Origin of the sequence: Lacinutrix sp. Hel_I_90 (assembly GCF_000934685.1) — a bacterium.
GTDB lineage: Bacteria > Bacteroidota > Bacteroidia > Flavobacteriales > Flavobacteriaceae > Lacinutrix.
In genome coordinates this window covers 3,061,003-3,118,673 of record NZ_JYNQ01000001.1, presented here as the reverse complement: position 1 = coordinate 3,118,673, position 57,671 = coordinate 3,061,003, and the positions used below count along the sequence as shown (strand labels likewise).

The 57,671-nt window shown below is 35.7% G+C and carries 57 protein-coding genes (2 of these 57 only partly in view); 21 read left to right on the top strand and 36 right to left on the bottom strand.

Going from position 1 to position 57,671, the window contains the following annotated elements; translation table 11 throughout:
* The 6 genes from GQ46_RS13735 to GQ46_RS13710 form a co-directional block, all read left to right on the top strand.
* On the top strand, positions 1-806 hold the 3' portion of the coding sequence (locus GQ46_RS13735) for a DUF4412 domain-containing protein (RefSeq protein WP_044403159.1). 25 nt of this gene lie to the left of the window's left edge; 806 of the gene's 831 nt are visible here — the last part of the coding sequence; its start codon lies beyond the left edge, outside the window; the stop codon is at positions 804-806.
* The gene (locus GQ46_RS13730; protein WP_044403156.1) at positions 806-1,384 is read left to right on the top strand and encodes a hypothetical protein; all 579 of its coding nucleotides are present in this window, start codon (positions 806-808) and stop codon (positions 1,382-1,384) included. Before GQ46_RS13735 ends, GQ46_RS13730 begins: the two co-directional genes overlap by 1 nt.
* 14 nt (positions 1,385-1,398) lie before the next feature.
* On the top strand, positions 1,399-2,472 hold the full coding sequence (locus GQ46_RS13725) for a hypothetical protein (RefSeq protein WP_044403154.1): 1,074 nt from the start codon (positions 1,399-1,401) through the stop codon (positions 2,470-2,472).
* A gap of 84 nt (positions 2,473-2,556) precedes the next feature.
* Positions 2,557-3,153, top strand: a complete 597-nt coding sequence (locus tag GQ46_RS13720; RefSeq protein ID WP_044403151.1) for an autotransporter domain-containing protein — start codon at positions 2,557-2,559, stop codon at positions 3,151-3,153.
* A gap of 950 nt (positions 3,154-4,103) precedes the next feature.
* Positions 4,104-4,568, top strand: a complete 465-nt coding sequence (locus GQ46_RS13715; protein ID WP_044403148.1) for a hypothetical protein — start codon at positions 4,104-4,106, stop codon at positions 4,566-4,568.
* A 111-nt stretch (positions 4,569-4,679) separates the two neighbouring features.
* Positions 4,680-5,729, top strand: a complete 1,050-nt coding sequence (locus tag GQ46_RS13710) for a nucleoid-associated protein (RefSeq protein WP_044403145.1) — start codon at positions 4,680-4,682, stop codon at positions 5,727-5,729.
* Positions 5,730-5,994: 265 nt separating this feature from the next.
* On the opposite strand, the gene lipB is transcribed toward GQ46_RS13710, so the two are convergent.
* Together lipB and GQ46_RS17470 are read right to left on the bottom strand one after the other, a co-directional pair.
* Entirely contained in the window at positions 5,995-6,696 is a 702-nt protein-coding gene (gene lipB, locus GQ46_RS13705) for a lipoyl(octanoyl) transferase LipB (RefSeq protein WP_044403142.1), read from the bottom strand.
* Positions 6,697-6,736: 40 nt separating this feature from the next.
* The gene (locus GQ46_RS17470; RefSeq protein ID WP_082041766.1) at positions 6,737-6,895 is read right to left on the bottom strand and encodes a YqaE/Pmp3 family membrane protein; all 159 of its coding nucleotides are present in this window, start codon (positions 6,893-6,895) and stop codon (positions 6,737-6,739) included.
* 149 nt (positions 6,896-7,044) lie between these two features.
* Here GQ46_RS17470 and lysS point away from each other — a divergent pair, with 149 nt between their 5' ends.
* The gene (lysS, locus tag GQ46_RS13700; RefSeq protein WP_044403138.1) at positions 7,045-8,739 is read left to right on the top strand and encodes a lysine--tRNA ligase; all 1,695 of its coding nucleotides are present in this window, start codon (positions 7,045-7,047) and stop codon (positions 8,737-8,739) included.
* 198 nt (positions 8,740-8,937) lie between these two features.
* On the opposite strand, the gene GQ46_RS13695 is transcribed toward lysS, so the two are convergent.
* The 3 genes from GQ46_RS13695 to GQ46_RS13685 all read right to left on the bottom strand — a co-directional run bounded on the left by GQ46_RS13695 (position 8,938) and on the right by GQ46_RS13685 (position 12,835).
* The gene (locus tag GQ46_RS13695) at positions 8,938-9,666 is read right to left on the bottom strand and encodes an alpha/beta hydrolase (protein WP_231567358.1); all 729 of its coding nucleotides are present in this window, start codon (positions 9,664-9,666) and stop codon (positions 8,938-8,940) included.
* Between the two features lie 55 nt (positions 9,667-9,721).
* A complete protein-coding gene (locus GQ46_RS13690) occupies positions 9,722-10,600 on the bottom strand; it encodes an alpha/beta hydrolase (protein ID WP_044403129.1) in 879 nt (292 codons plus the stop codon).
* A gap of 591 nt (positions 10,601-11,191) precedes the next feature.
* Positions 11,192-12,835 carry a Zn-dependent hydrolase gene (locus GQ46_RS13685; protein ID WP_044403126.1) on the bottom strand — a complete coding sequence of 548 codons (1,644 nt, stop codon included), beginning with the start codon at positions 12,833-12,835 and terminating at the stop codon, positions 11,192-11,194.
* A gap of 340 nt (positions 12,836-13,175) precedes the next feature.
* Between GQ46_RS13685 and GQ46_RS13680 the strand changes: the two genes are divergently transcribed.
* From GQ46_RS13680 to GQ46_RS13660, 4 genes are all read left to right on the top strand, one after another.
* Entirely contained in the window at positions 13,176-13,574 is a 399-nt protein-coding gene (locus tag GQ46_RS13680; protein ID WP_044403123.1) for a hypothetical protein, read from the top strand.
* A gap of 91 nt (positions 13,575-13,665) precedes the next feature.
* Positions 13,666-14,061 (top strand): hypothetical protein, encoded by a 396-nt coding sequence (locus GQ46_RS13675; RefSeq protein WP_044403118.1) that lies wholly within the window; start codon positions 13,666-13,668, stop codon positions 14,059-14,061.
* Positions 14,062-14,896: 835 nt separating this feature from the next.
* A complete protein-coding gene (locus GQ46_RS13665) occupies positions 14,897-17,152 on the top strand; it encodes an FUSC family membrane protein (RefSeq protein ID WP_044403116.1) in 2,256 nt (751 codons plus the stop codon).
* Between the two features lie 120 nt (positions 17,153-17,272).
* A complete protein-coding gene (locus tag GQ46_RS13660) occupies positions 17,273-17,938 on the top strand; it encodes a hypothetical protein (RefSeq protein ID WP_156133210.1) in 666 nt (221 codons plus the stop codon).
* An 86-nt stretch (positions 17,939-18,024) separates the two neighbouring features.
* On the opposite strand, the gene GQ46_RS17225 is transcribed toward GQ46_RS13660, so the two are convergent.
* The 5 genes from GQ46_RS17225 to GQ46_RS13635 form a co-directional block, all read right to left on the bottom strand.
* Positions 18,025-18,588: a GDYXXLXY domain-containing protein gene (locus GQ46_RS17225; protein WP_197077361.1), complete on the bottom strand. Its 564-nt coding sequence runs from the start codon at positions 18,586-18,588 to the stop codon at positions 18,025-18,027.
* 14 nt (positions 18,589-18,602) lie between these two features.
* Positions 18,603-19,889 carry a DUF2157 domain-containing protein gene (locus GQ46_RS13650; protein WP_044403110.1) on the bottom strand — a complete coding sequence of 429 codons (1,287 nt, stop codon included), beginning with the start codon at positions 19,887-19,889 and terminating at the stop codon, positions 18,603-18,605.
* Positions 19,890-19,985: 96 nt separating this feature from the next.
* A complete protein-coding gene (locus tag GQ46_RS13645) occupies positions 19,986-20,474 on the bottom strand; it encodes a hypothetical protein (RefSeq protein ID WP_044403108.1) in 489 nt (162 codons plus the stop codon).
* Between the two features lie 30 nt (positions 20,475-20,504).
* Positions 20,505-20,972 (bottom strand): hypothetical protein, encoded by a 468-nt coding sequence (locus tag GQ46_RS13640; RefSeq protein ID WP_044403106.1) that lies wholly within the window; start codon positions 20,970-20,972, stop codon positions 20,505-20,507.
* Position 20,973: 1 nt separating this feature from the next.
* The gene (locus GQ46_RS13635; protein ID WP_044403104.1) at positions 20,974-21,222 is read right to left on the bottom strand and encodes a hypothetical protein; all 249 of its coding nucleotides are present in this window, start codon (positions 21,220-21,222) and stop codon (positions 20,974-20,976) included.
* Between the two features lie 151 nt (positions 21,223-21,373).
* Here GQ46_RS13635 and GQ46_RS13630 point away from each other — a divergent pair, with 151 nt between their 5' ends.
* Both GQ46_RS13630 and GQ46_RS13625 read left to right on the top strand, forming a co-directional pair.
* Positions 21,374-22,885 carry a hypothetical protein gene (locus GQ46_RS13630; protein ID WP_044403101.1) on the top strand — a complete coding sequence of 504 codons (1,512 nt, stop codon included), beginning with the start codon at positions 21,374-21,376 and terminating at the stop codon, positions 22,883-22,885.
* Positions 22,886-22,963: 78 nt separating this feature from the next.
* On the top strand, positions 22,964-23,440 hold the full coding sequence (locus GQ46_RS13625; RefSeq protein ID WP_044403099.1) for a hypothetical protein: 477 nt from the start codon (positions 22,964-22,966) through the stop codon (positions 23,438-23,440).
* Positions 23,441-23,603: 163 nt separating this feature from the next.
* On the opposite strand, the gene hemL is transcribed toward GQ46_RS13625, so the two are convergent.
* From hemL to GQ46_RS13610, 3 genes are read right to left on the bottom strand one after another with little or no spacing between them, the layout of a single operon-like run.
* On the bottom strand, positions 23,604-24,884 hold the full coding sequence (hemL, locus tag GQ46_RS13620; protein WP_044403096.1) for a glutamate-1-semialdehyde 2,1-aminomutase: 1,281 nt from the start codon (positions 24,882-24,884) through the stop codon (positions 23,604-23,606).
* Positions 24,885-24,891: 7 nt separating this feature from the next.
* Positions 24,892-25,716 carry a glucosaminidase domain-containing protein gene (locus tag GQ46_RS13615; RefSeq protein WP_044403093.1) on the bottom strand — a complete coding sequence of 275 codons (825 nt, stop codon included), beginning with the start codon at positions 25,714-25,716 and terminating at the stop codon, positions 24,892-24,894.
* A gap of 3 nt (positions 25,717-25,719) precedes the next feature.
* Positions 25,720-26,586: a 1-aminocyclopropane-1-carboxylate deaminase/D-cysteine desulfhydrase gene (locus GQ46_RS13610; protein WP_044405098.1), complete on the bottom strand. Its 867-nt coding sequence runs from the start codon at positions 26,584-26,586 to the stop codon at positions 25,720-25,722.
* 220 nt (positions 26,587-26,806) lie between these two features.
* On the opposite strand from GQ46_RS13610, the gene GQ46_RS13605 reads away from it, so the two are divergent.
* The 4 genes from GQ46_RS13605 (at position 26,807) to GQ46_RS13590 (ending at position 31,679) form a co-directional block, all read left to right on the top strand.
* On the top strand, positions 26,807-28,555 hold the full coding sequence (locus GQ46_RS13605; protein ID WP_044403090.1) for a tail fiber domain-containing protein: 1,749 nt from the start codon (positions 26,807-26,809) through the stop codon (positions 28,553-28,555).
* A gap of 388 nt (positions 28,556-28,943) precedes the next feature.
* On the top strand, positions 28,944-29,111 hold the full coding sequence (locus tag GQ46_RS17885) for a DUF5522 domain-containing protein (RefSeq protein ID WP_197077360.1): 168 nt from the start codon (positions 28,944-28,946) through the stop codon (positions 29,109-29,111).
* Positions 29,111-31,111, top strand: a complete 2,001-nt coding sequence (locus GQ46_RS13595) for a urocanate hydratase (RefSeq protein ID WP_044403085.1) — start codon at positions 29,111-29,113, stop codon at positions 31,109-31,111. Before GQ46_RS17885 ends, GQ46_RS13595 begins: the two co-directional genes overlap by 1 nt.
* A gap of 19 nt (positions 31,112-31,130) precedes the next feature.
* Complete coding sequence (locus GQ46_RS13590) at positions 31,131-31,679, top strand: DUF4136 domain-containing protein (RefSeq protein ID WP_044403083.1); 549 nt, start codon at positions 31,131-31,133, stop codon at positions 31,677-31,679.
* Between the two features lie 455 nt (positions 31,680-32,134).
* Here GQ46_RS13590 and GQ46_RS13585 read toward each other — a convergent pair whose 3' ends face one another.
* The 4 genes from GQ46_RS13585 to GQ46_RS13570 all read right to left on the bottom strand — a co-directional run bounded on the left by GQ46_RS13585 (position 32,135) and on the right by GQ46_RS13570 (position 37,312).
* Complete coding sequence (locus tag GQ46_RS13585) at positions 32,135-32,389, bottom strand: hypothetical protein (RefSeq protein WP_044403080.1); 255 nt, start codon at positions 32,387-32,389, stop codon at positions 32,135-32,137.
* A gap of 81 nt (positions 32,390-32,470) precedes the next feature.
* Positions 32,471-34,522: a thiamine pyrophosphate-dependent enzyme gene (locus tag GQ46_RS13580; protein ID WP_044403077.1), complete on the bottom strand. Its 2,052-nt coding sequence runs from the start codon at positions 34,520-34,522 to the stop codon at positions 32,471-32,473.
* A gap of 362 nt (positions 34,523-34,884) precedes the next feature.
* On the bottom strand, positions 34,885-35,952 hold the full coding sequence (locus GQ46_RS13575; RefSeq protein WP_044403074.1) for a branched-chain amino acid aminotransferase: 1,068 nt from the start codon (positions 35,950-35,952) through the stop codon (positions 34,885-34,887).
* Positions 35,953-36,037: 85 nt separating this feature from the next.
* Entirely contained in the window at positions 36,038-37,312 is a 1,275-nt protein-coding gene (locus GQ46_RS13570; protein ID WP_231567374.1) for a dihydrolipoamide acetyltransferase family protein, read from the bottom strand.
* Positions 37,313-37,505: 193 nt separating this feature from the next.
* On the opposite strand from GQ46_RS13570, the gene GQ46_RS13565 reads away from it, so the two are divergent.
* Entirely contained in the window at positions 37,506-37,979 is a 474-nt protein-coding gene (locus GQ46_RS13565; RefSeq protein WP_044403069.1) for an Lrp/AsnC family transcriptional regulator, read from the top strand.
* Positions 37,980-38,002: 23 nt separating this feature from the next.
* Here the strand turns inward: GQ46_RS13565 and GQ46_RS13560 are convergent, their stop codons facing one another.
* On the bottom strand, positions 38,003-38,599 hold the full coding sequence (locus tag GQ46_RS13560; protein WP_044403066.1) for a transferase hexapeptide repeat family protein: 597 nt from the start codon (positions 38,597-38,599) through the stop codon (positions 38,003-38,005).
* 104 nt (positions 38,600-38,703) lie between these two features.
* Here GQ46_RS13560 and GQ46_RS13555 point away from each other — a divergent pair, with 104 nt between their 5' ends.
* Positions 38,704-38,994, top strand: a complete 291-nt coding sequence (locus tag GQ46_RS13555) for a hypothetical protein (protein ID WP_044403063.1) — start codon at positions 38,704-38,706, stop codon at positions 38,992-38,994.
* A gap of 9 nt (positions 38,995-39,003) precedes the next feature.
* On the opposite strand, the gene GQ46_RS13550 is transcribed toward GQ46_RS13555, so the two are convergent.
* The 15 genes from GQ46_RS13550 to GQ46_RS13480 form a co-directional block, all read right to left on the bottom strand.
* A complete protein-coding gene (locus GQ46_RS13550; protein ID WP_044403061.1) occupies positions 39,004-39,756 on the bottom strand; it encodes an enoyl-CoA hydratase/isomerase family protein in 753 nt (250 codons plus the stop codon).
* Positions 39,757-39,806: 50 nt separating this feature from the next.
* Positions 39,807-40,091 (bottom strand): GIY-YIG nuclease family protein, encoded by a 285-nt coding sequence (locus GQ46_RS13545; protein WP_044403059.1) that lies wholly within the window; start codon positions 40,089-40,091, stop codon positions 39,807-39,809.
* A 58-nt stretch (positions 40,092-40,149) separates the two neighbouring features.
* The gene (gene paaZ / locus GQ46_RS13540) at positions 40,150-42,648 is read right to left on the bottom strand and encodes a phenylacetic acid degradation bifunctional protein PaaZ (RefSeq protein ID WP_044403057.1); all 2,499 of its coding nucleotides are present in this window, start codon (positions 42,646-42,648) and stop codon (positions 40,150-40,152) included.
* Between the two features lie 145 nt (positions 42,649-42,793).
* Positions 42,794-44,008 (bottom strand): 3-oxoadipyl-CoA thiolase, encoded by a 1,215-nt coding sequence (gene pcaF, locus GQ46_RS13535; RefSeq protein ID WP_044403054.1) that lies wholly within the window; start codon positions 44,006-44,008, stop codon positions 42,794-42,796.
* Between the two features lie 102 nt (positions 44,009-44,110).
* Complete coding sequence (locus GQ46_RS13530; protein WP_044405095.1) at positions 44,111-44,971, bottom strand: neutral zinc metallopeptidase; 861 nt, start codon at positions 44,969-44,971, stop codon at positions 44,111-44,113.
* Positions 44,972-44,982: 11 nt separating this feature from the next.
* Entirely contained in the window at positions 44,983-45,414 is a 432-nt protein-coding gene (locus tag GQ46_RS13525; RefSeq protein WP_197077359.1) for a hotdog fold thioesterase, read from the bottom strand.
* 60 nt (positions 45,415-45,474) lie between these two features.
* Positions 45,475-45,798, bottom strand: coding sequence for a four helix bundle protein (locus GQ46_RS13520; protein WP_044403050.1), 324 nt, complete (start codon positions 45,796-45,798; stop codon positions 45,475-45,477).
* Positions 45,799-45,807: 9 nt separating this feature from the next.
* A complete protein-coding gene (locus GQ46_RS13515) occupies positions 45,808-46,983 on the bottom strand; it encodes a 3-hydroxyacyl-CoA dehydrogenase NAD-binding domain-containing protein (protein ID WP_044405087.1) in 1,176 nt (391 codons plus the stop codon).
* A 93-nt stretch (positions 46,984-47,076) separates the two neighbouring features.
* The gene (locus GQ46_RS13510) at positions 47,077-47,859 is read right to left on the bottom strand and encodes an enoyl-CoA hydratase-related protein (RefSeq protein ID WP_044403047.1); all 783 of its coding nucleotides are present in this window, start codon (positions 47,857-47,859) and stop codon (positions 47,077-47,079) included.
* Positions 47,860-47,954: 95 nt separating this feature from the next.
* On the bottom strand, positions 47,955-48,455 hold the full coding sequence (gene paaD, locus GQ46_RS13505) for a 1,2-phenylacetyl-CoA epoxidase subunit PaaD (RefSeq protein WP_044403045.1): 501 nt from the start codon (positions 48,453-48,455) through the stop codon (positions 47,955-47,957).
* A 147-nt stretch (positions 48,456-48,602) separates the two neighbouring features.
* Positions 48,603-49,355 carry a 1,2-phenylacetyl-CoA epoxidase subunit PaaC gene (gene paaC, locus GQ46_RS13500; protein WP_044403044.1) on the bottom strand — a complete coding sequence of 251 codons (753 nt, stop codon included), beginning with the start codon at positions 49,353-49,355 and terminating at the stop codon, positions 48,603-48,605.
* A gap of 121 nt (positions 49,356-49,476) precedes the next feature.
* Positions 49,477-49,761, bottom strand: a complete 285-nt coding sequence (gene paaB, locus GQ46_RS13495; RefSeq protein ID WP_044405085.1) for a 1,2-phenylacetyl-CoA epoxidase subunit PaaB — start codon at positions 49,759-49,761, stop codon at positions 49,477-49,479.
* A gap of 170 nt (positions 49,762-49,931) precedes the next feature.
* Complete coding sequence (paaA, locus tag GQ46_RS13490) at positions 49,932-50,888, bottom strand: 1,2-phenylacetyl-CoA epoxidase subunit PaaA (RefSeq protein ID WP_044403042.1); 957 nt, start codon at positions 50,886-50,888, stop codon at positions 49,932-49,934.
* 82 nt (positions 50,889-50,970) lie between these two features.
* The gene (locus GQ46_RS13485) at positions 50,971-52,044 is read right to left on the bottom strand and encodes a 2Fe-2S iron-sulfur cluster-binding protein (protein ID WP_044403039.1); all 1,074 of its coding nucleotides are present in this window, start codon (positions 52,042-52,044) and stop codon (positions 50,971-50,973) included.
* 134 nt (positions 52,045-52,178) lie between these two features.
* Positions 52,179-52,748 (bottom strand): TetR/AcrR family transcriptional regulator, encoded by a 570-nt coding sequence (locus GQ46_RS13480; RefSeq protein ID WP_044403036.1) that lies wholly within the window; start codon positions 52,746-52,748, stop codon positions 52,179-52,181.
* A gap of 108 nt (positions 52,749-52,856) precedes the next feature.
* On the opposite strand from GQ46_RS13480, the gene GQ46_RS13475 reads away from it, so the two are divergent.
* Positions 52,857-54,620, top strand: coding sequence for an aromatic amino acid hydroxylase (locus GQ46_RS13475; RefSeq protein WP_044403033.1), 1,764 nt, complete (start codon positions 52,857-52,859; stop codon positions 54,618-54,620).
* A gap of 4 nt (positions 54,621-54,624) precedes the next feature.
* Positions 54,625-54,927, top strand: a complete 303-nt coding sequence (locus GQ46_RS13470) for a rhodanese-like domain-containing protein (protein ID WP_044403030.1) — start codon at positions 54,625-54,627, stop codon at positions 54,925-54,927.
* Here the strand turns inward: GQ46_RS13470 and GQ46_RS13465 are convergent.
* The 3 genes from GQ46_RS13465 to alaS form a co-directional block, all read right to left on the bottom strand.
* The gene (locus GQ46_RS13465) at positions 54,922-55,536 is read right to left on the bottom strand and encodes a DUF4230 domain-containing protein (protein ID WP_044403027.1); all 615 of its coding nucleotides are present in this window, start codon (positions 55,534-55,536) and stop codon (positions 54,922-54,924) included. The two genes, GQ46_RS13470 and GQ46_RS13465, sit on opposite strands and share 6 nt — an antisense overlap.
* A gap of 228 nt (positions 55,537-55,764) precedes the next feature.
* Positions 55,765-56,730 carry a GSCFA domain-containing protein gene (locus GQ46_RS13460; RefSeq protein WP_044403024.1) on the bottom strand — a complete coding sequence of 322 codons (966 nt, stop codon included), beginning with the start codon at positions 56,728-56,730 and terminating at the stop codon, positions 55,765-55,767.
* A gap of 37 nt (positions 56,731-56,767) precedes the next feature.
* Positions 56,768-57,671, bottom strand: the 3' end of a protein-coding gene (gene alaS / locus GQ46_RS13455; protein ID WP_044403021.1) for an alanine--tRNA ligase. The gene runs 1,724 nt beyond the window's last position; 904 of the gene's 2,628 nt are visible here — the last part of the coding sequence; its start codon lies beyond the right edge, outside the window — the gene reads right to left on this strand; the stop codon is at positions 56,768-56,770.

Below are 57,671 nucleotides of genomic sequence, written 5' to 3'. Positions count from 1 at the left end.
TACTTCTAACACTATGCTTCAACAGTCACGCAGACGCACAAATTTTTAAGAAACTAGGTGAAAAAATCAGTAAAGTTGCTGAAAAAACCATTGAGAAAAAAAACGAGGAGAAAACAGAAAAGGACCCTAGCAAAGCTTCCGATTCTACCTTTAATAATTCAAAAGAAAATAAGAAAGAAAAAAATAATCCTTTTAATATTTCTGTTTCAAAGGCAGCTCCTGCCAGGAATTATAATTTCTCACATAAATATACAATGCAAATTCAAAGCGATAAAAGAACAACTGATATTAACTATTACTTAACCAATTCCGGCAATTACATCGCCTCAACTATTCCAGATAAAAAAGGAAGAACAGATGTTATAACAGTTATGGATTTGAGCCGAGAAACCATATTTATGTTTATGGAAAATAAAGGTGATAAAACCTTAATGTCTATGAATTTAAACTTAGAAGAGACAACAGAGGATGCTATAGAAGAGACCGATGTGAGTATAACACCCACGGGAAACAAAAAACCTATTCTTGGCTACAGTTGTGAAGAATTCAAAGTCGTTGGAAAAGATTTAAATGGCTCGGTTTGGGTAACACAAAATGCAGGTATAAGCTTTTCCAAATCCTTTTATAATATAAAAGCTAAAAAAGGCGCCAATCAATCCTGGATGAAAATGCTAAACGGTTTAACTATGGAAATGGATATGGTTGATACCTCGAAAAGAAAACCTCAACGTACCGTCATGACCTGTATAGCATTAGATAAAGTCACTCTAAATATTGACACTGATAACTATAAAAAACTGATGTAATGAAAATGCTATTAATCTGTTTGGCGACCGTTTTGTTATTCTCATGTAATGGGGAAAAAATAAAATCTACTGAAGCATCAGTGGCTACCATAACCACAACTGAAAGAGAAAATAAAAAGGACATTCAGTTATGCAAAATAAACGGTGAAGACTGGCAGTACACTACAGCTTCTGGAATCATTTTTACCGAAAAAAAGAGTACTGTTAAAAAAGCCCTTTTCACTTTTAAAAAAAAAATAGATAAAGGTAGTGAAGTTGTTCAAGTTGAATATAATCTAGAAAATAACACCCTTATTCGTGTATTGGTTAATATTAAAAGAAGCAACACAGAAGGCAATAAAATTAGTGCGCACTATGCAGCTACAGAACATTCCGCAGCAACAAATAAAAATATAGTATTGTCTGGCACTATCGCTATATCAGATTCAAATACAGCTAGTGGTACTGCCAATTTTAAAGTAGACAATCGCTACGAAAAAACAACATTAAAACACTCAGAAGACCTTCTAATCCATGTTTCTAATCTTCATTTTTCGGGTGTAGGCTATTCCGATATAGATAATACATTCGGTTACTAATTAAAAAAAACAACATGAAACCATTAAACAAAACTCTACTACTAATACTCCTTAGCATTTGTCTTTTTCACTGTAGCAAAAACGACGACGATGCCGCCGACAATAGCACTAACGGAGCTTCAAATCCATTACTCGGGCAATGGGAAATCACATCTGGCAGTTTTATTCATGACAGTGATAAATACATTTATTTTAATACCGATAACACGGCAAATATTTTAAGAGAAACTAGCGATAATTTTAAAGGAATTTATAGTCCAAATTATAGTATAACAAATAATCAAGTAACCATTGATGGCACTGGTGGACAAGGAAGCCCAGGTGTTTTTAGTTACACCATTACCGAAAATACAGCAACTCTTTCTAATGGTTCTTCCAGTAAAATACTACAAAAAATAGATAACGGTCCAAGTAGCTCTAGTTGGGTTGAAGAACTTAGTATTCTATTACAAGGTAATGCGCCTTGGGATGGTGAGGTAGACCTTGCATTTACCTATGATAAAACAGCCATTGTCTATGGTAAAACAACAGATGCAGACCATATAGGATTAATTGACCCCGACACATTTCTTGAAATTGGACAAATAGCGACCACTAATAGTGCTATTGCTGTTGAAATTGAAAAATATAATGCCCCAGAGCGGTATGTTTTTCAAAGTGATAATGGCTCAGATAACTTTCATGCCTATTATGAAAACAGTAATAATTTAGGCTTCGACTCAGTAGCTACAGGTGCATGGATTAAAGGGTTAGCTTCAGTAAATACCACTACGCTATGGGTAGCAAGCAGTAATGAGTCTAGTTTATATCTATATAATTATGCGCCATCACCAGATGTTATTGAGCAAACGATAGCCTTGGAGATTCAACCAGAAGGTTTAGACTATCAAAACGGGTTTTTGTATGTCTGTGATGGGCGGTTTGTTCACAAATGTCAGGTAACACCTAGTTTTCAGGTTATTTCTAGTTACAGAGTAAAAGACACCTCCATTAGCGGCATAGCCTTCGACGGTGTAAACTTTTGGATTAGCGGTTACAATTTTACTAACGAAAGTTACACCATTGTAAAAACCAGCCTCACCTTATAATTTTTTTTAAGATACAGGTTAACCTTTACATTAAAATACACATTAAACAACAAACAAGTATAAACACTATTAAACCAAACAATTATGACTCATTTAAAAACCATTTTAACATTAGTAATCACAACCCTTGCTTTTTCATCTTATGCTCAAGATGGCTTTACAGCAAAAACTAAAGGTAACTTTTTAGCTAATGGCACTATTGGTATTATTTCTACCAATGAAAAAGCAAAGTTTGATGGCAACACGATTGATGTTGGCAGTACTTTTCAAATTACAGCATCGCCAAAAGCAGGGTATTTTATTACCGATAATATCATTGCTGGATTGGAGCTTGAAGTAAGTACCAGTACTACAAAAGTTGAAGGCATGGATGGCAAAATAATCTCAGATGGTTTAGCCGTAGGTCCTTTTGCAAGATATATGTTTGATAACGGTTTATTTGCAGAAGCGACAGTAGGTTTTGGTTCTAACAAAACCAGTTCTATAATAGGAGATATCGAGTCTACCGTTTTTGCAGTTCGTGGGACCGCTGGTTATGCCTTTTTCTTTGGAGAGCATGTATCGGTTGAACCTGCTATTAATTATACCAATCAAAGTCAGAAACCTAAAGGCAGTTCTGGTGACGCTAAAACCATTTTAAACACTATTTTCTTTAGTATAGGCTTAACAGCTTATTTCTAAATGAAACATCAATTATAAAACATTCACCTAAACAGTGTTGTGCTAATCTATATAAGTAATTTGAAAAAAGCTAAACGTATTCTTTTTACCATCTATACCGGCTTGAAGCTCTAAATTTCCTGCATAAGGTGCGTCTTTTTTTATTGAATACAATTATAAGACTGCATTTAGACTCAAAAATTTAAAAAGGATGAAAACCATACCTGCTTATGATAATAAGCTACCAAATTGAGGCTTAGCTTGCCGTCAAGCTGTTAACCAAATGTTCTAATTAAAATTTGAATTAGTCTAAAAATAATGAATCCCTGCACTAGTCTAATGGGGAGTATTTCTCTTTTTAGTTAGATTGTTGAAGAGTCGAAGTCTAAAAGCTTCGGCTTTTTTTATTTACATATTAATCTTTAAAAGAACAAAAAAGTTAATAAAATTAAACACTCAGCATTAAAAACAAAGTTTTTAGGATTAGCACTCATAGTTACTTTTGGCTTTTCATGGTCCCTAAAAGCTGTTAAAGATGGTGCTCAAGAAACCAGTGGAGACGATGGGAATGCTATCCTAACTATAAAAACAGCACAATCCATTACTTGGAAGTCTGGTTCTTATTAAGGAGCCAATTCAAAAGTAATTAAAATCGATGACACAACTCTAAATCAAGAGATAATGGATAGCGCTATGGCCCACAAAAGATTAAGGCCTTCCTTTCCTGTAATACAAAATGATATAGCTAAAAAAATAATTTTGTAAGAAATAAAACACGCCGTGCTAACAGCATGTATAAAAAAAAAGTATTTTAGGTATACTAAATGGTGCTTACTTTGTTCGCTAGCTTAATGTTTTCCTTCGGATTAGGAAAATATTTATTTGCTAATCAAGTAATTTTAATACATGAATCGTTAACCTTTTTTAAAATTAAACATTAAAAAGTAAATTAATCACTTAAAATTAAAACAATGAAAAATTTAGTTATTAAAACGAAGTATTTAGTCTTAGCCTTATTAGTTGCTTTTAGCTTCTCATGTTCTCCAGAAGATGGTGAGCAAGGTCCTCAAGGTGAGCAAGGTAATGCTAATGTAACTTCTGTACTCTTAGAAAACCAAACGATTAATAATGGTAACACTGTATTTGTCATTCCAGAGCTTACACAAGACATTTATGACAATGGTATGGTCTATGCTTTTGTTACCGTAACAGGTAATGATTATTGGGAAGTGCTTCCTTTAAGTACTGGAGGCAGTATAATTTTAGAAATTGATCGTATTGAAGTTGGTCAAGTCACCTTAAAAGCCAATTTCACTCAAGCCAGTCTAAAGCTTCGTTTTGTTTTAGTTGCTGGTACTCCTGCAGGTAAAACAAGCATAAATATAAGTAACATGTCGTACGAGGAAGCGATGGACTATTTTGGATTAGAGTATTAACTTTATCTAAAATACTTTTAAAAACCGAAGACAAAACTCTTCGGTTTTTTTATTTTGTTTTTCTACTGAAATGCCTACTATTGCAATTCAAATTTCAACACTATTTTTAAGATGATTACACGTAAAAGCGCAAGCATTTCTAAATTTATAATTCATAAAGTTGGTAATAAACATAACGATACCAAAAATGCTTTTTCTGATAAAGAAGTGCATTTTGATGAAGCTAGTTATGAATTAATGCTTCCTTTTCTATTACGTCCCTTTGGAAGCGTCGTACAAAGTTTTCGTTTTAATCATCATGCTAATGTAGATCTAAATGAGATTAATGCTTATGCCAAGCAAATCTTTAATGAGGATGATGGGTTTGTAGAAGCTTCAAAAAACATTGTAAAACATTTATACGAGCAATCAGACTCCGCTCAAATTAAAACAGGAGATGTTTTGGTTGCTGTTTTTGAGGGTATTGAATACAAGGAGATGGTAACCAATGCTATTGGCATATTTAAAATTGAAAACAAAATCAATTTCTTTCAAACCTATTTAGAAGATAACAGTTACGATGTATTGGTCCAAAAAGGAATTAGTTCCAAAAAAGTAGACAAAGGGTGTTTGATTTTAAATCAAACCGATATGGAAGGCAATATTGTTTTAAGTGTTGATAATAATAGCTACGATGCACAATATTGGTTAGATAAATTTCTAAATATAAAATATGCTGATGATAGTAATAATCATACGCATAATTATATTGATCTCTGTAAAGAGTTTTCTACCGAAATTTTAAAACCAAGTTACGGTGAACAAGAACGCAATATCTTTTTAGCTAAGACTATTGACTATTTTAAAGAAAATGAAATTATAAATGTTGAGCGTTTTAAAGAAGAAGTCTTTGCTGAAGAAAAACACATTCAGCTTTTTGAAGATTTTAAAAAGGAATATGAAACGGGTGCCGATTTTGTTTTACGTAACCAATTTGATCTAGCTGAAGCTGTTGTTTCTAAAGAAAAGAAGAAAATAAAAACCGACATCAAACTCGATACACACATTCAAATTAAACTTGATATTGACGCGCCTGAAGCGGCTAGTGAACATTTAGAACGTGGTTATGACGAGGAAAAGAAAATGTATTATTATAAAGTGTTTTTTAATGCAGAAGGTTAAGCTACTTATAAACTTCCTGTATTTTTTAAGTACGCTTAATTATGCCATTAGGCTGTAAGAACGCTATAAAATATTTGGCTGAACAAAACGATTGTCTAATTTTACTATCTGTAATAGGCATTGGGTTCTTACGATTGGTTTTTTTAGAGGCTTTAACACAGTGGTATACGCCCAAAAAAAGACCTTGATTTTAAAATCATTAATACCCGAATAACCACTATCGTAAATAAATTATTAAAGCACTACTTAGTGTTAAAAAAGCAAATTACTTTACAAACTCTGCCTCAAAAAGTGTCGTAAAATGCTTCAGTAATTTTGCTTTTACTTCAGCTTCATCTACTTCTTTTTTACCTAATTCCACATTAAGCGAAGTCACCGCCTTACCACGAATACCACAGGGAATAATATTATCAAAATACCCCAAATTAGCATTAACGTTCAAAGCAAAACCATGCATGGTTACCCAACGACTGGCACGAACGCCCATAGCACAAATTTTTCTAGCAAATGGTGTTCCTACATCTAACCAAACCCCTGTTTCTCCTGGAGAACGCTCCGCTTTTAAACCATATTCATCAAGCGTAAGAATAATCATTTCCTCAAGAAAACGAAGATATTTATGAATGTCTGTAAAAAAATTGTCTAAATCTAAAATAGGATAACCCACGATTTGTCCCGGTCCATGATACGTAATATCGCCTCCTCTATTTATTTTATAGAAGGTTGCTCCTTTTTCGGTAAGTTGTTGTTCATCTAACAATAAATTAGAGACATCACCACTTTTACCTAAGGTGTACACATGCGGATGCGTTACAAACAAAAAATAGTTTTTGGTTTCTAAACCCGCGGCTTCTCTCTTGTTTTTAATTTTAGTATCTAAAATTCCTTTAAATAATTCCTCCTGATAATCCCAAGTATCTTTAAAATCTTTAGAGCCTAAATCTTGTAATGCAATCTGTTTATTCATAGACTACAAAATTACGATAAATAATAAAGAAAACTAAGTGTTAGTTCTTAGGATTGTTTAAGATTACTAAAGCCGCAATTACACCTGGAACCCAACCGCAAAGCCACAATAAAAAAGTGATAATAATAGAACCGCAGCCTTTATCTAAAACAGCTAAGGGCGGACAAATGATTGAAAGTAGGACTCTCCAGAAACTCATAATTTTAATTTTATTGATTGATGATGTGCACTAAAAGTAAAACACAAAAGAAGTGATTAAATTCGTTTGGTATAAATAGGACGCAAACTATTGCGTTTTGTTACAAAGCATTATCTTTGTGGCTTCAAATTTTTTACAGAAAACGTATTATGTCACAATTATCTGAGCAAGAGCTCGTACGAAGAGAAAAACTCGCGAAACTACGTGAGTTAGGTATTAACCCCTATCCAGCAGATTTATTTCCAGTATCTGAAACCTCTAAGCAGGTCAAACAGGACTTTAAAGAAGGGAAACAGGTGGTTATCGCTGGCCGATTAATGTCTCGACGTATTCAAGGTAACGCTAGTTTTGCTGAATTGCAAGATAGCGACGGTAGAATACAAGTTTATTTTAATAGAGATGAAATCTGTACGGGAGAAGATAAAAGCAAGTACAATAACATCTATAAGAAGCTTTTAGATATTGGCGATTTTATTGGGATTGAAGGGGAGTTATTTACCACTAAGGTTGGGGAAAAAACAGTCATGGTAAAAGACTTTAAACTCTTAAGCAAAGCCCTAAAACCCTTACCATTACCAAAAGTAGATGCCGAAGGTAATGCGCACGATGCTTTTGTAGATCCAGAAATGCGTTACAGACAGCGTTATGCTGATTTAGCGGTGAATCCGCACGTGAAAGAGGTTTTCGTAAAGCGTACTAAATTGTTTAATGCGATGCGTAATTTCTTTAATGACGCTGGATATTTCGAAGTAGAAACACCCATTTTACAACCCATCCCTGGCGGTGCGGCAGCACGTCCTTTTATGACGCATCACAACAGCTTAGATATGCCATTGTATATGCGAATTGCAAACGAGTTGTATCTCAAACGTTTAATCGTTGGTGGTTTTGATGGTGTCTATGAGTTTTCTAAAAACTTTAGAAATGAAGGTATGGACCGTACCCACAATCCAGAATTTACAGCCATGGAAATTTATGTAGCCTATAAAGACTACAATTGGATGATGGACTTTTGTGAGCGTCTTTTAGAACATTGTGCTCTAGCGGTAAATGGAACCTCTGAAGCTACTTTTGGTAAGCATAAAATAAACTTTAAAGCACCTTATAAGCGTATTACCATGGCAGACTCAATTAAAGAGTTTACTGGTTTTGATATTAACGGCAAGACAGAAGATGAAATTCGTAGCGCTGCAAAAGGCATGGGAATCGCTGTCGATGCAACAATGGGAAAAGGGAAGTTAATTGATGAAATCTTTGGCGAAAAATGCGAAGGGAATTACATCCAACCTACTTTTATTACAGACTACCCGAAAGAGATGAGTCCGTTATGTAAAGAACATCGTGAAAACCCTGAATTGACCGAGCGTTTTGAGTTGATGGTTTGCGGAAAAGAAATCGCAAATGCCTATTCAGAACTAAACGATCCTATAGACCAACGTGAGCGTTTTGAGCACCAATTAAAATTAGCTCAAAAAGGCGATGATGAAGCGACTGAATTTATCGATTACGATTTTTTACGTGCTTTAGAATATGGTATGCCACCAACCTCTGGTATGGGGATTGGTATGGATCGCTTAATCATGTTTTTAACTAATAACCAGTCCATTCAAGAAGTGCTATTCTTCCCGCAAATGCGCCCTGAGAAAAAGCAAGTTGAAATGAATGAAGAAGAAAAAGCAGTCTTTAACATTTTAAAGAAAACGACACCTATAGACCTAAACGACTTAAAAACACAATCTGGTTTAAGTAATAAAAAATGGGATAAAACCATAAAAGGTTTAACGAAGATTGGTGTTGCTAAAGTTAGCAAAACTGATGCTGGCTTATTTGTTGAATTGGTCTAATCGCTTTGTTATTTCCTACGAAAGCAGGAATCCTATAAAACTTAAGGAATTACAGAAATGTAGTTCCTTTTTTTTTTCACAGCACCTTTTATACTTCTGCTTGATTACCATAACCCCACTTCCTCTGATAACCAATCTTAATTAATGCCTAAAAACCAATATTAAAGGTGTCTGAGAACAAAATTAAAATAGTTTTAATTAATCTAAAACTTTATCAATTCCCTTTACATAGTCATCAAAAGCAATGAGATTATTGTGGTTTCCGCCATTAATAGTTATAAAATTAATTTGCCCCTCTTTTGCTTCCTTAGCCAATTTTTTACCTAATTTAAAGGGCACAACACTATCGTCTGTACCATGAAAAATAGTGATTGGACAGTCCACATTTTTAATAAAATCTTTAGAAGGAAAGGTATATTTCAACAAGGCTTTTATTGGAAAAATTGGAAAACGGTGTTTTGCAACATCAACAATACTGGAATAGGGGGTTTCTAAAATGAGCTGTTTTATTTTATTTTTTGAAGCAATATAAGTCGCCATTCCTGTACCTAATGAGCGACCATAAACCGTGATTTCTGATGGGTGATACTGTTTCAGTAAATAATTATAAAACAACTGTGCATCATCATAAAAGGTTTGTTCACTTAACTTCCCAGTGCTCTTTCCATAGCTACGATAATCCATAACCAATACATCATAGTTTTTGGCCACAAAAAATTCGCAGATTTTAGACCAACGGGATAAATCGCCGGCATTCCCATGGAAATATAAAATAACCCCATTGGGCTTTTTAGTTTTATAGTGAATGGCATTTAACGCCGCATTATCTTCGGTTTTAAGCATTAATTCCTCAAAATTATACTGCGAAGTAAATTCGTAGTCTGCTGCTAGCGTTGTTGGTAAAAAGAGTAGTTTTTCTTGAAACATGTAAAGGGATATTCCTATTAAAAGGTATAGTGCGAAACTAATTTTGACTGCTTTTTTAAGGCTTTGGTTTACTTTTTTTGCGTGAGTGTATGACATTAATACTTGTAGTTGATAAATCTATTGGTTCGTGTTTTGCATTTAAAATATCACGAATCATAGCGTGATACGATTCAAAATTATTTAGGTTTTTATGTCCACCCCCAATAACACTATGTAATTTGGTTAATTTTGGGTTTACTTTAGATAATTTAATACTGCTTTTAAAAGGAATCAACTTATCATTCGTACCATGAATAATATGAATGGGACATTGCACATATTTTAGCCATTTATAAGTAGGTAATGGATATTTTAGCAAAACAGACAGTGGCATAAAAGGCATATAACGGCCAGTTACTTTTGTTAAGCTGTAGTAGGGGGCATCTAAAATGAGCATTTTAGGATCATTGGTTGATGCTAGTTTTGTTGCAAAACCAGAACCTAATGAACGCCCGTAAATAATAATTCTATCTTCGGTTGTTTTCTCTTTTATCTTATTATAAACTTCCTGTAAATCTCTTTTAATAGCTTTTTGCGAACGCCTTCCCGTGCTTTTTCCAAAGCCACGATAATCGACCATGAGCACACTATAATTAAGTCTGGTAAAATCTACAGCAAATTTACCCCAACCCTTAATACTTTTAGAATTTCCTTTTAAATACAAAACCAAGCCTTTAGACTTTTCTTTTGGTTTGAATAACACGCCATTAATAATTGCGCCATCTCGGGTCTCGAGATTATATTCTTCGGTTTCCTGATTGTCGTACAAAAACTGAAAGTCTTTAGGAAGCTTTTCTGGCTTGAATAAAATATAATCCTGTAAATAATATAACGCAATACTAATGACAAAATATATGACTAATATAAGTATTAGCGTCTGTAACCAATAAGCCATAAGTTGTTGTTTAATACAACAAGATAGAAAAAAATAAATACTAAATGAATATGGAGTTGTTAAAGCCCATTTTAGGAGACTAAATACCCCTATTATTAAGCTATAAACATATTATAATAAGACACTTTGACTACAAAACCCCAAAATTTAGCAAGTGCTTATTAAATGGTTGCAGAAGCATTATAACAAAAAAATTAAGACGGTAAATTTAGAAATGTTGAAGACAAAAATTTATAATAGCTATTCTTTTTAGCGATGTTCCTACCCTGTTCTCGTGACACCCTTATTTTTCTTAATGTTCTAGACACGCTTACAATACCAAAAACAAATATGGATACGATAGCAATGCTTACAATATAGATTAACATGAGTAGGTTATTTAGACCGTAATAATATAACAAACTTCTGAATTACACAGCCTTGAACTAAAAAAACGCGAGGAATTTCGTTAAAATATTAAATTTATTCGATAAAACACATGTGTAGTCATCCACTGGAAACGCTAATATAAGTCGCTTGCAGTAAAACTTCGATAGCTCAAAACCCAATGGCATACTTTTGATTTTCTGTTTTCAAAAAACAATAAACAGCCTACTCCAGACCTAATACTGAAGCACCTTGCTCAAACACAACATCTACCGGAATACTAGCATCACTTAAACGCTCTAAATCCTTTTGAAGTTCTTCTGCAATGGCACCATAATTCACTACAAATTTTGAAACACCATCATAATCGCCATCACCTTGATAGGTTAAAATAACTTGTGATAGCATTTCCATAGCAGTCTGCATTTTTTCAAAATTTACGGTATAGGTCCCATCGTTATTTCTGGTAAATGCTCCCATTTGTTTAAAGAAATTAAAACGAATCATATTCGCCTTACCGTGTGCACTTGATGCTCCAAAACGAACCGATCTAAAAATACCAGCCATAAAAGTGACCATGTTATCTTTCAAATCATTAGTTAATTCTCCTTTTTTATTGAGTTGTTGCACCATGTATAATCCTAAAACATCGGCCTTACCTTCTTCTAAGGCACTAGCGTATTCTTTTAGTGCTGTTCTTACTGTTCCATTTCCGTTAATGGTATTCTTTATTCCTAAACCGTGTGCCACTTCATGAAACATCGTGTTTTCAAAAAAGGCATCAAAGGTAATGTGTTGACGCTGGCTTTCATCTATCAAAACCTGCGCTATCGGTACTAATATTTTATCAAATTTAGCCTGCATGGCATTTTTTAGCTGCAAGCGTCTTGTTCCTTTTTTAAGCTGAACCTCTTCGTCATTTGGTAAGTTAATAGCAATAGTTTTACTGCCTGCATTACAATCGCCAGCATAAAACACCACATCGTAGGCATTTAAATCACTATCTGTACCTGGCGTTTCTTTTTTGTATTCTGAATCAACCGGTAATCCCTTTTGAAGCTCTGGTAAAAAGCTACTGAATTTTTCTAATTTTTTACTCCAAGCCTGATCTTTAATTAACACATAACCTTCATGTGCTGCTTTGTTTCCAAACAATTGGTCTTCGTAAGTCTCTATTGGGCCTATAACAATATCCAAAGTGTTTGTTTTCATAGCCATCCAAGCAAAATCACTTTTCTGGTAGTTATCATCTAATACCGCTGCCGCTCTAAGTTCTAAATAGTTTTTAAGCCCTTCATCTTCAGCTAGTTTAGCTGCTTCTAATAATAACTCAGACACATGTTTAACTTCTACTTCAAATTTTTCGTGATATGGAATAGTAAATAATTTACCTTCGCTATCACGTCTCACAAAGTTGTAGAGACTCGATTTATTATCCATACGCGCTTTTTCAAACGCTTCTTTAGTCATGTCTTTTGGATAAAAGTTAGCGCCTTTTGGCTTTTCTCCTACGCCATCAACAAATGGTTTGTTATTGTCTAATCTGTCCCAAGGGCCATAATTTATTTTTACAAATTTCTTGGTGTCCTCATCTGCAATACTGTTAAGTAAAGCATCACAATCGCCATAGGCTTCATACCAAAACAAATCGTTCATTTTGTTCGCTGCTTCAATGAGAATAGGCAGCATTTGTTTTTCTTTTGCAGACAATACACTTAAATCACTAATTAGTTTTACGCTAACATATTTGTCTAAATTGGTTTGCATTTCAAATTTCGGTGTTTCAGTTACACTAGTTTCGGTTTCTTTAGCTTCTTCTTTACATGAGAAGATACAAACGAATACTAAAAGAGATATGGCTTTTTTCATTTTTGAAGCGTTAATTGATGGTTTTGGTAAAGTTAGGGATTTTGTATTAATTAAAAGTTGTCATAACCACCAAAAAAGCTAGGCTATAAAACATTCGTAAAGCTTGGGCTCACCTACGGTATTACTTTGTAGAGCACCCTAAAATGACTAAGTTTAGAAATCTAAAGGACGTAGGAAAGATAGAAAAAAACACTTGTTACGCAATAACAAAGACTGGGATTGACCTAAACGAACGGAGCAAAAAAGCATAAGTGTCTTTAAAAGCAACAAATTATATTTAGCACATTAAAATCTGTAACAAATTTAAAAATAAACGTCTATTAAGTAAATCAAACGAAGCGTGAATACAAAAATTTTAATGATTACAAGCGCCATTATTCTTGGAATAATGGGATTGGGACTAACCTTTCTACCTGAAGAAATCTCTGAAGTACTTGGAATGAAAACGAATCAAGTATCTTTACTGACCATACAAATATTGGGGGCAACCTATTTGGGATTTGCAATGTTGAATTGGATGACCAAAAACAATCTCATTGGTGGCATTTATAGCCGACCCTTGGTTATTGGAAATTTAGTTCATTTTTTGGTTAGCTCATTTGCGTTAATAAAAATGCTGCTGCATTTGGAAAATCACATTGAAATTATTGTTACTCTCACTATTGTTTATTTTATTTTAACTTTGGGTTTCGGATACGTATTTATGACCAACCCAAGCAAAATAGCTAAGACTGAATAAAAACGGTACACAAAACCTCGTGTATAAAAAAATGCTTTTTTTAATAAACACGTAGCTCCTTACATACCGCATATTTACAAACCGTTGAAAAATGACAATACGCTACAAAAAAAAGAAATTAAAAATAAACTTAATATTAGGATGGCTTTGGTTGGCTTTCGCCATAATTCAAATTTTTATTTTAGATTATGAAAAAGAAAGTTGGATTACATATGGGTGGTTGCTTATCTCAATAGCATACATCGGCCTGTATTTTTACCACTATTTCAATCAATATTTGACCATTGAAAACGGAATTATTAAGCAAAATTGGCCCTTTGGAAAGAAAATAAATTTAGCCGACATACGCAAAATTAGACATTTTGCGGGTGATTATATTGTGAAATCTGAAAAGTCCGAAATGACTATCTATCTTCAATTAATAGACGAAGCCTCGCTTTCAGATTTGAAAACTGAATTAAAAAAACTAAATGCAGAATGGTATTAAAAACCATTTGTGGAGAGTAAGTATCCGTATTGTTTGAACTGCTCTTACTTGTGAAATGCTCGCAAAGCCTTACTCTGGATTGTTTTCTTTGACTAATTTAAGGGAGACCATCCAACTCAGTGAATACAAACAAAACACCTACGCAAAAAAAACACAACGAATGAAAATGAGTTTGACCCAATATATTAAAAAAAGAAATGGTGTATCTGTTGGCAATTCAAGATCTTTAAGAAATAATCTATACCGTTCCTTAGGTTCTAAAGACTTCTCTACATTTTGGAATTATTGGAATCCTATTTTCGGATATTATTTGGGGAAACTAATATTTAAACCGCTTAAGAACATTTTTCCAGTTCAAATAGCACTGCTATTTACATTTATTTTTTGCGGACTCGTACATGATGCCGTAACCACTATTTTTCGTGGAAAACTATCCATTTTCTTTTCAATTTGGTTTTTATTCATGGGGTTAGCAGTTATAACAACTAGAATTCTTAAACACAATTTTTCAAATCAATCGTGGATAGCACGTGCCGTTATTAATTTGAGTATAATAAGCGCCTGTTTGCTATTGACTATTTATGTTAATCAATTTTTGACGATTAGGTTTTGAAAGAAATTTAGTTAAAAAACGTAAGGAATACCCGAATATAAACCCATAACACAACCAATTAATCTGCCCCCAAAAATATTTTAAACCACTAGTTTATATTAAGCAATTTCTTTAATTGCGCTATTCAAACACCAACTAAAATAAGATTACAAGGCGATACTTCAGCCCAATTGTACTAACTTTACAATTAATCTTAACTGCGCCATTAAATCATAAATCCATTTGAAAGAAAAACTCAAACAGCTCGAATTATTTCTAAAAAGTTCCAGTTTTGACCGAGGCATTCGCCTTGGCGTGGGTATTGTTGTGCCCTTTGCTGTGCTCCATTTTTTAGGGTATTTTGAATATGCACCAGCTGTTGTGATTGGTGCTTTTTTAAATGCGCCAGGTGATATTCCAGGGAGTTTTAAACGTAAGGTCAATGCCATTTTAGTTAGTATTGTATTAACGATGGTTATTACCGCTATCATTCTATTTTCTAAACCTTTTTTCCCACTTTTACTGGTGGCACTTGCAGTCATCTCCTTTATTGTATCGCTAATTTCGGTGTATGGCTTTAGAGCGTCTTTGGTATCCTTCTCTGGCCTGTTAGCCATGGTATTGGCATTTGCCATTCAAAAAGAAACACCAAATGACATTTGGGTTCAGGTGGTCTTAATGGGCATTGGTGGTCTTTGGTATTTGGTGGTGTCCTTTATTTTTCAAAAACTTACGCCTAAAAAAGACCAGAACCAACTATTGTCAGATACGCTTCTGCTTATTGGCGAATATCTAAAATTACGCGCCAAATTATTAACAAAGAAAACCAAGCGTGACAAACTCCTTAAACAAACCTTCGTCCTTCAAAATCAAATCAACGATAAGCACGAAACTCTTCGAGAAACATTACTTACCGAACGTAAACGCTCAGGACGTTCTCGCTATGAAGAAAAGCAACTGCTTATTTTCATTTCCTCTATAAATATCTTTGAATTGATAGAAGCAAAACATTTGGATTATAAAATGCTCGATGAGATTTTTGGTCAACGAAAAGAATTCCTCAAAGCATCCAAAAGGTTGAACAAAATCATGGGTAATCATCTCATCCGCTTGTCGGAATTATTGATTCAAAAAGATAACATACCAAATAAAAACAAACTCTTAAACGCACTATCCAAAACCAACGAATCGATCACCAATTACATTGACACCGTCAAATTACCAGAAGCGCGTGAAGGCGCTTTAGTTTTAAAAAACCTATACGATTACCAAGAGCAACTGCTTCAAGAAATTAGAGCGATTAGGCGGGCTATGGCAAACGTTAAAGAGGCCTCCAAAATATCCTTAAAAAGACAAGATTCAAGTCAGTTTTTAACCCTTCAGGAATACAGACTGAATGTTCTTATTCAAAATTTCAGTTTAAATTCCACAATGTTTAGGCATGCCCTACGCTTTACTATTTCAATACTGTTTGCTTACTTGTTAGGCTATTTTTTGGACATCCAAAACACTTATTGGATTCTGCTCACCATCATTGTTATTATGCGGCCTAGCTATGGGCTAACTAAAGTGCGCTCCAAAGATCGAATTATCGGTACACTCATTGGTGCTGCGGTTGCAGTTGGGATTGTACTAATAACTCAAAATGTAGTCGTCTATTCGATTTTAGCCCTTGTTTCATTGATTTTAGCATTTGCATTGATCCAGCAGAATTATAAGTCTGCCGCTGCATTAATTACCATTAGTATCGTCTTTGTTTATTCATTAATCAATCCTGACGCCTTTGAAGTCATTCAATATCGCGTTATCGACACCATGATTGGATGTGCTATCGCTGTCGTTGCCAATTACGTCCTATTTCCAAGCTGGGAAGCTAATAATTTAACCAAGGTGCTTCTGAACGCTTTGAAAATGAATAAAAAATATCTTTTAGCAACACAAGCGCTGTATCAAGAACCTTCTAAACAAAAACTCTCTTATAATGTAGCAAGGAAAGAGGCATTTCTTGCTATAAGTAATTTAAACGCTTCCTTCCAACGATTAACTCAAGACCCAAAATCGAAGCAGAAAGAATTTCAACTCATTTATGAAATTGTAACGCTTAACCAGACCATGATTTCTGCCATTGCGTCCATTGGTAATTTTATCGTTAATCATAAAACCACGCCTGCTTCAAAAGAGTTTAATGTTCTTATCAAAAAAATTTCCAATACGCTACAGCTATCGTTCGATAGTTTAGACCATAAACAAACCCACAAAAAAGTCACTGAAGAAACCGCTCAAGATGCACAAGAGACCTTGTTAGACAAATACCAGCAATTATCAAAATTACGCGATAAAAACATCAAACAGGGCAACACTGCATTAGATACCGAAACGCTTCATGGGCTTCAGGAAGCCTATTTGATTTCCAATCACATGAGTTGGTTAAAATCCTTGTCGGAAAACCTAAAAAAGGCGACTGAACGCTACCGTTCCTCTCTCGTAGATGAGCAATAGGCTTTTTAATAGTTGCCTTCACTAGGCTTATGCTGATTGAAAATACTATTGTCAGAAACTTATAACATTATTCACTAAATTAGGGACTTAAAAGCACAACACCACTAGGCAACTATAAGAATGAAGAAAGCAATACTACTACTCGTGTTTTTATTTATATCATCTAGCATTAGCTCACAAGAAGACATGAAAAAGGTACCACTAAAGCCGGGCGCTATTCAAACCATAACTTATAAGGATTTAACTATTAGCACTTTGCTTCAAGTATATGATAAAAACTCATCAAATCACGTGAGTGGCGACATGCACCTTAGGGTTGAAAATAATGGTGAACCCATAGTCGATTTTTATATTGATACTGATCAAACCACAAAAGAATATCCTACCAAAGCGTATAAAAATTACTTTTTAACTTTTACCATTGAAAACAACATCAAGTATCTAATCATAACACAAGCACAATTTGGCAAAGCATTTGCGCTTTTACACAACAGCAATGTGGTACTAGGTGAAAAAGTGGATGCTGTAGAAATTGAATTTACAGATTATATACAAGAATGGGGATACGACGCGCCACCTGAAGCTGAAAACAGGAACTATTTTACTGCTGTAAATTATAATTTGTCGGTCACAATAAAAGAGGTTACTACGAGTTACAGTTTTTATAGTTATGAACTTGAAGACCATTATTCTATTGACCTAGGAAGCCATAACCTTTTAGTTCTATCTGATGCACCTCGAGACTCCTCTTGCATAATTGAGATGATTCTTAACAAAAAAGAATAAAAACAAATAATAGCATAAGTTTAAGTGCAGCCCATACTATATTCCAGAATTGGACCTACTCAAAAAGAAAGAAATCACGAGCTTACTTACTCCTTCAAATATGCTGACTCTGCTATAGGTATGTCATTTATAAACACATCTTGTAAAACAGCTTTACCCTCTTTTATAAAAACTAAAGCGTAAACATTATTCGGTAATGAGTCACGTTGTGCTTTTCTAAAAGCTAGCTCTGCTGGTTTCGCTTTGCTTTCTTCCATATAAAAACGATTAAAAGGCAACTGGAAATTCACTTTTTTAACATAGTCATCATACCAATTTACTTCTGCTATAACATAATCATTTTCTATAGCTAAAGGTGTTTTACTTACTTTAACCAACTCCGCAAAACCCAAGCTATCTTCTTCTATGTATACATAAATAGCTTCGTTTCGCTTCCATATTGAATCGTTTGTGGTTATAGAATTTATATCGTATTGCAAGGTGATGTATTTACCTCTGTAAGGGTCGCTTGGATCCACAGGTGCTGTTTTAAACTTATAGGCTTTTCCTGTATTTAAAACGTTTTCTTCTCCAAAAATCATGTGCACTGGCACAAATAATTGTGTTATTGCAAGGGCTACAAATAACATAAACAGGTATATCAATTTCATTTTTTTCATAACCATTATTTTAATGTTTTATTTTCTTTCGCGTTCTGCTTTCTAAGCATAACATAATTGGTTACAAAAAAGCCAACGCCAACGATTACAAAAAGCAACCCACGAATAACAAAACTCATATTAGTATCAAAAAATCTACAAGATATGAGTGCGGTAATAATAATCATTCCATAGTTTAAAGCACCAAAATGCATTTTATCAATTCCTGTTTTTACTGTATATACTCCTAAAAGCAATAAGAGTACATTCGTAATAATAGTTGGTATAACATCATTTCCTAAACCAACAAAAAACAAGACCGTCATAATTATAAAAATAAAATGAAAGCCATTGAATTTCTCTATCCGTTTTTTCAAAAATAAATAACTTAAAACACATAACGCTGAGACAAAAAGCACCACAACTAGCGTTATTTCATTTCCTGAGAATGAAGACATGCTTAGCACTTCTTCCCACAGCCAACGAAAGCTGGTGATTAAAAGTAAAACAACCGTACCTAAAGAGCCTAAAACCAAATATCCATTTTGTCTTAATTTTAAAGTATCGAACCGAGGCAGTTTACCTAAATTATAAAACAGACCAAACAGCACACTATAAGACAAGAAAATTAGCACATCTAAGGTTGTAATAAACGCCCCTAAAGTGATTACTAAACTTAATGGTAGTAACCAATTAAAAACCGAAGTAATATTAGCCTTTGGCCTGTTTCGCAATAGCACTATATAATACGGCAGTAGTAATAAAATAAGCCCTAAAAACAGCCAAGGCGCCTTACCTCCATAAGCATACCCATAGTTGCAAGCATATATCGTTGCGTATATAATATGTAATAAGGCAAGCACATGAGATTTTAAAAGATATAGTAATGGCACACTCAGTAAAATCCAAGTGAGCATATAACTCGTAAAACTTCCTGGAATATTATAAATCTGGCTCACCATTGCCAAAGAGGCACCAACTGCAAAAAACAAAAATGTTCCTGAGCCCTCTTTCCATGTTTGATTTTTTTCCTTTAAAATTGAAAAGCCAGCCAGTATTTGTCCAATCACCAATGGTGCAAAAGCAAAAATTGTTTTAACCGTTTTTGAGAAATTGTCCCAGTTGTGTGCCAGCATCAAAATAATACCAAGCCCCACTAAAATAGAACCTAATACAGCAAAAACAGTAAATAATCGATTAGGACTAGTATTGGATTTAGACTCGTAATACCGTTCGATTTTAGTAGCTATCTCTTGAGAGATTACTGCGTTTTCAACCAATTCTGGTAATTCTTTTGTGAAATTTGATTTCATTAGGGTTTAATTTATAGGCTATGAAATTAGTCTTTTTTAAAATGGCGCAATAAGGCTTTGCGCCATTTTGGGTTTATTCATGACAAAAACCCATCATCAAAACAAAAAGATCATATAAATAATAATCCCTTCTGCTATGCCTGTGATGATAGACATTCCTAAAATGTCTTTAATCTTCGTTCTTAAAAAGAATACGGTACTTAGTATCGCTATAATGGCTGCCAGTAAAATTTCTAAAGCACCAATTTGAGACAATAAGGAGGTAATACCGGTAAAGACTGCTGTAATGGCTAGCGTAATGATTCCGAATTTTATAATTTCATTTTTTGAATAATTACCTTCTTTGAAGCCGTTACGCAAATCGCGTAAAATAGAAAGAATAAAAAGCAAGGGCACTACCGATAAAAAGGGCGCAAAAATGACTTTAATGCCTTTTTCAATAGCTAAATGATTGTAAAAAAAGAATGCTATCGCTGTAAAAGCCAACAAGCCAGTAACGATGATAGATTGAAACGTAAATAACAATTCACGCTTATTGGTATTTGTTTTTGCTTGGGGCTTCTGGGTTTCGAAAACTTGATTCATAGTATTAATTATTTTGATGATTATTAAATTTTAAATAGATAAAAAGAAAACATGCACGGCTAGCGACAGTAAAACACCACTAAGCACACCATTAACTTTTAAATTGTTATACAGAACAAAATTGAGCACATAACTACTTATAGTTGTAGAATTTATTAGGTGCGCAAAAATTAAATGATCTTCTAATTTTTGATGTGTTACAAACTCTATGAGTTGCATGACCAGCAAACCAATAATCACGGAAGCCATTAAAAGTAGTGTTGCAGACTTTTGGTTCTTCCTTTTGTATTCGTCTGTATTTGTTGGCAAAAAATGTTCAATTAAAATAAACCGAACAAAGAATAATAATGGAATGGGAAACACTATCGACGCTATAATTTTTATCACATCTTTAAGGTTTCTAATCTCATCGTAGCCCAAAAACACCAAATACACAAAGACTATTACTGATATTCCAGTAGTGACAACAAAGGCCGTATTGACTTGTTTGAGCTTCATACTAAACTCCTAATGGTGACACCGATGCTACATTATGTTTTTGTATAAACGCAACACTTTTGTTGTATTCTACAATTACTCTGTACTGAATCTGTTTTAAAAATAAGGCAGCAGTACATAAAGCGAGAACTAAAGCTAATGTCTTTAAATAGTTTTTAACAGGTTCTTTCTTATTACTTTTTAAGGTCTCATGCTGTTCGTTAATTAATGTTCTGCCATAAGAGTTCCTTTTAATAGAGGTACGTTTCATACTGTTATGCTTTAATGATTAGGGTACAAATATGCAACACAAAACAAACTTGAGAAAAACAGTTTTCTATTAAAACTGACGTTATTTTATATCGCTATATTTAAAATAGCCTTATATTTATTGACACAATAAGTATTATACTGACGATTAGATGACCAATTTAAATGAGATTATTTCTACCTTTTCTAATGATGAGCAACAACGCTTCATCTATTACCTTGAAAAAAAGAACAAACGAAAGGACACAAAAAACATTGCCCTTTTTAAATTATTAGTTAAAGATGACGCTAACGTCAAAACCATTCAGCAAAAGCTATATAAGGGCACTAAAAAGAATGCCTATCATGCTTTGCGTAAGCGTTTATACCAATCCATCATCGATTTTATAGCGAATACCAATCTGGAAGAAGAGAATTCTACAGACATGCAAATTATTAAATACGTTCTGGCCTCCAGAACCTTCTTAGCACATAAACAATTTAAAGTGGCTTATAAAATATTAGATAAAGCCGAAGGTTTAGCTAGCGAGCACCTTCTGTTTCCTATTTTAAACGAAATTTACCATACCAAAATTCAATACGCCTATGCCAATCCTTCAGTAGATATTGATGTAGTTATTGAAAAATTTAAAGCGAACCAGAAAAACTACATTTTAGAAGACCAGCTTAATATTGTGTACGCCAAAATCAGGCAAACGATAAAGCAAGACACTTTTATTAGTGATGGTTTAGATTTTGAAAAACTACTAGAGGACACCTTTAAAACCTATAACATTAGCATTAACGAGTCCATGTCGTTTAAGTCCTTATACCAATTAATGACTATAGTAAGTCTTTCTGCTTTTGTGACTAATGATTATATCAAAATCGAGCCGTTTTTAATTAGCACCTATCAAAAACTTCAAACGCACAAAGGCAAAGAAAAACAACTGTATTACCACATTCAGGTCTTGTATTTATTAGCGAATACACTTTTCAGAAATAAAAAATTTAAAGCATCATTACATTTTCTGGAATTGATGAATACCCACATGCTTCAAAAAAATAAAAAATACTATTCTACTTTTAAACTAAAATACCATTTACTTCTAGCATTAAATTACAATTACTCAAACCAACAAGAAAAAGCCATTGCACTACTAGAAGCCATGCTTTTAAAAAAACATCCAGATTTGGAGTCGCTTCTGGACATCCATCTCAGTTTAGTCATGTATTACATTCAAGCTGAAGCCTATAAAAAAGCGCACGCACTTTTTAAAACGTTTTACCACACAGATCAGTATTACGAAACCAAAGCCAGCAGAGAGTGGGTCATTAAAAAAAATCTTATCGAAATAATTCTGCATATAGAATTGGAAAATATAGACTTGGTAGACTCTAGATTATTAAGTTTTAAACGCCATTATTTTAGCTACTTAAAAAGCATCAAGCAGGAACGCGTGATTACTTACCTCCAATTTGTAGAAACTTATTATAAAAATTCAGAGGTCGCAAACACGAAAGCATTTTCTGAGGAGGTTGAGAACGCTTTTGTTTGGATTCAGGCCAAGCGCGAAGATATTTTTGTGATGAGCTATTTTGCATGGCTAAAAAGCAAAATGAAAAACAAACCGCTATACAGCACAACATTAGACTTAATTTCGAAAGCCCAAACTGTTAATTAGATCTTAAAATAAGACGCTCTTTAAACCTTTTATTTCTTTTGGAGTCCTAAAGGTATAAAAACAATAAATAAAAATAGTATGAAAAAATTATTGACTATAGCATTAGTCTTAGTCGCATTTAACATGCAAGCACAAGACACAAAAGAGAATCGCATGGCGATGAAAAAAGAACGTTTCAATAAAATGAATACTGAAGATATTGCAGAGATTCAAACTAAAAAAATGGTATTAGCCTTAGATTTATCTGATGCCCAACAAAAACAAGTCAAACCATTAAACCTAGAAAATGCAAAGCGCCATTTAGCACATATGAAGCACAAAATGACACTAAAAGAAAAAGGAGAACAACCCTCTGAAGCTGTCCGTTTAAAAATGCTAAACGATAAATTAGACCATAGCATCGCGACTAAAAGAGCAATGAAAAAAATTCTTAATGAAGCCCAATATGAAAAATGGAATGAAAGGAATGAAAGAAAACATAAAAGGGGCAGACATAAAAAAATGGGAAAGAAAAAAGAAAAAGCCCATGGTGCAATAGAAAGCCAAGAACGCTAAACTAGTTTCGGATTACTAATGGTTAAAAGCACTTTAACTGCGGCTTTACATCCGAGCTATTTAATAATTTCTGACTAAGATTAAATTGAAAGCCATATTTTTCCATAAAAAAAGCGATTACAAAATTTGTAACCGCTTTTTTTTGGTTTGCTCATCATGTTTATTAACTAAACACTTTATCACAAGCTGCTATGGTTTTATCTAAATCTTTATACGTTAAAGCATCTGTTATAAACCAGGTTTCAAACGCACTTGGCGCAATATAAATACCTTCGTTTAACATCCCATGAAAAAAGGTTTTAAAGGTTTCATTATTGCCTTCAGCAGCAGTTTCAAAATCAACAACTTCTGTAGCGCTAAAGTGCACAGAAATCATAGAACCTACTCTATTTATAGTATGTGTAATGTTGTGCTTCTTTAGAACTTCAGCAAGACCTTTATGTAAATATTCAGTTTTTCCTGCTAAACGATTAAATACTTCAGCATCTGTATTCAAAGCGGTTAGCATCGCCAATCCGGCCGCCATTGCTAATGGGTTCCCACTTAATGTTCCTGCCTGATATACAGGGCCCAGCGGTGCTAAATAGTTCATGATTTCATTTCTCGCCGCAAAAGCCCCCACAGGCAGGCCGCCACCTATAACTTTTCCGAAGCAAATAATATCTGCATTCACACCGTACAATTCTTGTACACCCCCTTTTGCCAAGCGAAAACCAGTCATGACCTCATCGAAAACCAACAACATATTATAGGCATTACATAAACGTCTTAAACCTTGTAAAAATCCGTCTTTTGGTGGAATACAGCCCATATTACCAGCGACTGGCTCAACAATAATACAGGCTATTTCATCACGATTAGCCTTTATAATTGCTTCAACATTATCTAAATCGTTATATCTGGCTAACAAGGTATCTTGCGCTGTTCCTTTAGTCACGCCTGGACTATTAGGCGAGCCAAAAGTTACTGCTCCACTACCTGCCTGAATTAAAAACGAATCACTATGGCCGTGATAGCAGCCAGCAAATTTTATAATTTTATCTTTTTTGGTAAAACCTCTTGCTAAACGCACAGCGCTCATACACGCTTCGGTTCCTGAATTCACAAAACGAATTTTATCAATATTAGGCACCATAGAAACGGCTAATTCAGCAATCTTGGTTTCAATTTCTGTTGGCATACCAAAAGACGTTCCTTTTTTTGCTTTAGCAATAACAGCGTTAACAACGGGTTCATAAGCATGACCTAAAATCATGGGACCCCAAGAATTAATATAGTCTATAAATTGGTTCCCATCTTCGTCATACAAATAAGCGCCTTTTGCTTCTTTAACAAAAATAGGGGTTCCGCCAACAGCTTTAAATGCGCGAACTGGCGAGTTTACACCTCCAGGAATAACTTGTTCTGCTTGTGTAAATAAGGTACTACTTCTTTTATATATCATTAATTTATTAATCTTTTGGCAATGGTTTAACAAACAAAACCTGTCCAACGAATAAGGCATTGGTTTCTAAACCATTAAGTTCTTGAAGTGTTTGTATTGAAATGTTATATTTTTTAGATAATGAATACAGTGTATCCCCTGCAATTATAGTATGCCTATCATTTAAATTAGCGACTTTACCTAAGACTTCGTCGTCGAAACGATATAATTGATAACGCTCTATTAAACTAATTAATTTTTCTGGATATCTTCTATCCGTTGCATAACCCGCTGCACGCAGCCCACTAGCCCATGCCTGGTAATCGCCTTTTTGCAGACTAAAGAGCCCTGCGTAGCGCTTGCGTTCTTTTAAAAATAAAGAATGATCCCTAAACGAGTATTTCGAATTTTTATACTTGCGGAAACATTCTTGAGAGGCATCATCATCGTGATAAATTTTAGCTCCTGTCCAGCCGCTATGACATTTAATACCAAAATGGTTGTTGGCTTCAACAGATAACCTACCTCTTCCTGAACCAGACTCTAATATACCTTGCGCTAAAGTGATACTTGCCGGCACACCATAATTACGCATTTCATCCTGAGCAATATCACTGTAAATAGCAATGTATTCTTGAGTCGGAGAGGCATAAAGCTCTGGTGTATCACCAACAGGTATTTCTACTTTGTGATGGTCTGTGATGACCACCTTAGTTTCCGCTTTAGGTGTACTTTCAGGTACCTTGACGACTCTCGTGGTCTTATTTTTAGATTTTTGCGTGGTTACTTTTTTCTGTGAGCCGCAGCTACTTAATAAAACAAGCAAGCATAAAACAGTAATTATTTTATTCATTAATTATTGTATTACTGGTAAATTTTTCTTTTTTAATCTGGCATTCATTCCTTTAATGCCTTGTAAGCCCCCGGTATGAATGGCTAATATTTTTGATCCCTTCGGAAAATAACCGTTTTTAATCATATCCATGAGACCAAACATCATTTTCCCTGTATAAACAGGATCTAATGCAATATTGTGGTCTTTCTTAAATTGGTTTATAAACGTTATCAAATCAACATTTATTTTGGCATAACCTCCAAAATGATATTCGGTTATTAATTTCCAATTGTTTCGTTTTGCAAATTTACTAATATCTTGTTTTAAAAAGTCTCCTTTTAAAGCTGAAAATCCTAAAACTTGCTGACCCGGTTTTGAACTATTTATTAAACCCGTCAACGTCCCACCCGTACCTACGGGAGCACAGACATAATCGAAAGACGCATCAGGCTTGGTTAAAATCTCTTCGCAACCTTTAACAGCTAATGCATTAGTACCGCCTTCTGGAATAAGATAAAAGTCACCAAATTCATTTTGTAGCTCTGAAATAAAGTGTGCGTCTTCCTTGTTTCTAAAATCTGTTCTAGAAATAAATTTAAAAAGCATCCCACAGTCTTGAGCATACCTTAAAGTTGGGTTGTCTTCAATCTTAGAAACTAACTCTTCTCCTCGAATAACGCCAATGGTATGTAATCCACACATTTTCCCAGCAGACGCTGTGGCAGCAATATGATTTGAAAATGCACCGCCAAAAGTAAGTAAGGTCTTTTTTTCTTCTTTTATAGCAGCCATTACATTGTATTTAAGTTTTCTAAACTTATTTCCCGAAACGAGCGAATGAATTTCATCTTCACGTTTAAGATGTAGCTCTATCTCATTATCTTCCATTACTTTATTTGAAATGGCGTGAATACGTTGATTAGAAACCGCTATACTTAAGCCTAAACTATTATAATTAATCAATTTGCCTCTATTTTTGTTAAATATCTTGTTAAATGTTAAAGAAAAGCGTGTTTCATCGATAATATATGCTCTTCATAGGTTGTGAGCAAAATTAAAATTATATTCGTTTCGTAAATGTAATTGATAATTATAAAATTCCTCCCCTATGAAATATTTATTTAATAAAAGAGCTGCAATTCTCTTTCTTTTTCTCAGCATATTCGGGACTACCCAAACCTTTTCGCAAGTTGGAATAGGAACAACAACTCCTAATGCAAGTGCTGCGTTAGATATCGTATCCACTGATGGCGGCCTATTAATCCCTAGAATGACACTAGCACAAATAAGCGCACTAACAGTCGACGCTTCCACTGCAGGTTTACTTGTTTACCGAACGGACACTACTCCAGGCTTTTATTATTACAATGGCACTGCTTGGGGAACGTTTACTGGAGCTGGAAGTGATAGTGATTGGACTATTGTTGGTAACGATATGTACAATGCAAATTCAGGAAATGTAGGCATTGGTACTTCTACACCTGCTGCAAAATTACATATTGAAGACGTCTCTACAGCACCAGATATATTAGACGATGGTTTTGAAGACAACTCCATAGCACCATTTACAACCAATAACTGGTCTGTATCTACCTCTACAGTTAATACAGGCACTTACTCAGCTAATTCTGGTACTACTGCAGATAATACGACTTCATACTTAGATTATGCTGTTACTGTTCCAGCTTCAGGAGCAACAGTAACGTTTGCTTATAGTGTTTCCAGTGAAGCTACTTACGATTTTTTAAGATTTTATATTGATGGCGCATTGCAAAACCAATGGTCTGGTTCAGTAAGTTATACAACAGCTTCTTACACACTTTCTGCAGGAAGCTACACTTTACGTTGGGCTTATGTTAAAGATATTAATACCGCTGGCGGCAGTGACAGAGCTTTTATTGATGATGTTAATATTGTTCCAACACAAACGGGCTCTGCAATAAGAATTGTAGATGGCCTCCAGTCGTCTGGTAAAGTTTTAACCTCTGATGCAAACGGTAATGCTTCATGGCAAAACCCTGCTTCTTCAAACGATAACGATTGGACCGTAAGTGGTAGTAATATGTACAACGCGAATTCAGGTAATGTTGGCGTAGGCACCACAACTTCTGCCAATAAGCTACACGTACAACACAATCAAGATGGTGCTGGTGTTATGAGAGTTCAAAACAATAGTGATGGCGGTTTTGCTGGAATTTATTTTAATCAAAATGATAGTTATAGAGGACACATTGGCTATGTAAATACGGGAGGCACCTCAACCTTTGGAGGAAAAGGAGCTTTTCAAGTTTCCGCTGGGAATAGACCTTTTGTAATTACTAATGGCACAACCGAACTTTATACTGAAAGTTTAAGAATTACACAGGACAAAAAATTAAGAATTTTTAGAGACGGAAGCGGAGGCGCAAATTATTGGGACACTTATGTTAATAATGGCAACGGCCAAGACCCCAATGACTACGTATTTGCATACAATGGCACAGTACATGCATACATACGTGATGGCTCTGGAGCTTTTCAAGTAACGTCTGATAGAAGACTTAAAGATAATATTTCTCCTTTGGGCGATTATACTTTAGAAAAGGTTTTGGCTTTAAATCCAGTAAGTTATCATTATAAAAGGGACGAAAACAAAATTTCACAAAATGGATTTATCGCTCAAGAAGTACAGCCATTATTTCCAGAAATTGTAGATGAAATAGATGGTTATTTAAGCGTTAATTATGATGCCTTTGGGGTGCTAGCTATAAAAGCCATCCAAGAACAACAAAAGACCATTACACAACAAGAAGAAAGAATCACTCATTTAGAAAATGAAATTTCTGAGATTAAGCAAATGCTTTTAGATAAGAAATAAGCCGTAACAACTTATTTACAAATACTTTAAACACTTCCAAAACGACCTTGATTTTAAATAATCAAGGTCGTTTTCATTCACATATGCTTCTCGCTCAAAGGATATATTTTTATAGGCAGTATTCCAATTTTTATAGTGCATCAGCCTTACAATAAATTCAATACCATACCACACATAAAAGGGAATCACTAATAACTCTATTTGTTGTCTTAAATGAATTTTCTCATGGTTAATTAATATTGTGTCACTTCGTAACGCGTGATGTTTTAAGAAAACGAAAGGATAAATGGTTATACCAACGTAGCCTTTAGGTACTAAATATTTAGAAAATAAAATCACTAATTGTCACATTAAAATTTCACTCCAATTTACATTATCTTTGTGACAAATGAAGAAATATATTCCCATAGAAGAAGGCGATTTCTACCTCACCCCAGAAGGTTACAAATGTTTTACAGAGCAATACCATCTAAAAAGGGGCTACTGTTGTGAAAGTGGCTGCAGACATTGTCCTTATGGTTTTAATAAAAACACGAATACATCAAAAAAAAACTAATGTCAGTACATAATAAATCATTTAAAGAACAAATTTTAGAAGGCATTCCTTTAGAGTTACCACAAGCCAAGCCGCACGATACTTCTATAAATCACGCGCCAAAACGCAAAGCCATCCTGTCTAAAGAAGAAGAAAAACTAGCCCTACGTAATGCGTTACGCTATTTTGATAAAAAACAGCATGCCATTTTAATAAAAGAGTTTAAAGAGGAGTTAGATAGTTACGGACGCATTTACATGTATCGTTTTCGTCCAGAGTACAAAATATATGCGAGACCAATTAACGATTATCCGGCACAGTCAAAACAAGCCGCAGCGATCATGCTCATGATACAGAATAATTTAGATTATGCTGTAGCGCAACATCCTCATGAACTCATAACTTATGGTGGAAATGGCGGTGTGTTTTCCAATTGGGCACAATATAGGTTGACGATGAAATACTTGGCCGAAATGAGCGATGAGCAAACACTCGTCATGTATTCTGGTCACCCTATGGGCGTATTCCCATCACATAAAGAAGCACCAAGAGTGGTGGTTACAAACGGCATGATGATTCCTAATTATTCACAACCAGATGACTGGGAAAAATTCAATGCTTTAGGCGTAACACAATACGGCCAAATGACTGCTGGAAGCTATATGTATATTGGGCCTCAGGGTATTGTACATGGCACGACCATTACTGTTTTAAATGCCTTTCGTAAAATTAAAAAATCTCCAATAGGCGGCTTATTTGTAACTTCAGGATTAGGAGGCATGTCTGGCGCACAACCAAAAGCGGGTAATATTGCTGGTTGCATTACGGTTTGTGCTGAAGTGAATCCGAAAATCACTCAAGTCCGTTTAGATCAAGGGTGGATAGATGAAAAAATCACAACAATTGCTGCATTAACGCAACGTGTTACCCAAGCAGTTTTAAACAAAGAAACAGTTTCTATAGCTTACTTAGGAAACATTGTCGACGTCTGGGAAGCTTTTGATAAAGAAAACATAACAATAGATATTGGAAGCGACCAAACCTCGCTCCATAATCCCTGGGCTGGTGGTTATTACCCAGTAGGCATACCTTTTGAAGAAGCTAATGCTATGATGGCTAATGCCCCTGAGCTATTTAAAACCAAAGTAAAAGAAACACTTTGCCGTCACGCAGATGCGATAAATAAACATACTGAAAAAGGCTGTTACTTTTTTGATTACGGCAATGCTTTTTTATTAGAAGCGTCAAGAGCTGGTGCAGATATTATGGCCGATAATGGGATAGACTTTAGGTACCCAAGTTATGTTCAAGACATCATGGGACCTATGTGTTTCGATTATGGTTTTGGTCCATTCCGTTGGGTTTGTGCCTCTGGAAAACCTGAAGATTTAGAAAAGACTGATCGCATTGCTTGTGAAGTTTTAGAAAATATTATGAAAGCGGCTCCTGAAGAGATCAAGCAGCAAATGGCAGATAACATTCAATGGATTAAAGGTGCACAAGACAACAAATTGGTCGTAGGCTCACAAGCCAGGATACTTTACGCAGATGCCGAAGGACGTGCTAAAATTGCCGAAGCATTTAATCAAGCCATTGCAAAAGGAACTATAGAAACTGTTATTTTAGGTCGTGACCACCATGATGTTTCTGGAACAGACTCTCCCTACAGAGAAACGTCAAATATTTATGATGGCTCCCGTTTTACCGCAGATATGGCCATTCAAAATGTGATTGGCGACAGCTTTCGAGGTGCTACCTGGGTGAGTATCCACAACGGTGGTGGTGTTGGTTGGGGAGAAGTTATTAACGGTGGATTTGGTATGGTTCTTGATGGTAGTAAAGAAGCTTCAAAACGTTTAAAATCCATGTTATTTTGGGATGTTAATAATGGGATTTCAAGACGCAGTTGGGCAAGAAATGAAGGTGCAATTTTTGCAATAAAACGTGCGATGGAGGCTGAACCAAATTTAAAAGTAACATTACCAAATGTTGTAGATGACACCTTAATAGATTCCATATAACCATTAACATATAATTATTATGAAAAAGATTATACTTAAAACTTTACCTCTAATAGCTTTGCTATTACTCGTTAGTTCATGCACTAGTGTTCGTGTCGTTTCAGATTACGACAGAAATGCTAATTTTGACGCATACAAAACATTTGCTTTTTTCAAAACAGGCATTGACAAAGCAGAAATTAGTGATTTAGATAAACGAAGAATTCTTCGCGCTATTGAGACTGAAATGCTCGCGAAAGGCTTCACAAAATCAGAAAATCCAGATTTATTAGTTAGTATTTTTACAAAATCAAGACAAGAAGTCAATGTTTGGAACAACGGTTTTGGGCCTTACGGTTACGGCTGGGGATGGAGCCCATTTTACTGGAACAATTTTAATAACGTAAGTACTTCGACACAAGGCAGTTTATACATTGACCTTATTGATGCTGATAAAAAAGAACTGATATGGCAAGGTAAAGGTTCTGGTTATTTAACGAGCTCTTCAAATATTGAAAAGAAAGAAGCCCGAATAAAGGAATTTGTAGCAGAGATTATGACGGCTTATCCGCCAGAAGTAAAACAATAAAAAACACAGAACCATTAGCGACTAAATTAGTCGCTTTTTTTATAGAAAACAAACAGTGGCAGGCCTTTCGCTACGAACCTTTACTATCTAAGCTAAACAATATTTTAAATAACACCCCTTATGTTCCCTGTTTATCTTTATAAGAAATATTTCGCCTTCTTTATCTAACATCAGTATTCTGAATATATCGCGCAGGTCTTGAGCGCCTCCTTTTTCTCATCCACAAAGCTCTGTGTATTGATTCCATAGCCAGCTAATTTCATTTTGTAAAAATGTAAAAACGCTAACCCTACAAGAGCTGCCAGAATATTTCTATAGTAAACATCACTACTTCTTACTTAAAAAGGGCATAGATCTGTCCCTTAATTCTTAAAAACAAAGGCTTCGTTATCGTAAAATTAGCACCTAAAAAAAGCGACTTGAAAAGTCGCTTTAGTTTTATATCTCGTTAACGTTTACTCGCCGTCCTCGTCTTCATCAATTTTAATTTTCGTGTCTTCACCATCCGTTTTAATTTTCACCTCTTTATCTTCGGTTTCCATTTTTATTTTGGTTTCATCACCGTCTTCTTTAATTTTAATGTCTGCACCGTCTGCTTCCATTTCATCAATTAACTCTTGCGTTTCAGTTTTCTTTTCTTCTTCTCTACATGATGTAAAAGAAAAAGTCATAAATGCTACTGCCAAAACAGAAAATATTACTTTTTTCATTTTTAAATATTTAATTGGTTATCCGCCTAAAGTAATGCAATTTAGATAAAATGACAAATAAATGTTAAAATACATCCTGTCTTAATAATTAATTAACTCATTTATTCTCAATTTCACTTTTTCTGTTGAAGGAATCATGGTTTGTTCTAAAATGGTGTTTAAAGGAATAGCTGGCATGTTTTCACTACCTATAGTCATCACTGGCGCGTCTAAATATTTAAAACAGTCTTCTTGAATTTTTCCCGCTAGTGCTCTGGCAAAACTATTATTTGAAGGCTCTTCAGTGACCACTAAACATTTGCCTGTTTTCTTAACCGATTTCATAACCGTGTCTTCGTCTAAAGGAAATAAGGTCCGTAAATCAATCACTTCAATTTGATCTTTCATACCTAGTGCTTCTGAAGCATTCATTGCCCAATGTACGCCCATTCCATAAGTAACTATGGTTAAGGTCTCTACATTTTCCTGTTTCCAGATTTCCTGAAGCACCCATGCTTTCCCAAATGGCAATACATAATCCTCACTAGGCTCTATAGAGGTTGCGCCTTGTGTGCCTGGCACTTTAGACCAGTACAAACCCTTGTGTTCTAAGATAACCACTGGATTCGGGTCATAATAAGCTGCTTTCATCAAACCTTTTAAATCGGCGCCATTACTCGGATATGCGATTTTTATACCGCGTATGTTTGTAATCACACTTTCTACGGAAGACGAATGGTAGGGCCCACCACTTCCATAAGCACCAATAGGCACTCTAAGTATCATACTAACGGGCCATTTCCCGTTACTCAAATAGCAACTGCGACTAACCTCTGTAAACAACTGATTTAAACCAGGCCAAATATAATCGGCAAACTGAACCTCAACAATAGGTTTTAAACCCACGGCACTCATTCCAACGGTAGAACCTACTATAAAAGCTTCCTGAATAGGCGTATTGAATACACGGTCGTCTCCAAACTTTTGAGCTAAAGTGGCAGCTTCTCTAAAAACGCCACCTAATCGCCCACCAACATCCTGACCATAAAGCAAACATTCTTTGTGCTTCTTCATCAACTCTTCTACTGCGAATAAAGCACAATCTACCATGACTACTTTTTCAGCGCCTTCTGGTGAACGTGTTCCCTTTTCTTCAATAATTGGTGTTGGCGCAAAATCGTTTGTAAATAGATCTTCAGGTTTTGGATCTTCCGCTTTTAACGCTTTCTCAAAATCGGATTGTACTTTTGTTTTTGCTGTATTTTCAATAGTCTCAATAGCTTCAGATGAAAACCCAAAGTCAATTAATTGTTGTTTTATAACTGGATACGGATCTCTAGAACGTGCTTCATCTAAATCATCACGATACCATTCCATACGCACACCTGAAGTATGGTGATTTAACAAAGGCACTTTTGCATGCACTAAAAAGGGTCTGCGTTCAGTACGAATCGTATTAATTACTTTTTCTAAAGCTTCATAACTTTCGGTAAAGTTTGCGCCATCAATAGAAATGGCCTCTAAACCATGAAAGCCCTGTGCATATTCAAAAGCATTCTGTGCTCTTGTTTCTGCTGCATTGGCCGATATGTCCCAACCGTTATCCTGTACTAAATACAACACCGGCAATTGCTTTAATGCGGCCATTTGAAAGGCTTCCGCTATTTCACCTTCGGTTACCGATGCGTCTCCTAATGAGCATACCACAAAGGGTAATACTTTAAGTGCTTTATCGTCTAAACCTTGTAATTCTTTATACTGCATTCCCATGGCAACACCAGTTGCAGGGATGGCTTGCATTCCTGTTGCTGAGGATTGATGTGGGATTTTTGGCTTGTCCTCATCCTTTAAACTTGGATGCGAATAATAGCTGCGTCCGCCAGAAAACGGGTCGTCTCTTTTTGCTAACAATTGCAACATTAAATCATAAGGTTCTAAGCCAAAAGACAATAACATAGCATCGTCTCTATAATAGGGAAAGGCGTAATCTTGGGGTAATAATTGCAGTCCTAATGCAATTTGAATCGCTTCGTGACCTCTAGAAGTGGCGTGTACATATTTTGAAACCTGTTTAAAATTTGCTTCGTACAATTCTGTCATCGCTTTCGCTGTACAAAGTTTTGAGAATGCTTTTTGTAATGTATCTTTTTTCATAAAAAACCCTTCAGTCCTGCGAACACCTTCCCTTAAAAAGGGCAGGAATTAATTCGCGTTACTATTTATATTTTTAGAAACTATTGTGTTTCGTCATTTCAATTTATACTCTCGTTTAAGCGCTACTTCTTTTTAATACAGAAGTCCCTTGCGGTTTTTGCGTTAGGGATTACTCCTCTATTTTTAGTTTTTGTTTAAAAACCCAACATCTGAATACTCCGTTTTGCAGCGGCATCCTTTTGCTTAAAAAAAAGAACACAACAGCTAACTTTTTAATCCTATAAGGTTTCTAAAACCTGTATCCCTAAGTGAAAAAATACCCAATCAAAAACAAACCTATAAGGTTTTAAAAAAGGCGCAGGTTAAGCGAACGCTTTTTCAGTTTTTATCATCCAATTGAATTTATCTTCAATTTCACCAGTTTTTATGGCATTCAAGGTATTGTTAACCTCTAAACCTACTGGGCTTTCGTTTGAGACGTGAATGGTCTCATCTCCCACTCCAATGTCCTGAATGTATGCAATACCAACCGCCGTTCCAGTTCCAAAAGCCTCTTCCAACGTACCTTCTTTTGAAGCTGTAATGATTTCATCCATAGTGATTGCGCGTTCAATAACCTCATAGCCTTTATCTCTTAAAATAGTAATAACACTCATTCGTGTAATACCGTCTAAAATAGAACCATCACGTTTAGGCGTAATGAATTTTCCATCAATTTTGAAGAAAATATTCATGGTCCCTACTTCCTGAATGTATTTATGCTCTACCGCATCTAACCACAATACTTGGTCGTACCCTTTCGCTTTTGCTAATTCTGTTGGACGAATGGCTGCTGCATAATTCCCTGCTGCTTTAGCTTCTCCTGTTCCGCCTTGAGCTGCTCGAATGTATTGTTTTTCGGCCCATAATTTTATGCGTTTGCTAAAAAAGGGACCTGCTGGCGATGCCATTATAATAAATTTATAATGTGTTGCTGCTCGCATTCCAATAAAGGGTTCATCGGCATACATAAACGGTCTTAAATATAATGCACTCCCTTCTTTTGGTGGAATCCAATTGTGCTCTAAAGTCACTAATTGCTTTAAACCTTCAACAAACAAGTCTTCCGGGAAATTAGGCATCCCCATGCGATCTGCGCTGGTATTTAATCGTGCAGCGTTTTTATCAGCACGAAATAACATGGGATTCCCATTGGCATCAACAGTTGCTTTCATCCCTTCAAAAATAGCTTGTCCGTAATGCAATGCCATAGCTGCTGGATGTGTAGGGATTAATGCTAAAGGTTCTATTCTAGGATTGGTCCATGCTCCGTTTTCATAATCACAAATAAACATATGATCTGTGAAGGTGGTTCCTAATGGAATGTTATTAAAGTCTATAGTGTTTACTTTAGACGCTACTACTTTGGTTACTGAAATGTTGTGGTTCATAATTTTATTTCTTCGTCATTGCGAAAAATGACATTACAATCTTTTGATTAGATTTCTTCACTTCGTTCGAAATGACAGCACTGGTTTATATTTTCCTATTAACATCAAATTGCTCAAAATAATCGGCTACGCGACGTACAAAAGAACCGCCTAAAAAGCCATCAACAACACGATGATCAAATGATAGTGATAAATACATCATACTTCGAATTGCGATTTCATCACCGTTTTCGGTTTCAATAACTTCAGGCCTTTTTTTAATTATTCCCAAAGCTAGAATAGCTACTTCTGGTTGGTTAATGATTGGTGTTCCCATAACACTCCCAAAGGTTCCCACATTAGAAATGGTGAAGGTGCTTCCTTTTATATCATCACCAACTAATTTGTTGTCTCTTGCTTTTCCAGCGAGCTCATTTACATGAGCAGCCAGTGCTTCTAAATCTTTTGTGTCGGCATTTTTTACGACTGGAACAATGAGGTTGCCACTTGGTAAAGCAGTTGCCATGCCAATATTAATAGCTTCTTTTACAATAATGTTATTACCATCAACAGAGGCATTGATATTAGGAAAATCTTTAACTGCTTTTGCTACTGCTTCCACAAATAATGGTGTGAACGTTAAACGCTCTCCATATTTTTCTTGAAAGGCTGCTTTGTTCGCATTTCTCCAGTTTACCATATTGGTTAAATCTGCTTCTACATAAGCTGTTACATGAGGCGATGTATGTTTTGAATACACCATATGATCTGCAATCATTTGGCGCATACGGTCCATTTCGATTACTTTTCCTTTGCCCTTGTCGAAGCTTAGTTGGGGTATTCTATAAACTGTTGGATCTTTTTCTGCAACTGCTTGTGCGAACTTAAAAGGTCGACCATCTTCAATATACTGAAAAACATCACTTTTACGCAGTCTACCCTCGTTTCCTGTGGCAGGAATTCTTGCGAGCTCTTCAAAACTAATGTGATGTTCTTTAGCTATTTTTACAACTAATGGTGAAAAAAAAGTATTTGAATTTGAAACACTGAAAGCGTTTGAAGCTTCCGGTGATACGGCAGTTAACTTGGGCCTTTTGGTTTGCTTATTCTCTTTTTTAGACTCTTCTACAGGGCTTAGTGAGTCACTCGGCTTTTTTGAAGTTGCATTTTCAGAAACTTCCAGAATCGCCATAACTTCTCCAACCGGTACAACAGCTTTAGCCTCAAACACTATTTTTACTAACACACCAGAGGCAGGAGCCGGTACTTCATTATCTACTTTATCGGTAGCAACTTCTAAAATAATATCCCCTTCATCAAAGCTATCGCCTTCAGAAATTAACCAATTAATAATGGTTCCTTCTGTTATACTCTCGCCCATTTTGGGCATTTTAAGTTGAAATTCTGCCAATGTTTATAGTTTTAAAGAAATAAAATTAATTATTTTCAACTTTTAAATATGTTAAAATCTTTACTTTTAACTATATTTGGAATATTTATCTGTTTTATTGATTATATAAAGATTTTAATTCTATAAAACTTATATTTATAGCCTTATAAATAACAATTTTCTGATGCAGCATAATTTGGATAAAACAGACACGAAGATCCTCTCTTTACTTCAGCAAAATAGCAATAGAACAACTAAAAGTATTGCTACTGAATTAGGAATGACCACCACTCCCGTTTTTGAACGTATTAAAAAGCTAGAAAAACAAGGCTATATTAAAAAGTATGTTGCTGTTTTAAACAATAAGAAAATGGGTTTAAAGCAGACTGTTTTTATTGGTATTACCTTGCAGGGGCACACGAGAAGTTATTTAGAGAAATTCGTCACCCAAATCAATAACTTTCCTGAAGTTATAGAATGCCACAGAGTAAGCGGTAACTTTGATTATTTACTGAAATTGGTAGTTGAAGATATTGAAGCTTATGAAACGTTTATTATCTCTAAACTAACTTTACTACCCTATTTAGGAAATGTACAGAGTTTGATTACCTTATCTACAGGCAAAGAGACTAACGAAGTTGATTTGAGTAGGATTTAACTAAAAAGAGTGTTTTCAGGTTTTTATTTTTTAAAAGTATCTCTCAATGTTTTATACGCCTCTTCTTGTTTAGGTAAATCTTTAGGCACCTCTCTTAGCGGCTCCACTTCTTTTAGCGATTCATGACAATCTGCTGGTAACTGTTGATACAAAGCCGTTCCTTTTGTTTTCCAAGCGATCATGTCGTCACTCACCTGCTTAATCACTTTTGCCGGATTTCCAACAACCAAACTGCGCTTAGGAATTTTAGTTTCTGCCTTTACAAATGCCATGGCACCTACTATACTTTCGTCTCCTATTTCAGCATCATCCATAATAACAGCATTCATACCAATGAGGCAATTTTTACCCAAATTTGCACCATGAATAATTGCGCCATGACCAATATGAGCACTTTCTTTAAGCGTAATAGACTTTCCAGGAAACATGTGTACGGTACAGTTTTCTTGGACGTTTACACCGTCTTCCAAAACAATTTGCCCCCAATCACCACGAATGGCCGCTCCAGGCCCAATATAACAGTTTTTACCAATAATTACATTACCTGTTACTGCAGCCAAAGGATGCACGAAACTAGAGTCGTGAACGACAGGAATGAAGCCTTTAAATGAATAAATCATAAATTATTTTCTTAAGTTAATTCGTTATGTAAGCATATTATAATTATATTTAAGCATATTGAGCATATCAAAGCCATACACTAACATCATAAAGCCCCAAAATTATGACCGTTCTAACCCCCTCTTCTATTATTGAAAAAGAAGCTATTCCACAATTAAAATTCTCGAACTTAGAAACATTACAGTCTACGAGAGCCCGTGTATTGAGGTCTCATTACCTTAATCGTGCAACTCACTTAGGTAATTTATCTAAAGGCAAGGTTCGCATTTATTTTAAAGATGACCATAACAACTTATTACACGTTAATACAACCATATGGGCTTTAACTACAGACTTTGTTGTACTAAAACAAGGCATCACTATACCTATAAAAGCGGTCCTTTATATAGAATAACCTTTAGACTTATTTAAAGCCTTTTAATTTTTCTTTTGTAAACGCTGAAAGGACCAATCGCCCACTAGTTTTGGCGCGATCTGCTAGGAGTTGATCCCAATCGTCTGTCCCTGACCAAAAGACTTTTTTCATTTCCTTCATCGCGTCGGTATTGTAAGTACATAAATGTTCCGCCGTTGCTTTTACTGCTTCATCAAGTTCCTCTGTACTTTCATACACTTGCGTAAATAATCCTTTCTCTTTAGCCCATTCTGCAGGATAAAACGTATTCGCATCAATAGCGATTTGTGACATCGCACTCAATCCCATTTTACGTTCTATTGCCGGTCCAACAACAAAAGGTCCAATACCAATATTTAGCTCACTTAATTTAATAGCCGCGAATTTGGAAGCCATACAATAATCGGTTGAAGCCGCTAGTCCAATACCTCCTCCAACAGTTTTTCCTTGAATTCGCCCAATAATAAATTTAGGGCATTTACGCATGGCATTAATCACATTGGCAAAGCCTGAAAAGAATACTTTCCCTGTTGCTTCATCATTAATGTTTATTAATTCTTTAAAGCTGGCACCAGCACAGAACGTTCTCTCTTTCCCACTTTTTAGAACAATAACTTTTATGTCGTCGTTATGTCCAGCATCAGTAATGGTTTGTGCTAATTCTGCTAATATATCGCCTGGTAGCGAATTATGAGCAGGATGAAAAAATTCTATGTATCCTACTTCGTTTTCTATGTTTATTTTTACGTATGGTTCTGTCATCACGCTTGCGTGTTCCCGTGAAAACGGGAATCTGTTTTTATGTGTTAAACTTATATTTCTGTATATAAATCCGTCCAATTAGGATTCAATTTCTCTATCAATTCAATTTTCCATTCTCTATTCCACTTTTTCATTTGCTTTTCTCTTAATTTAGCTTTTGCTTCTGTTTCAAACTCTTCTAAATATATAAGTTTGTCTAAATTATATCTTGCTGAAAACGTCTTTGGGTGGACTTTATTTTTATGTTGATATATTCTTTTCTTTAAATCTTTTGTTTCTCCAATATACAAAACGCCATCTTTTTTATTGGTGATTATGTAGACGTAATGTTTCATCTTTTGAAGTCTTATTTATGAGACATCCGATTTCTCGGAAGCTTCGACCAGTTTGGACTTACAAAAGCCCAAACTGTTCAAAGTGATGATTCAGATGTTTTCGCTCCAATAAATACCACTCATATTTATTCAATTCGCCGAAAACTATATTATTTAATTTAGCCTCTGGGTTTTCTTTAAAAAACACCTTATACTTTTCTCTTTGATCTATAAACTTTTCCACTGCAGTCTGGAAATCAGGATGCTTTAACACATCCAAAGTGTCCTTTTCTAACAATGGGAACCTTGAATTTTTAGGGAATTTTTCATAATTATAAAGGCTATTATGTACCTTTTCTAAAATCTTTTCTGGTGTTGCTATTTCAAAATCCTGAAGTTCACCTGATGCAATTTTATAGGTATGTTCCAAATGCTCAATCATGTGCTGCGGTGTCATGATTCCCCAATGAGGCTTAGCCTCAGCCGTTAATTTTGATAAAGCCTCTTGAATTTTCACTTCAGTCATTTCAACTAAAGTTTCCTGCTTCTTCTCTACCATCGTTAAGATTGTAGCAATCGCTACCAACTCATCTTCAGCATCAAACACCTCAACGAACCATTTTACAATACCACTTGGATGCTCGGCAGACGCCACATCACGATCTACTTTTTGTTTACAAGTTAATCGTACGTATACGGTATCGTTATGATATAACGGACGTAAGAAACGACACTCTTCTAGTCCATAATTAGCAGCGACAGGTCCTTTATTTGGATAGACAAATAATCCAGCTGCCGCCGAAATAATGAAATAACCATGCGCTGTTCTTTTCTCAAAAATACTACCGTCTAAAGAGGTAATATCTGTATGTGCATAGAAATGATCCCAAGTTAAATTAGCAAAATTAATAATATCAGTATCCGTGAAAGTCCGCTTATGCGTCTTCAATGACATGCCCGGTTGAATATCCTCCCAATGGTATTTAAAGGGATGCTGTTCTGCTTCCTTATATTTTGCATTTTGCTGATAAATACCTGTAATTTCTGTGAGCGTTGTTGGCGACCCTTGAATAGCGGTACGCTGTAAGTAATGCTTAATACCACGCATACCACCCATTTCCTCACCACCTCCGGCACGTCCTGGACCGCCATGAACTAAGTATGGTAATGGAGAACCATGACCTGTACTTTCTTTAGCACTTTCTCGATTAAGCACTAATATTCTTCCGTGGTGACTCGCTGCATTGATGACATAGTCTTTCGCAATTTTATCATCATTTGTTGCAATAGATGATACTAAAGAGCCCTTACCCATTTGTGCAAGCGTAATGGCTTCATCTAAGTTTTTATAGGGCATAATGGTACTTACTGGCCCGAAAGCTTCACGCTCATGAATAACAGTATTCTGAAACGGATGGTCTGCTCGCAATAAAATCGGGCTTATGAAAGCACCTTTCTTTGCATCTGCTCCAATGGTTTGAATGACATCCAAATTACCATAAACAATTTGAGCTTCTTTTGCTAAATCGTTTACCGAATCTCTAACCGCTTGCACTTGTTGATGACTCACTAAAGACCCCATGCGTACCTCTTTGAGTCTTGGATCTCCAACAGTCACTTTGTCTAAAGCTTTACCTAGTGCGATTTGAACATCTTCTACTACATTTTCTGGAACGATAACACGTCTAATAGCAGTACACTTTTGTCCTGCCTTAGCGGTCATTTCATTTCGAACTTCCTTAATAAACAAGTCGAATTCTGGTGTTCCAGGCACCGCATCTTCTCCTAAAATGGAGGCATTTAAAGAATCGGCTTCCATAGTAAATGGTACAGATTCCTGAATGAGTCTTGGATGCGCTTTTAATAAACGACCTGTTTGCGCAGAACCTGTAAAGGTTACAACATCTTGAGATTCTACAGTATCTAAAATATTTTTTACGGTTCCGTTTATAATTTGCAGGGCGCCTTCAGGTAGAATTCCTGAAGCGATGATCTCTTTAGCAACGGCTTCAGCTAAATAGGATGATGACGGCGCTGGTAAAACTACTGCTGGCACTCCAGCCATCCAATTAACGGCGCACTTTTCTAGCATCCCCCAAACCGGAAAATTAAAAGCATTGATATGCACTGCAACACCTTTTTTAGGTACCATAATATGATGCGCCATAAAGCGCCCTCCGCGTGAAAGATCAATAGGTTCTCCTTCCACATGATAGGGTTGGTTAGGAAATAATTTTCTTAAAGACGCATTGGCAAATAAGTTTCCAAATCCCCCTTCTATATCAATCCAACTATCCACACGAGTTGCTCCCGTTCTATAACTTAATTCATAAAACTGTTCTTTACGCTTAGTGAGATATAACGCTAAACTTTTAAGCATGTTCCCACGTTCCTGGAAGGTCATTTTACGAAGAACTTCGCCACCTTTTGTTCTTCCATAATTAAGAATTTCAGGGATGTCTAACCCTTCAATAGCAACGCTAGTAAAAGCATCTCCTGTAACGGCATCCAGAATTGGCATACCTTCTTCTTTCCCTTGTGTCCATTGTCCCTGGACATAATGTTGTATTTTGTTCATCGATAATTTTATTTATCGTTTTCGTGAAAACGAAACTCTGGTTTTGTGTCTTCTCGATACCATTTGCTCAAGCTTCACAAATCACTCGAAGAGACATTGTAATTATTATGATGTAGATTCCTGCCTACACAGGAATGACAAATCTTTATAAATTTACATTCTCAATAATAGTCGCATACCCTTGACCGACACCAATACACATGGTTACTAACGCATAACGCTTGTTTTGCTCTTTCAATTCTAAAGCTGCTGAATAGGCCAATCTTGTTCCAGTAACACCTAGTGGATGACCAATAGCTATGGCGCCTCCATTTGGATTTAATCTAGGATCATCATCTGCTAATCCCCACGCTCGTGTGCAGGCTAATGCTTGTGCTGCAAAGGCTTCGTTTAATTCTATAATATCCATATCGTCCATCGTTAGCCCTGCTTTTGCTAATGCTTTGTTTGAGGCTTCCACCGGACCAATGCCCATAATTCTTGGCTCTACACCAACAACAGCAGAACTTACTATTCTTGCTAATGGTTTTAAATTATATTTTTTTACGGCCGCTTCGGAAGCAATGATTGTTGCTGCTGCGCCATCATTTAATCCTGAAGAATTTCCTGCAGTGACACTGCCACCCTCCTTTTTAAAGGCCGCTCGTAATTTTCCTAAAATCTCTAAAGAAGTTGTTGGTTTTACAAACTCGTCTTTTGAAAACTTAATGGGATCTTTTTTACGTTGCGGAATTTCAACGGTAACAATTTCTTTTGCTAAGCGTCCATTTTCTTGTGCTTTGGCTGCTTTCATTTGGCTCCAATAAGCAAACTTGTCTTGATCTTCTCGTGAGATATTATATTTCTCTACTAAATTTTCGGCAGTATTACCCATGCCATCGGTACCATAAAGTTGTTGCATTCTCGGATTGATAAAACGCCATCCAAATGTAGAGTCGTAAAGTTTTGAATCTCCTCCAAATGCCGATGATGGTTTTGCCATAACGTAGGGACCACGTGTCATATTTTCAACACCTCCTGAAATAAAGAGGTCTCCATCTCCAGCTTTTATAGCGCGATTGGCGTGAATTATTGCCGATAATCCCGAACTGCATAAGCGATTTACGGTTTCTCCTGGCACTGTAAATGGCAATCCTGCTAACAATGATGACATACGAGCGACATTACGATTGTCTTCTCCTGCTTGATTTGCACAACCCATAATAACATCGTCATAGGCCTCTTTTGGAATGCTTGGATTACGTTTTACAATTTCTTCAATCACTAATGCGCCTAAATCGTCTGTACGAACAGCCGATAATGTGCCTTTGTAATTTCCTATTGGCGTTCTAATGCCGTCTATTATATATGCTTCTTTCATAAGTTTGTGTCATTCGCGCTAAGGCACGAATCTTATTGTTTTACTTTCTTATTATCCCTTAAATATTTAAAAACCTTGTAGGATTATAGATCTCTTTTAATTTTAATTTATAAGTGCTGAAAATGTATCACCATTTCTAATATCACCAGTTTCATAGCCTTTCATAAACCATTGCATGCGTTGCCGTGATGTGCCGTGGGTAAAGCTATCAGAATTAACACTTCCACTAGTTCTTTTTTGAATAGCGTCATCACCAACGGCATTGGCCGCGCTCATGGCTTCTTCAATATCTCCAGCTTCTAAATATTCTTTATTATAATGCGCCCAAAGTCCGGCATAGAAATCTGCTTGCAGCTCTTGGGCTACAGATAATTTATTAGCCTCCGTTTTGCTCGTTTGCGCTTGTAATTGTCTCACTTTACTTGATGTTCCTAAAAGTGTTTGAACGTGATGTCCAACTTCGTGAGCGGTGACATACGCGATAGCAAAATCACCACCTTTAGCACCAAAACGTGTTTTTAACTCCTCAAAAAAAGCCAAATCCATATACACTTTTTGGCCTGCAGGACAATAAAAAGGACCGGATGCCGAGGTAGCATTTCCACAACCGGTAGAAACAGCATCTGTGAATAAAACCATTTTTGGCTCTTGGTACGTTCCTAAATTATTTTCTCTAAATACCTGACTCCAGGTGTCTTCAGTATACGCTAAAATAGTTGCCATAAAATCTCCCATTTTTTGCTCTTCGGCAGTCAAAGCTCTTTGCTCCACTTGTTGCGTGGTTTGACTGTTTCCGACTTGCTCGATTAAAGGCGCTAATTGCTGACCCGTTTCACCACCAAAAAGTTGTAAAAGAATAACTACAACAGCAACAAGACCTCCTCCTGCTGCCAGTTTCCCTTTGCCACTCATGCCACGTCGATCTTCAACGTTACCACTCTGTCTTCTACCTTGCCATTTCATATTTTCTGAATTTAATTTTCTTCCCAATCCTTTTGAGTGCGATAGACAACACCTTTAAAAAGTGCTACTAATTCGTCTCCTCGTTTGACTTCAATAATATTAAAACCTAACTTATTATTTACTTTTTCTATTACAGATTCTGCTACGATATAATCACCTTCGTTTAATGCTTCAATATGATTGATAGACGTTTCTATGGACACTGCATATTTACCATGCGTGTTGGCTGCAAATCCGAAAGCGGTATCTGCTAAAGAATAACTAATACCACCATGTGCTTTGTTCATACTGTTGAGCATGTCCTTTCTAATGGTCATTGCTACTTTACAGTGACCGATGGTGCATTCTAAAATCTCTATTCCCAACCAAGTGCTATAGGCATCAAGCGAAAGCATTCGCTTTGGTATGAGGTGTGGGGCTATAGGTTTGCTTTTTGCTGACATTTCTATTTATTTGATTCTTTGTAAAATCTTATTTCTCAAGGAAGTTATCATTTTAGATAATTAAGTTATTAATCTGCGATTTTCTTCATCTTCTTCAACAGAAATATAGTTTCTCATTTGAGCTTTCGAACTACACGAAATACATTCGTGAGCACTATACCATGCATTTCCTAAATAATAGTGAAATTGCTTATCAGTTCCTGCTGAACCTTCAGCAATATTTAAGGCTATTGAATCTGCTGCACGTTTAAATTGAGAAGTCAATTCAAAACGTTCTTGTTTTGGGAATTTATTCCCTAAACTATTTACTACTTCTCCAAATTCCATTGCTTTGGAATATATCCCTAACTCTTCAAATTTAAAATGATACTTCGATTTCCTCATACCTCAAACCTAGTTTTCAAAAAACCTAATCCCTTTCTTATTCATTTTACGCAATAATGGACTGCAACGGTATCGGTCTTCGTGATACTCATCATATAGTTCATCCATTTTTGAAACACACCAATCGATTCCTTTTTCGTCTGCCCAGGCCAACAAGCCTTTAGGATAATTAACACCTTTGGTCATGGCATTATCAATATCTTTGGCTGACGCAATGTTTAAAAATAGCGCATCTGCTGCCTCATTGATTAACATCACTAAAACGCGATTGAAAATCAGACTTGCCAATGCCTTATCATGAGATGCTTCGCTTTCACTCTCAGTGACACGTCTCCCGTTTTCATTATATTCATAGTAACCTATTCCAGATTTACGACCTAAATACCCCGCTTCTGCAAAGCGCTTTTGCGTAAATGCTGGCTTGTATCTTGGATCGAAGTAGAAGGCGGCAAATACGGTTTCAGTAACCGTATAATTAACATCATTTCCTATAAAATCCATCAATTCAAATGGCCCCATACGGAACCCCCCTAAAGTTTTTAAACTGTGATCAATGGTTGCGAAATCTGCTAAACCTTCTTCATAAATTCGTAGCGCTTCGCCGTAAAATGGGCGCGCAACACGATTAACAATAAAACCTGGTGTATCTTTGGCTACAGCTACTGCCTTGTTCCAACCTGAGATTGTATCTATCGCCTTTTCTAATGTTTCATATGAGGTTTGAATGGCAGGAATAACCTCGACTAGCTTCATTAAAGGTGCTGGGTTGAAAAAATGAATGCCTACGCAACGTTTCGGGTTTTTAAGTGATGCTGCAATGGATGCAATTGACAAACTCGAAGTATTTGATGCGATAATACAATCTTCAGCAACATAATTCTCCAATTCTGAAAACACTTTTTTCTTGATGTCCAGGTTTTCAACAATCGCTTCAATCGTTAAGTTTGAATCGGCTAAACCCTTTAAAGTATCAACATAAGCGATATTGTCTTGAATTCTTGATTTCTCAGCAGTATCGATTCTTTCTTTTTCTACTAGTCGGTTTAATATTTTTTCTAAGGCCGTTTTTGCGCTGTCTAAAGCGGCTTGATTGGTATCGTATAATTTTACTTTACAACCAGACGTTGCTGCGACCTGCGCGATGCCACTTCCCATTGTACCACTCCCTATGATTCCTACGTTCATTTCCATCTTCGGTCTTCCCTAAGGAAGCACTTTTTTAGTTTTTGTTTGACTACTCTACCTGTCAGGTTTTAAAACCCTTGTAGGGAGCCTTTTTTATCTTCCTTTAAATTCTGGTTTTCTTTTTTCAACAAATGCAGCCACGCCTTCTGTATAATCCTCACTTTGTGCGGCTTCTATTTGTAATTTAGATTCTAAGGCTAATTGTGATTCTAAATCGTTAGTCATAGACTGATTGTATAATTCTTTAATAAGCCCTAATGCTTTAGTAGGCATGTTTGCTAGTTTAATAGCTAATTTATTTATAGTGGTTTCAAATTCTTCTGTTGGAACACATTTATAAATCATTCCCATTTTATCTGCTGCTTCTGCCGAAATTTTATCGCCTAACAGCGCTAAAGCTAATGCCTTTTGAAACCCGATAAGTCGTGGTAAAAAGAAAGTACCAGCACTATCTGGCACTAAACCAATGAGGCTAAAGGCCTGTATAAAACTCACCTTTTCATGCGCTACGATAATATCACAGGCTAACGCAATATTCGCCCCTGCGCCTGCCGCTACACCATTTACGGCTGCAATAATTGGTTTTTTAATCGCACGAATTCTTGTGATAATGGGATTGTAATGCTCCTCTAATATTTTTTTAAATCCAGGATTTAACTCTGGATTTGTCACTTCTTTTAAGTCCTGACCAGCACAAAATGCTTTTCCGTTTCCAGTTAAAACAATGGCTCTAACGTCTGCATTTTTTTCACAAGCATCTAATGTATCCTGTAATAAAAAGGCCATTTCACGATTGAAACTGTTGAATACTTCTGGTCTGTTAAGCGTAATGGTTGCTACTTTGTTTTCTATTGTAAGCTGAATGCTTTTATTCATATTTTTGATTGATGCCTGTAAGGTTTTTGAAATCTTACAGGATTAGTATTTATTTTTATACCCACACCGTTTTTGAAACTTGTAGGGTATTCGTTTTATTTTAAACATTTAAAATAATCAAATGGCTCCTGGCAGTCATCACATTGAAACTGTGCTTTGCAAGCCGTTGATCCAAACTGACTCACCAAGCGTGTGTTTTGAGACCCACAATTAGTACATTTTACAATGCGTTTTCCATTAAGCAGAACATCTTTATCTGCTTCTGCACCTAAAGGTGCTGCGATACCATAATCTTCCAATGCCTTTCTACCTCTTGGCGTAATCCAATCTGTAGTCCAAGCTGGCGAAAGAATCAATTCGATTTCAGCATCGTATCCCGCCGTTTTTAATGCTGCTTTGATATCATCACCAATAACATCCATTGCTGGACAACCACTATAAGTTGGTGTGATTTGTACTTTTACCTTATTGTTTTTTATAACAGCAGAACGCACCACACCCATATCCATGATTGATAATACCGGAATTTCTGGGTCGCTAACTTTTTCCAGTATTGGAATTAGTTTTTGGTCTATATTTTGTTCTGTTGTGATCATATTGTATTGAAATCAGATTTTTCGTTTGCACTTACCTCGCTAATTTTCTTCAAACAACATATATTTGTTTTTGTTAATTTGCTATGCAATCCATTGTAAATAGCATTTCTGAATTTTTATGAGACGCCTCATTTTAAGGAAATTCTATTACCATTCCATATTTGGATACGTGCGTTGCATGTATTGTAATTCGGTTAACAAATACCCCATATGTTCCGTGTGAATTCCTTCTTTTCCACCCTTTTGAAACCATTTTGATTCTGGAATGTCTAAAGTCGCCTCAGCTAATATCGTATTTACTTTTGAATAGTACGCCGCTTTCAGTTGGGTGACATCTACTCCAATGTTTTCTGAAACCATTGCTTTATCGGCTTCTGTTTGATGGAATAACTCATCGGTATAGGTCCACAAATCATTAATGGCGGTTTGCATTTTCGTTTTACTTTCATCAGTGCCATCTCCTAAACGCTTAATCCAATCTGAAGAAAAGCGCTGGTGATAACTCACCTCTTTAATGGATTTTTTTGCAATAGCTGACAGGGTTACGTCATGACTTTTTTGTAATTCTGTTAACAACAGAAAGTGATACACATCAAACAAAAACTGTCGTGCCATGGTATATGCAAAATCGGTATTGGGTTGTTCTACTAAAAGGACATTTAAGTATTCTCGCTCTTTACGAAGCATTGCAATATCATCTTCACTTCTTTCATCTCCGGCAATTTTAGCGGCATATTGATAGTAACTACGTACTTGCCCAAACAGATCTAAAGAAATGTTTGTACAGGCAATATCCGTTTCTAAACTGGGACCATGACCTGTTATTTCTCCTAGCCTTTGACCGAGAATCAAAGAATTATCTGCAATACCGAGGATGTATTTGTATAATTTTTTTTTCATGTTTATTAACCCTTCCGCCCTTCGGGCACCTGCCCTAAAAAAGGGAAGGTATTATTTGTGATTTAATTTATATTTATGCGTTTCCGATTTCTCAGGAATTGTAATTTGAGTAAAACTCAAATTACATGTGTTTTACTTCGTCTGGTAAATCATAAAATGTGGGATGACGGTATACCTTATCTTGAGCAGGCTCAAATAATTCGCCGTTATTTTCAGGATTTGAAGCTGTAATATGCTTTGATTCCACAACCCAAATACTCACCCCTTCATTTCTTCTTGTATAGACATCACGTGCATTTTCCAGAGCCATTTCCTCATCTGCAGCATGCAGACTACCAAAGTGTCTATGCTCTAATCCATTTTTACTTCTAACGAAGACTTCCCAAAGTGGCCAGTTTTTTTTCATAATTGCCTTTTTTGTCATTCCTGCGAACGCCGGAATTTTATTGTGTTTATCTCGATGTTAAACTCTTTCTTTTTTAAAAAACTCTTTTAAAAATTGAAGCAGTTAAATCGATTTTCTATTTTATTTAATATCTACAGTAAACTTTTCGTAACTAAAAACTTACGGGATAATTATACTGCTTGTTTTTCTTTTCGCTCTGCGTTTTTCTCTGCGTAAGCCATGGCCGCATCTCTCACCCATTCGCCTTCTTCCCATGCTCCCACTCGAGCTTTCATTCTTTCTTTATTACAGGGCCCATGACCTTTTACCACTTGCCAGAATTCATCCCAGTTAATCTCACCAAAATCATAGCTCTGGCGTTCCTCATTCCATTTTAAATCTGGGTCTGGAATCGTCAAACCTATTAAATCTGCCTGAGGCACGGTTTGATCTATAAATTGCTGACGTAAGTCGTCGTTAGACTTACGTTTTAGCTTCCATTTCATCGATTGCTCTGTATGAATAGACTCTGCATCTGTTGGCCCTAACATCATTAGACTTGGCCACCACCAGCGGTTTAAAGCATCTTGCGCCATTTCTTTTTGTTCTGCTGTCCCGTTCGCCAATTTAATCATGATTTCATAACCTTGACGTTGGTGAAAGCTTTCTTCCTTACACACACGAATCATGGCTCTCGCATAAGGTCCATAAGAAGTATTACATAAAGGCACCTGATTAATAATCGCTGCGCCATCAACTAACCAGCCAATGGCTCCCATATCTGCCCATGTTACTGTTGGGTAGTTAAAAATACTTGAATATTTTGCTTTTCCTGTGTGTAGCTGCTCGTACATTTCTTCCCGTGAAATACCTAAAGTTTCACACGCACTGTAAAGGTATAAACCATGCCCTGCTTCATCCTGCACTTTAGCCAATAAGGCTACTTTTCTTCTTAAAGATGGTGCTCTGGTGATCCAGTTGCCTTCTGGTAGCATACCCACAATTTCAGAATGTGCATGCTGCGACATTTGTCTAATATGCGTTTTACGATATTTCTCTGGCATCCAATCCTTAGGTTCAATTTTTTCATCACGAGCAATACGCGCCTCGAATTGTTTTTCTAAACTCTTTATTTGTTCTTCACTCATAATCTTTATATTTTTTTGCTATTACAGACGCTACATTGCCTTTACACGATGTACCACCTTGAGACGTTGCATTACAACTCCTCTATACATCAAAATTAACAACTACGCTTTCTGTTGTGGGTACTGCTTGACAACTTAACACCAAGTTTTGACTCACTTCTTTTTCATCTAGTGCGTAATTGACTTTCATTTCTACTTTACCTTCTACTACTTCACATTTGCAAGTACTACAAACACCACCTTTACACGCAAATGGTAAATCGGCACCAGCACCTAAAGCAGCATCTAAAATATTGTCATATTCTTTAGTCATTGTAAAAGCAAATTCTTTTCCACCATCTACGATAGTTATCTTTGTGCCTTCTACATTTTGCTTCGATAGGCGTTCTGCACGTTTAATATCTTCTTCTGAAAGCCCAGTAACAAACAACTCAAAATGTATTAACTCTTTTGGAAGTCCTGCAGTTATTAAATAATTACTTACAAAATTAACCATCTGCTCTGGACCACAAAGGAAGACTTCACTCGTATCAGGAATATCAATAAACGTTTTTGTAAGCACCGTCATTTTATCATCATCAAATCTGCCATTTAGCAACGCGATATCCCGACGCTCTTTGGTTAAGAAATAATAGATTTCAAATCTTCCAAAGTATTTATTCCTAAGTTGCTCTAGTTCTTCCTTAAAGATAATGGATTTTGCTGTTTTATTTACATAAAAAAGCTTACATGTTGCATTTGGTTCTTCCGCCAGATGTGTTTTTACCATAGATAATACTGGTGTTATTCCACTTCCGGCAGCAAAAAACAAATAGTTCTTTGCTTTCTCAGACTGAACAGGAACGCCAAACATGCCGCTGGGAGCCATCACTTCCAACGCATCACCCGTCTGTAACTCTTCATTTACGTAAGTTGAAAATTTACCCCCTGGAATTTGCTTTACGGCAACTTTCCATTGTTTATCCATAGGACTGGAACACAAAGAATAGGAACGACGCACGTCTTCACCACCTAAGTCTTTTTTTAAGGTCAAATGCTGACCTTGTCTGAATTTAAATACGCTATGTAATTCTGAAGGAATCTCGAAAGTAACCACCGAAGTGTCCTCTGTTTCCTTATAAATATCTGCAACTTTTATGTTATGAAACTCTGCCATCTGGTGCCTGCAAAACAGGTGTCTTTTAATTTACTGCTTAAGTTTTAATATACCTCCATGGTTATTAAAACCTTGCAGGAAACAAACTAACGCCTGTTAGTTTGAAAAGCAAAGATACAAAATATTTTATATTCCTATTTGTTAAATCCGTGGATTAGAACATTACTGAGGCTTGTTTTCAATTCTTCTATGTTCAAGTCTTCTTTTTTAGGAATCCAAAGGTAAAGGGAACGCAAAGTAGATAACATAGAAAAGAGCATGACTTCTACGTTCTCCTCCTTTAATTCTTGGTTAGCTATTCCTGATTTAATGATATTTCTGAAATTCTCTTCATATACATCACGCAATTTCAAATAATAATCCCGTTGCTCTTCTAAGTGCATCCAATCGTTATTTAATGCTGCCATTTCGTAGGTATTCTCACTAGCCGTTTTTATATGCAGGGTCACAATTTTATTTAATTTGTCCAAACTTGTCCCTTCTGAAGTTCTAATGTTATTCATTTCAATAGTAAATTCTTCTGCTAAAGAAATAATGATAATTTTTAAGATTTCCTGTTTAGAGCTAATGTGATTATAAAGGCTGGCCGCTTTAATACCCATTTCGGTTGCTAAATCGCGCATGGTAACAGCACTATAGCCCTTTTTTTTAAAAAGCTTAGCTGCCGTTTTTATAATTTGTTGTTTTCTAGTTTCGAACTTCATAAGATGACTAATATACAGATTCAATTTATACTAGAAAAAACAATCTTTACGGTTGCCTAAGAATTCATAACTTTGTTACTACAACTTACCCGCTATTTTAGAAAAAAAATGAATATAAATATAGAAACTAACCCCTTAATTGATAGGCTTCCGCCACATTTAAAGCAATTTATCAAACCTCAAAATTATGAGGACTACTCCCCAGTAAACCAAGCGGTGTGGCGGTATGTAATGCGTAAAAATGTTTCTTATTTGAGCAAAGTTGCACATGAATCTTATACTAATGGCTTAAAGGCAACTGGCATATCTATAGATTCGATACCTAGTATGTATGGCATGAATCGTATTCTTAAAGATATTGGTTGGGCCGCTGTTGCCGTGGATGGTTTTATTCCTCCAAATGCCTTTATGGAATTTCAGGCCTATAAAGTGTTGGTTATTGCTAGTGACATTCGCCAGTTAGAAAATATGGAATACACGCCAGCTCCAGACATTATACATGAAGCGGCTGGGCATGCTCCCATAATTGCAAATCCCGATTATGCGGAATACCTGAGACGTTTTGGCGAAGTTGGTGCAAAAGCCATATTATCTTCTCATGACAATGCTATTTATGAATCTGTAAGAACATTATCAATTGTAAAAGAGGCTGCGAGCTCTACCCAAGAAGACATTGATGCTGCTGAAGCACTAGTGAACACACTTCAAAATAAAAAAGTACCACTTTCTGAAATGGCAAAAATTAGAAATTTACATTGGTGGACTGTTGAGTACGGGCTGATAGGAACTGTAGACAACCCTAAAATTTACGGTGCTGGATTATTATCCTCTATTGGAGAAAGCAAATGGTGCATGACAGACAAAGTGGAAAAACGCTTATACAGCATTGATGCTGCTGAAATTGAATTTGATATCACAAAACCGCAACCTCAACTATTTGTAACGCCAGATTTTGCTTACTTAATGCAAGTTTTAGATGAGTTTTCAAACACCATGGCCTTGCGGAAAGGGGGTTTTAGAGGCTTACAAAAGCTTATAGATTCTAAAAAAATAGGCAGTATAGAACTAAATACTGGGTTACAGGTTTCTGGTATCTTCACTGAAATGATTACAGACGAAGATAACAACGTGGTTTTCTTTAAAACAGAAGGCCCAACGGCGTTGGCAAATAGAGACAAAGAGTTGATAGGTCATGGTACAGAAGCGAATCCCAATGGTATTAGCTCACCTATTGGTAAGCTAAAGGGGATTAGTCTGGCTATTGAAAATATGGGACCACGCGATCTCAAAGCTTATAATTTTTACGACGGTAAGCGTATTGCTTTTGAATATGAAAGTGGTATTACTATTGAAGGGTTAAATATCACTGGAATACGAAATATTTATGGCAAACTCATACTTATTGAGTTTGAAGATTGCACCGTTACGTATAAGGAACGCATTCTATTCTCTCCAAACCAAGGTGTGTTTAGATTAGCCGTTGGTTCCTCCATAACATCTGCGTTTGCTGGGTCGGCAGATTTTAGATCTTTCAATAACTTATATCACATTTCTTCTACAACAACAATTAAACAAGAGAAAAACGAGAAGACTTTGGCATTGGAATCTCTTTACGCACAGGTAAGCGCATTAAGAGGCCATAAAACGGACGATGATGACACCTTGCTATCTATATTTAACAGCTTAAAAACGAAGCATTCTGAAGATTGGTTGTTATCTTTAGAACTTTTGGAACTTGCGACTCTTAATAGCAACGACAATTTAAAAACAGCAATTACCACACACTTAGAAGACATAAAGACCAACAAACCTAAGGTCGCACATTTAATTGATGACGGTTTAGAACTAATAGAAAAACAAATAACAATATAACATTATGGGATTTTTAGAATTTATTTTTGGCACAAAAAAGCGTCAAGTCCAAGAATTTTTAGACAATGGCGCCATAATTCTTGATGTTAGAACGCAACGTGAGTGGGAAAATGGCCATCTTGAAAACGCCATGCATATTCCTTTAAAGGATTTGAATACACGTGTTGACGAAGTGAAAAAATTAAAAAAACCTATTATTACTTGTTGCGAAAGTGGTGCACGCTCTGCTAAAGCTGCTAAATTCTTAAATTTAAACAATATTGAAGCCACTAATGGCGGTGGCTGGATTAAACTATCCCGTTTATAACTTTATATCTTGAAGTGTATTTAATTCTGTAATTGGCGTTTCGTTATAGCGTAATGTCCAACCCAAAGAATTTGTAAGAATATAGAATTTTGAAAGTTCACTAATCAATCTGTTTTTAGCATTCGATTTTAATTCTGAGGCTTCTATTTTTTTCATTAAAGCCGCGTTCACTGTTTTCTTAATCGCATTATAATCTTTTGCTTCAAAGGGGTTTAAAAAATCGGCTTGCACATCGTAGTATTCAAAATCTGGGCTAATTTTTATTTCTTCTTTTGGTATACTTAAAATTGTTAAAGTCTTACTAAGCTCATCAATCTTATATTCAATTTTACTTAAATCGTAAGCTACAGTTACGTCTGCGTTAACGACTACTAATGCTTTTTTTTCAGCAGAAATATAACTTGTAAAAATGGCTTTTGAATTATTGTAAGTAAAGACTTGACTAAAATGCCCTTCTGTAACTACCAACTTACCAACATTCTTAAGCGATTCCTGAATTAAAGCTGAATTTTCCTGCAGTGTAATTTTGTCTTTATTTTTATTTCCACAGTGTTTAAAAGCAAAAAGAATGACCAGTGTTATAATGACACCAAAAAGTATTTTTCTCATATTCTAAATGTACAGAAAATAGTGGACTATTATAAAAATAGGAAAGAAAAAACACCAGGAACGGGTGTAAAAAAACCATAACAATCGCGTTCCTGTTGTTTTAAATATAGAAATGATTAATAGCACTATAAAGATAAACTATAAATTAACATACCTTACTAATTATCGACCAAATAACATTAAGTTAGTTAAACGTTGTTTTTTATAAGTGATATCTTACAATATTATTTAAAAATTAATATCTGGGAATCGCAACTGTAATTCTTTTTGCTTCTTATTTATGTTTTTTAGAAATAACTGATGTGCATGAGACGCTTTATTAAATGGTTTATGGGCCAATCCTCTTTGAATATCTTCTACCTCTTTCATTACCGAAACCGTTTTTGAATCCATCCATACCTTCTGAAACTTTTGCCAGATATATTCTATAGCCGTTGCGTTAGGATGTAACATATCTGCTTTATAAAAACGATACTCACGCAGTTCGTCAAACATGATTTCATAAGATGGAAAATAAGCCAATTGAAGCGTATCGCTTGTAGGATTTTGATTGACGAATTGGTGAATGGCACTTATTAAATGTGCTTTACTTAGCGTATTCTCTACAAAGCCATCTTTAATATGCCGTACTGGCGAGACGGTTAAAATGAGTGTTACTTTCTTATTTACAGCTTTAATGACTGCTGCTATTGTTTTTAAACTACTTACGATTTCTGTAACAGAGAGTAATTTTTTATTGAATTGCTTTTGAGGCATTTTATGGCAATTAGCGACCGTTTGATTATTTTCAACTAAATCGTAAACCCAAGCTGTACCAAGCGTAATAATAACATGTGTTGCTTCCGCAATTTGCTGATTTATCAACTGTAGATTTGAATTCAAATCTATCAATAAGACCTCTTTTGAAACAGCACTTAATTTTGAATGCGCATCGTAGCAATGCCAGCGTTCGTTATGAAAAAAAACATCATTCTCAGTGTACTCTATTTGGTTCCTTGCTTTAAGCATTAGTGTTTCAATCGCTTTCGGATGAAATAAAATACCGAATGGATTGGAAACACTTTGAAATTTAAAATAGTTAAACTTCTCACCAATATTCTCCGAAAAACACGAGCCCAATAACAAGAGCTTAGCGTTATAATCCATTTGATTATGCACTTGCGTCTTTAGCGGTATTTCGGTTTGTAGTTTCATAACTAAACTCCTGCTTTCACAGAATTGGCATTACCGTTTATTCAACATATTGTTTTGCCTGATTTAAAGCTTGCTCAATTCCTGCCGGATGTTTTCCGCCTGCTGTTGCGTAAAATGGTTGTCCGCCGCCGCCGCCGTGAATTAATTTCCCCAATTCTCTAACAACAGTTCCTGCATTTAAATCGCGTTCTGCTACTAATTCTTTAGAAATATAACACGTAAGCATGGCTTTATCTCCTACCGCAGAACCAAATAATAGAAATAAATTCTTATGCTTACTTCCCAAATCGAAAGCCACATCTTTTATACCTCCAGCATCTAAATCAACTTTTTGCGCTAAAAACTGAACCCCATTAATTTCGGTTAAATTGTTAGCCAATTCACCTGTCATATTTTTAGCTTTGTCTTTAAGTAAATCTTCGATATGTTTTTTTAAATCGCTATTCTCATTTTGAAGCTTTAGTACCGCTTCTTTTGGGTTTTGAGCATTATTAAGTAAGGCTTTTATTTCAGAAAAGGCCGTACTGGTTTCAGAATAAAAGTCTTTTACGGCATCATTAGTTATGGCTTCAATACGTCTAATTCCAGCTGCTACTGCACCTTCAGACACGATCTTAAAATGCCAAATATCACCCGTATTATTAACATGGGTACCTCCACACAACTCCATAGATTGGCCAAAACGAACGGTACGCACAGCATCTCCGTACTTTTCACCAAATAAAGCCATAGCCCCATCTGCAAGTGCTTGCTCCACAGGTACACTTCTGTGTTCTTCTAAAGGTAATTTGCCTTCAATTCTTGCATTGACAAAATCTTCTACTTCCTGCAACTGTTCAGCAGTCACTCTCGAAAAATGAGAAAAATCAAAACGCAAATATTTTGAATGCACAGCACTCCCCTTTTGCTCAACATGCGCTCCTAAAACCTCACGCAATCCT

Excerpts from the sequence above, each read along its gene's own strand:
- GQ46_RS13730 (WP_044403156.1), top strand. The coding sequence starts at position 806 with ATGAAAATGCTATTAATCTGTTTGGCGACCGTTTTGTTATTCTCATGT.
- GQ46_RS13725 (WP_044403154.1), top strand. The coding sequence starts at position 1,399 with ATGAAACCATTAAACAAAACTCTACTACTAATACTCCTTAGCATTTGT.
- GQ46_RS13720 (WP_044403151.1), top strand. The coding sequence starts at position 2,557 with ATGACTCATTTAAAAACCATTTTAACATTAGTAATCACAACCCTTGCT.
- GQ46_RS13715 (WP_044403148.1), top strand. The coding sequence starts at position 4,104 with ATGAAAAATTTAGTTATTAAAACGAAGTATTTAGTCTTAGCCTTATTA.
- GQ46_RS13710 (WP_044403145.1), top strand. The coding sequence starts at position 4,680 with ATGATTACACGTAAAAGCGCAAGCATTTCTAAATTTATAATTCATAAA.
- lipB (WP_044403142.1), bottom strand. The coding sequence starts at position 6,696 with ATGAATAAACAGATTGCATTACAAGATTTAGGCTCTAAAGATTTTAAA.
- GQ46_RS17470 (WP_082041766.1), bottom strand. The coding sequence starts at position 6,895 with ATGAGTTTCTGGAGAGTCCTACTTTCAATCATTTGTCCGCCCTTAGCT.
- lysS (WP_044403138.1), top strand. The coding sequence starts at position 7,045 with ATGTCACAATTATCTGAGCAAGAGCTCGTACGAAGAGAAAAACTCGCG.
- GQ46_RS13695 (WP_231567358.1), bottom strand. The coding sequence starts at position 9,666 with ATGTTTCAAGAAAAACTACTCTTTTTACCAACAACGCTAGCAGCAGAC.
- GQ46_RS13690 (WP_044403129.1), bottom strand. The coding sequence starts at position 10,600 with ATGGCTTATTGGTTACAGACGCTAATACTTATATTAGTCATATATTTT.
- GQ46_RS13685 (WP_044403126.1), bottom strand. The coding sequence starts at position 12,835 with ATGAAAAAAGCCATATCTCTTTTAGTATTCGTTTGTATCTTCTCATGT.
- GQ46_RS13675 (WP_044403118.1), top strand. The coding sequence starts at position 13,666 with ATGACAATACGCTACAAAAAAAAGAAATTAAAAATAAACTTAATATTA.
- GQ46_RS13660 (WP_156133210.1), top strand. The coding sequence starts at position 17,273 with ATGAAGAAAGCAATACTACTACTCGTGTTTTTATTTATATCATCTAGC.
- GQ46_RS17225 (WP_197077361.1), bottom strand. The coding sequence starts at position 18,588 with ATGAAATTGATATACCTGTTTATGTTATTTGTAGCCCTTGCAATAACA.
- GQ46_RS13650 (WP_044403110.1), bottom strand. The coding sequence starts at position 19,889 with ATGAAATCAAATTTCACAAAAGAATTACCAGAATTGGTTGAAAACGCA.
- GQ46_RS13645 (WP_044403108.1), bottom strand. The coding sequence starts at position 20,474 with ATGAATCAAGTTTTCGAAACCCAGAAGCCCCAAGCAAAAACAAATACC.
- GQ46_RS13640 (WP_044403106.1), bottom strand. The coding sequence starts at position 20,972 with ATGAAGCTCAAACAAGTCAATACGGCCTTTGTTGTCACTACTGGAATA.
- GQ46_RS13635 (WP_044403104.1), bottom strand. The coding sequence starts at position 21,222 with ATGAAACGTACCTCTATTAAAAGGAACTCTTATGGCAGAACATTAATT.
- GQ46_RS13630 (WP_044403101.1), top strand. The coding sequence starts at position 21,374 with ATGACCAATTTAAATGAGATTATTTCTACCTTTTCTAATGATGAGCAA.
- GQ46_RS13625 (WP_044403099.1), top strand. The coding sequence starts at position 22,964 with ATGAAAAAATTATTGACTATAGCATTAGTCTTAGTCGCATTTAACATG.
- hemL (WP_044403096.1), bottom strand. The coding sequence starts at position 24,884 with ATGATATATAAAAGAAGTAGTACCTTATTTACACAAGCAGAACAAGTT.
- GQ46_RS13615 (WP_044403093.1), bottom strand. The coding sequence starts at position 25,716 with ATGAATAAAATAATTACTGTTTTATGCTTGCTTGTTTTATTAAGTAGC.
- GQ46_RS13610 (WP_044405098.1), bottom strand. The coding sequence starts at position 26,586 with ATGGAAGATAATGAGATAGAGCTACATCTTAAACGTGAAGATGAAATT.
- GQ46_RS13605 (WP_044403090.1), top strand. The coding sequence starts at position 26,807 with ATGAAATATTTATTTAATAAAAGAGCTGCAATTCTCTTTCTTTTTCTC.
- GQ46_RS17885 (WP_197077360.1), top strand. The coding sequence starts at position 28,944 with ATGAAGAAATATATTCCCATAGAAGAAGGCGATTTCTACCTCACCCCA.
- GQ46_RS13595 (WP_044403085.1), top strand. The coding sequence starts at position 29,111 with ATGTCAGTACATAATAAATCATTTAAAGAACAAATTTTAGAAGGCATT.
- GQ46_RS13590 (WP_044403083.1), top strand. The coding sequence starts at position 31,131 with ATGAAAAAGATTATACTTAAAACTTTACCTCTAATAGCTTTGCTATTA.
- GQ46_RS13585 (WP_044403080.1), bottom strand. The coding sequence starts at position 32,389 with ATGAAAAAAGTAATATTTTCTGTTTTGGCAGTAGCATTTATGACTTTT.
- GQ46_RS13580 (WP_044403077.1), bottom strand. The coding sequence starts at position 34,522 with ATGAAAAAAGATACATTACAAAAAGCATTCTCAAAACTTTGTACAGCG.
- GQ46_RS13575 (WP_044403074.1), bottom strand. The coding sequence starts at position 35,952 with ATGAACCACAACATTTCAGTAACCAAAGTAGTAGCGTCTAAAGTAAAC.
- GQ46_RS13570 (WP_231567374.1), bottom strand. The coding sequence starts at position 37,312 with ATGGGCGAGAGTATAACAGAAGGAACCATTATTAATTGGTTAATTTCT.
- GQ46_RS13565 (WP_044403069.1), top strand. The coding sequence starts at position 37,506 with ATGCAGCATAATTTGGATAAAACAGACACGAAGATCCTCTCTTTACTT.
- GQ46_RS13560 (WP_044403066.1), bottom strand. The coding sequence starts at position 38,599 with ATGATTTATTCATTTAAAGGCTTCATTCCTGTCGTTCACGACTCTAGT.
- GQ46_RS13555 (WP_044403063.1), top strand. The coding sequence starts at position 38,704 with ATGACCGTTCTAACCCCCTCTTCTATTATTGAAAAAGAAGCTATTCCA.
- GQ46_RS13550 (WP_044403061.1), bottom strand. The coding sequence starts at position 39,756 with ATGACAGAACCATACGTAAAAATAAACATAGAAAACGAAGTAGGATAC.
- GQ46_RS13545 (WP_044403059.1), bottom strand. The coding sequence starts at position 40,091 with ATGAAACATTACGTCTACATAATCACCAATAAAAAAGATGGCGTTTTG.
- paaZ (WP_044403057.1), bottom strand. The coding sequence starts at position 42,648 with ATGAACAAAATACAACATTATGTCCAGGGACAATGGACACAAGGGAAA.
- pcaF (WP_044403054.1), bottom strand. The coding sequence starts at position 44,008 with ATGAAAGAAGCATATATAATAGACGGCATTAGAACGCCAATAGGAAAT.
- GQ46_RS13530 (WP_044405095.1), bottom strand. The coding sequence starts at position 44,971 with ATGAAATGGCAAGGTAGAAGACAGAGTGGTAACGTTGAAGATCGACGT.
- GQ46_RS13525 (WP_197077359.1), bottom strand. The coding sequence starts at position 45,414 with ATGTCAGCAAAAAGCAAACCTATAGCCCCACACCTCATACCAAAGCGA.
- GQ46_RS13520 (WP_044403050.1), bottom strand. The coding sequence starts at position 45,798 with ATGAGGAAATCGAAGTATCATTTTAAATTTGAAGAGTTAGGGATATAT.
- GQ46_RS13515 (WP_044405087.1), bottom strand. The coding sequence starts at position 46,983 with ATGAACGTAGGAATCATAGGGAGTGGTACAATGGGAAGTGGCATCGCG.
- GQ46_RS13510 (WP_044403047.1), bottom strand. The coding sequence starts at position 47,859 with ATGAATAAAAGCATTCAGCTTACAATAGAAAACAAAGTAGCAACCATT.
- paaD (WP_044403045.1), bottom strand. The coding sequence starts at position 48,455 with ATGATCACAACAGAACAAAATATAGACCAAAAACTAATTCCAATACTG.
- paaC (WP_044403044.1), bottom strand. The coding sequence starts at position 49,355 with ATGAAAAAAAAATTATACAAATACATCCTCGGTATTGCAGATAATTCT.
- paaB (WP_044405085.1), bottom strand. The coding sequence starts at position 49,761 with ATGAAAAAAAACTGGCCACTTTGGGAAGTCTTCGTTAGAAGTAAAAAT.
- paaA (WP_044403042.1), bottom strand. The coding sequence starts at position 50,888 with ATGAGTGAAGAACAAATAAAGAGTTTAGAAAAACAATTCGAGGCGCGT.
- GQ46_RS13485 (WP_044403039.1), bottom strand. The coding sequence starts at position 52,044 with ATGGCAGAGTTTCATAACATAAAAGTTGCAGATATTTATAAGGAAACA.
- GQ46_RS13480 (WP_044403036.1), bottom strand. The coding sequence starts at position 52,748 with ATGAAGTTCGAAACTAGAAAACAACAAATTATAAAAACGGCAGCTAAG.
- GQ46_RS13475 (WP_044403033.1), top strand. The coding sequence starts at position 52,857 with ATGAATATAAATATAGAAACTAACCCCTTAATTGATAGGCTTCCGCCA.
- GQ46_RS13470 (WP_044403030.1), top strand. The coding sequence starts at position 54,625 with ATGGGATTTTTAGAATTTATTTTTGGCACAAAAAAGCGTCAAGTCCAA.
- GQ46_RS13465 (WP_044403027.1), bottom strand. The coding sequence starts at position 55,536 with ATGAGAAAAATACTTTTTGGTGTCATTATAACACTGGTCATTCTTTTT.
- GQ46_RS13460 (WP_044403024.1), bottom strand. The coding sequence starts at position 56,730 with ATGAAACTACAAACCGAAATACCGCTAAAGACGCAAGTGCATAATCAA.